Origin of the sequence: Novosphingobium aeonii, assembly GCF_052279045.1 — a bacterium.
Taxonomy (GTDB): domain Bacteria; phylum Pseudomonadota; class Alphaproteobacteria; order Sphingomonadales; family Sphingomonadaceae; genus Novosphingobium.
The window spans coordinates 2784653-2842323 of sequence record NZ_CP176832.1; the positions used below are offsets into that span (position 1 = coordinate 2784653).

The 57671-nt window shown below is 65.7% G+C and carries 50 protein-coding genes (2 of these 50 running past the window's edge); 25 read left to right on the top strand and 25 right to left on the bottom strand.

Going from position 1 to position 57671, the window contains the following annotated elements:
* The 8 genes from ACLIMP_RS13425 to ACLIMP_RS13460 form a co-directional block, all read right to left on the bottom strand.
* Window positions 1–644: the 5' portion of a CDP-glycerol glycerophosphotransferase family protein gene (locus tag ACLIMP_RS13425; protein WP_324696052.1), read on the bottom strand. 550 nt of this gene lie to the left of the window's left edge; the window shows 644 of its 1194 coding nt (coding positions 1–644); it begins with the start codon at window positions 642–644; the stop codon falls past the left edge of the window.
* A 52-nt stretch (window positions 645–696) separates the two neighbouring features.
* Window positions 697–1569, bottom strand: a complete 873-nt coding sequence (locus tag ACLIMP_RS13430; protein ID WP_292636433.1) for a hypothetical protein — start codon at window positions 1567–1569, stop codon at window positions 697–699.
* Window positions 1570–1692: 123 nt separating this feature from the next.
* Complete coding sequence (locus tag ACLIMP_RS13435; protein WP_324696057.1) at window positions 1693–2856, bottom strand: glycosyltransferase; 1164 nt, start codon at window positions 2854–2856, stop codon at window positions 1693–1695.
* Window positions 2857–2910: 54 nt separating this feature from the next.
* Window positions 2911–3678: a polysaccharide deacetylase family protein gene (locus ACLIMP_RS13440; protein ID WP_324696059.1), complete on the bottom strand. Its 768-nt coding sequence runs from the start codon at window positions 3676–3678 to the stop codon at window positions 2911–2913.
* The gene (locus tag ACLIMP_RS13445) at window positions 3665–6058 is read right to left on the bottom strand and encodes a TonB-dependent receptor (protein ID WP_443477899.1); all 2394 of its coding nucleotides are present in this window, start codon (window positions 6056–6058) and stop codon (window positions 3665–3667) included. Before ACLIMP_RS13445 ends, ACLIMP_RS13440 begins: the two co-directional genes overlap by 14 nt.
* Window positions 6036–6998: a FecR family protein gene (locus ACLIMP_RS13450; RefSeq protein ID WP_324696063.1), complete on the bottom strand. Its 963-nt coding sequence runs from the start codon at window positions 6996–6998 to the stop codon at window positions 6036–6038. Before ACLIMP_RS13450 ends, ACLIMP_RS13445 begins: the two co-directional genes overlap by 23 nt.
* Entirely contained in the window at window positions 6982–7566 is a 585-nt protein-coding gene (locus ACLIMP_RS13455) for an RNA polymerase sigma factor (RefSeq protein ID WP_185997011.1), read from the bottom strand. Before ACLIMP_RS13455 ends, ACLIMP_RS13450 begins: the two co-directional genes overlap by 17 nt.
* 85 nt (window positions 7567–7651) lie before the next feature.
* The gene (locus ACLIMP_RS13460) at window positions 7652–8347 is read right to left on the bottom strand and encodes a hypothetical protein (RefSeq protein WP_443477900.1); all 696 of its coding nucleotides are present in this window, start codon (window positions 8345–8347) and stop codon (window positions 7652–7654) included.
* 156 nt (window positions 8348–8503) lie between these two features.
* On the opposite strand from ACLIMP_RS13460, the gene ACLIMP_RS13465 reads away from it, so the two are divergent.
* Entirely contained in the window at window positions 8504–9550 is a 1047-nt protein-coding gene (locus tag ACLIMP_RS13465) for an endonuclease/exonuclease/phosphatase family protein (RefSeq protein WP_324696068.1), read from the top strand.
* A gap of 66 nt (window positions 9551–9616) precedes the next feature.
* Here the strand turns inward: ACLIMP_RS13465 and ACLIMP_RS13470 are convergent, their stop codons facing one another.
* The 6 genes from ACLIMP_RS13470 to ACLIMP_RS13495 all read right to left on the bottom strand — a co-directional run bounded on the left by ACLIMP_RS13470 (window position 9617) and on the right by ACLIMP_RS13495 (window position 18362).
* Entirely contained in the window at window positions 9617–12373 is a 2757-nt protein-coding gene (locus ACLIMP_RS13470; RefSeq protein WP_324696070.1) for a TonB-dependent receptor domain-containing protein, read from the bottom strand.
* 243 nt (window positions 12374–12616) lie between these two features.
* The gene (locus ACLIMP_RS13475; RefSeq protein ID WP_324696072.1) at window positions 12617–13657 is read right to left on the bottom strand and encodes an AraC family transcriptional regulator; all 1041 of its coding nucleotides are present in this window, start codon (window positions 13655–13657) and stop codon (window positions 12617–12619) included.
* A gap of 38 nt (window positions 13658–13695) precedes the next feature.
* Entirely contained in the window at window positions 13696–14922 is a 1227-nt protein-coding gene (locus ACLIMP_RS13480; protein ID WP_324696074.1) for a CaiB/BaiF CoA transferase family protein, read from the bottom strand.
* Window positions 14919–16100 carry an MFS transporter gene (locus ACLIMP_RS13485; RefSeq protein ID WP_443477901.1) on the bottom strand — a complete coding sequence of 394 codons (1182 nt, stop codon included), beginning with the start codon at window positions 16098–16100 and terminating at the stop codon, window positions 14919–14921. Before ACLIMP_RS13485 ends, ACLIMP_RS13480 begins: the two co-directional genes overlap by 4 nt.
* Before the next feature lie 568 nt (window positions 16101–16668).
* Entirely contained in the window at window positions 16669–17169 is a 501-nt protein-coding gene (locus tag ACLIMP_RS13490; protein WP_324696078.1) for a nuclear transport factor 2 family protein, read from the bottom strand.
* 14 nt (window positions 17170–17183) lie between these two features.
* Window positions 17184–18362: an FAS1-like dehydratase domain-containing protein gene (locus tag ACLIMP_RS13495; RefSeq protein ID WP_443477902.1), complete on the bottom strand. Its 1179-nt coding sequence runs from the start codon at window positions 18360–18362 to the stop codon at window positions 17184–17186.
* A 261-nt stretch (window positions 18363–18623) separates the two neighbouring features.
* On the opposite strand from ACLIMP_RS13495, the gene ACLIMP_RS13500 reads away from it, so the two are divergent.
* The 3 genes from ACLIMP_RS13500 to ACLIMP_RS13510 all read left to right on the top strand — a co-directional run bounded on the left by ACLIMP_RS13500 (window position 18624) and on the right by ACLIMP_RS13510 (window position 21917).
* Window positions 18624–19418 (top strand): SDR family oxidoreductase, encoded by a 795-nt coding sequence (locus tag ACLIMP_RS13500; protein ID WP_324696083.1) that lies wholly within the window; start codon window positions 18624–18626, stop codon window positions 19416–19418.
* Window positions 19419–19489: 71 nt separating this feature from the next.
* Window positions 19490–20068, top strand: a complete 579-nt coding sequence (locus tag ACLIMP_RS13505) for an HD domain-containing protein (RefSeq protein WP_185997002.1) — start codon at window positions 19490–19492, stop codon at window positions 20066–20068.
* 94 nt (window positions 20069–20162) lie between these two features.
* The gene (locus tag ACLIMP_RS13510; protein ID WP_054440515.1) at window positions 20163–21917 is read left to right on the top strand and encodes a chloride channel protein; all 1755 of its coding nucleotides are present in this window, start codon (window positions 20163–20165) and stop codon (window positions 21915–21917) included.
* Between the two features lie 49 nt (window positions 21918–21966).
* On the opposite strand, the gene ACLIMP_RS13515 is transcribed toward ACLIMP_RS13510, so the two are convergent.
* A complete protein-coding gene (locus ACLIMP_RS13515) occupies window positions 21967–23886 on the bottom strand; it encodes a CocE/NonD family hydrolase (protein ID WP_324696087.1) in 1920 nt (639 codons plus the stop codon).
* Window positions 23887–24149: 263 nt separating this feature from the next.
* On the opposite strand from ACLIMP_RS13515, the gene ACLIMP_RS13520 reads away from it, so the two are divergent.
* Entirely contained in the window at window positions 24150–26210 is a 2061-nt protein-coding gene (locus tag ACLIMP_RS13520; RefSeq protein WP_443477903.1) for a DUF3857 domain-containing protein, read from the top strand.
* A 74-nt stretch (window positions 26211–26284) separates the two neighbouring features.
* On the opposite strand, the gene ACLIMP_RS13525 is transcribed toward ACLIMP_RS13520, so the two are convergent.
* Both ACLIMP_RS13525 and ACLIMP_RS13530 read right to left on the bottom strand, forming a co-directional pair.
* Window positions 26285–27658 carry a class II 3-deoxy-7-phosphoheptulonate synthase gene (locus ACLIMP_RS13525; RefSeq protein WP_054440681.1) on the bottom strand — a complete coding sequence of 458 codons (1374 nt, stop codon included), beginning with the start codon at window positions 27656–27658 and terminating at the stop codon, window positions 26285–26287.
* Window positions 27659–27890: 232 nt separating this feature from the next.
* Window positions 27891–30821: a M16 family metallopeptidase gene (locus ACLIMP_RS13530; protein ID WP_185997000.1), complete on the bottom strand. Its 2931-nt coding sequence runs from the start codon at window positions 30819–30821 to the stop codon at window positions 27891–27893.
* A gap of 187 nt (window positions 30822–31008) precedes the next feature.
* Between ACLIMP_RS13530 and ACLIMP_RS13535 the strand changes: the two genes are divergently transcribed.
* From ACLIMP_RS13535 to ACLIMP_RS13560, 6 genes are all read left to right on the top strand, one after another.
* Entirely contained in the window at window positions 31009–31587 is a 579-nt protein-coding gene (locus ACLIMP_RS13535; protein WP_054440521.1) for a NifU family protein, read from the top strand.
* A gap of 21 nt (window positions 31588–31608) precedes the next feature.
* Window positions 31609–32274: a tRNA (adenosine(37)-N6)-threonylcarbamoyltransferase complex dimerization subunit type 1 TsaB gene (gene tsaB, locus ACLIMP_RS13540; protein ID WP_324696094.1), complete on the top strand. Its 666-nt coding sequence runs from the start codon at window positions 31609–31611 to the stop codon at window positions 32272–32274.
* A gap of 6 nt (window positions 32275–32280) precedes the next feature.
* Window positions 32281–32739 (top strand): GNAT family N-acetyltransferase, encoded by a 459-nt coding sequence (locus ACLIMP_RS13545; RefSeq protein WP_443477904.1) that lies wholly within the window; start codon window positions 32281–32283, stop codon window positions 32737–32739.
* Between the two features lie 161 nt (window positions 32740–32900).
* On the top strand, window positions 32901–33344 hold the full coding sequence (locus ACLIMP_RS13550; RefSeq protein WP_054440529.1) for a Ros/MucR family transcriptional regulator: 444 nt from the start codon (window positions 32901–32903) through the stop codon (window positions 33342–33344).
* A 108-nt stretch (window positions 33345–33452) separates the two neighbouring features.
* Window positions 33453–33890 carry a Fur family transcriptional regulator gene (locus ACLIMP_RS13555; protein ID WP_054440532.1) on the top strand — a complete coding sequence of 146 codons (438 nt, stop codon included), beginning with the start codon at window positions 33453–33455 and terminating at the stop codon, window positions 33888–33890.
* Window positions 33887–34672, top strand: coding sequence for a lysophospholipid acyltransferase family protein (locus ACLIMP_RS13560; protein ID WP_443477905.1), 786 nt, complete (start codon window positions 33887–33889; stop codon window positions 34670–34672). Before ACLIMP_RS13555 ends, ACLIMP_RS13560 begins: the two co-directional genes overlap by 4 nt.
* A gap of 89 nt (window positions 34673–34761) precedes the next feature.
* Here ACLIMP_RS13560 and ACLIMP_RS13565 read toward each other — a convergent pair whose 3' ends face one another.
* The gene (locus tag ACLIMP_RS13565; RefSeq protein WP_185996998.1) at window positions 34762–35424 is read right to left on the bottom strand and encodes a hypothetical protein; all 663 of its coding nucleotides are present in this window, start codon (window positions 35422–35424) and stop codon (window positions 34762–34764) included.
* Between the two features lie 67 nt (window positions 35425–35491).
* On the opposite strand from ACLIMP_RS13565, the gene ispH reads away from it, so the two are divergent.
* The 5 genes from ispH (at window position 35492) to ACLIMP_RS13590 (ending at window position 40611) form a co-directional block, all read left to right on the top strand.
* Window positions 35492–36478, top strand: a complete 987-nt coding sequence (gene ispH / locus ACLIMP_RS13570; RefSeq protein ID WP_324696100.1) for a 4-hydroxy-3-methylbut-2-enyl diphosphate reductase — start codon at window positions 35492–35494, stop codon at window positions 36476–36478.
* A gap of 13 nt (window positions 36479–36491) precedes the next feature.
* Window positions 36492–37481, top strand: coding sequence for a homoserine kinase (gene thrB, locus ACLIMP_RS13575; RefSeq protein WP_324696102.1), 990 nt, complete (start codon window positions 36492–36494; stop codon window positions 37479–37481).
* Window positions 37478–37915 (top strand): ribonuclease HI, encoded by a 438-nt coding sequence (rnhA, locus tag ACLIMP_RS13580; protein ID WP_054440540.1) that lies wholly within the window; start codon window positions 37478–37480, stop codon window positions 37913–37915. Before thrB ends, rnhA begins: the two co-directional genes overlap by 4 nt.
* A gap of 169 nt (window positions 37916–38084) precedes the next feature.
* Complete coding sequence (locus ACLIMP_RS13585) at window positions 38085–39422, top strand: hypothetical protein (protein ID WP_185996995.1); 1338 nt, start codon at window positions 38085–38087, stop codon at window positions 39420–39422.
* A 52-nt stretch (window positions 39423–39474) separates the two neighbouring features.
* Entirely contained in the window at window positions 39475–40611 is a 1137-nt protein-coding gene (locus ACLIMP_RS13590) for an FUSC family protein (RefSeq protein ID WP_231636123.1), read from the top strand.
* 3 nt (window positions 40612–40614) lie between these two features.
* Here ACLIMP_RS13590 and ACLIMP_RS13595 read toward each other — a convergent pair whose 3' ends face one another.
* From ACLIMP_RS13595 to ACLIMP_RS13605, 3 genes are all read right to left on the bottom strand, one after another.
* On the bottom strand, window positions 40615–40797 hold the full coding sequence (locus ACLIMP_RS13595; RefSeq protein WP_054440545.1) for a YegP family protein: 183 nt from the start codon (window positions 40795–40797) through the stop codon (window positions 40615–40617).
* Window positions 40798–40880: 83 nt separating this feature from the next.
* Window positions 40881–41972: an NAD(P)/FAD-dependent oxidoreductase gene (locus ACLIMP_RS13600; protein ID WP_324696108.1), complete on the bottom strand. Its 1092-nt coding sequence runs from the start codon at window positions 41970–41972 to the stop codon at window positions 40881–40883.
* A 7-nt stretch (window positions 41973–41979) separates the two neighbouring features.
* Window positions 41980–42972, bottom strand: a complete 993-nt coding sequence (locus ACLIMP_RS13605; protein ID WP_324699062.1) for an alpha/beta hydrolase — start codon at window positions 42970–42972, stop codon at window positions 41980–41982.
* A gap of 91 nt (window positions 42973–43063) precedes the next feature.
* On the opposite strand from ACLIMP_RS13605, the gene ACLIMP_RS13610 reads away from it, so the two are divergent.
* The 7 genes from ACLIMP_RS13610 (at window position 43064) to ACLIMP_RS13640 (ending at window position 50472) form a co-directional block, all read left to right on the top strand.
* Entirely contained in the window at window positions 43064–43762 is a 699-nt protein-coding gene (locus ACLIMP_RS13610; protein ID WP_324696111.1) for an A24 family peptidase, read from the top strand.
* A gap of 85 nt (window positions 43763–43847) precedes the next feature.
* Window positions 43848–44870 carry a Flp pilus assembly protein CpaB gene (gene cpaB / locus ACLIMP_RS13615; protein WP_054440549.1) on the top strand — a complete coding sequence of 341 codons (1023 nt, stop codon included), beginning with the start codon at window positions 43848–43850 and terminating at the stop codon, window positions 44868–44870.
* On the top strand, window positions 44870–46438 hold the full coding sequence (locus ACLIMP_RS13620; protein ID WP_443477906.1) for a type II and III secretion system protein family protein: 1569 nt from the start codon (window positions 44870–44872) through the stop codon (window positions 46436–46438). Before cpaB ends, ACLIMP_RS13620 begins: the two co-directional genes overlap by 1 nt.
* A gap of 14 nt (window positions 46439–46452) precedes the next feature.
* Entirely contained in the window at window positions 46453–47121 is a 669-nt protein-coding gene (locus tag ACLIMP_RS13625) for a CpaD family pilus assembly protein (RefSeq protein ID WP_324696115.1), read from the top strand.
* A 3-nt stretch (window positions 47122–47124) separates the two neighbouring features.
* Entirely contained in the window at window positions 47125–48432 is a 1308-nt protein-coding gene (locus tag ACLIMP_RS13630; RefSeq protein WP_324696118.1) for a CpaE/TadZ family protein, read from the top strand.
* 29 nt (window positions 48433–48461) lie between these two features.
* Entirely contained in the window at window positions 48462–49433 is a 972-nt protein-coding gene (locus ACLIMP_RS13635; RefSeq protein ID WP_324696120.1) for a type II secretion system F family protein, read from the top strand.
* Window positions 49434–49452: 19 nt separating this feature from the next.
* Window positions 49453–50472, top strand: a complete 1020-nt coding sequence (locus ACLIMP_RS13640; RefSeq protein ID WP_324696122.1) for a type II secretion system F family protein — start codon at window positions 49453–49455, stop codon at window positions 50470–50472.
* Window positions 50473–50490: 18 nt separating this feature from the next.
* Here the strand turns inward: ACLIMP_RS13640 and ACLIMP_RS13645 are convergent, their stop codons facing one another.
* Genes ACLIMP_RS13645 through ACLIMP_RS13655 form a run of 3 tightly spaced genes read right to left on the bottom strand, consistent with a single transcriptional unit; the run spans window position 50491 to window position 52821 of the window.
* A complete protein-coding gene (locus ACLIMP_RS13645) occupies window positions 50491–51381 on the bottom strand; it encodes a phosphorylase family protein (protein WP_443477907.1) in 891 nt (296 codons plus the stop codon).
* Window positions 51371–52012 (bottom strand): TetR family transcriptional regulator, encoded by a 642-nt coding sequence (locus ACLIMP_RS13650; protein WP_054440557.1) that lies wholly within the window; start codon window positions 52010–52012, stop codon window positions 51371–51373. The genes ACLIMP_RS13645 and ACLIMP_RS13650 overlap by 11 nt, the downstream gene beginning before the upstream one ends.
* A 23-nt stretch (window positions 52013–52035) precedes the next feature.
* On the bottom strand, window positions 52036–52821 hold the full coding sequence (locus ACLIMP_RS13655) for an SDR family oxidoreductase (RefSeq protein ID WP_054440562.1): 786 nt from the start codon (window positions 52819–52821) through the stop codon (window positions 52036–52038).
* A gap of 485 nt (window positions 52822–53306) precedes the next feature.
* On the opposite strand from ACLIMP_RS13655, the gene ACLIMP_RS13660 reads away from it, so the two are divergent.
* A complete protein-coding gene (locus tag ACLIMP_RS13660) occupies window positions 53307–56237 on the top strand; it encodes a TonB-dependent receptor domain-containing protein (protein ID WP_132469320.1) in 2931 nt (976 codons plus the stop codon).
* 154 nt (window positions 56238–56391) lie between these two features.
* On the opposite strand, the gene ACLIMP_RS13665 is transcribed toward ACLIMP_RS13660, so the two are convergent.
* Window positions 56392–57414 (bottom strand): hypothetical protein, encoded by a 1023-nt coding sequence (locus ACLIMP_RS13665; protein ID WP_324696138.1) that lies wholly within the window; start codon window positions 57412–57414, stop codon window positions 56392–56394.
* A 70-nt stretch (window positions 57415–57484) separates the two neighbouring features.
* On the opposite strand from ACLIMP_RS13665, the gene ACLIMP_RS13670 reads away from it, so the two are divergent.
* Window positions 57485–57671, top strand: partial view of an aspartyl/asparaginyl beta-hydroxylase domain-containing protein gene (locus ACLIMP_RS13670; protein ID WP_324696140.1) — the 5' portion only. 1013 nt of this gene lie beyond the right edge of the window; 187 of the gene's 1200 nt are visible here — the first part of the coding sequence; it begins with the start codon at window positions 57485–57487; its stop codon lies beyond the right edge, outside the window.

The window sequence follows — 57671 nt, forward strand, 5'->3', positions numbered from 1 at the left end:
CCGTGCCCGTGCCGATACCACGAGGACAGATGCGGCGAGCAATGCGGGTTGTAGAGCACCACGCGCTCCCCCGCCGGCAGGAAGCGTCTGGCGATCCGGCTGGGCAGGACGTCGAACTTGGGATAGCCGACGATGCTGATCCGCGTGGGTTCGACCCGGGCTTCGGACACCAGGCGGTCGCGGACTTTCGTGCCCGAACAGAGCACATGATCGAAACAGGCACTGGCCTTGTCGAAGCCGATCGCCCGGTCTCCGGCGCCGTGTCTGGTATGAACGATCGCGAGATCGTGAAGGCCGTAGCGCTTCTTGAGGATGAGCGAGGTCTTCTCGGCCACCACAAGCACGTCGAGACTGCGGAAAAACGGGAGATTGTCGCGGTAGATGAGCAGTTTGGCGGCAGGCACGACGCGCCCCAGCAAGGCGTCCATGCTGCGCGACAGCGTGGAAGGGCCCAGTTCGACATGCCGGATCGTCCTGCCGAGATAGTCACCGGCCAGGCGGCGCACTTCGGCGGCGAGGGCCGCGTTCGTGGTCGCAACGATCAATTCGCCCGGGAAACCCTGATCGGCCATGGCCATGGCAATCGGCAGGCTGTGGGCGACCTGGTGAATCTGGTCGTGGTTGAACAGGAATCCTATGCGCATGGTGCATGGACTCCGCACCGGCAGCACACCCGCATCCCGCCGCCTCGATTTTTTATGGGTGCCCTGCTTCCTCCGCTCCGGCGGGGCCCGAGACATGGCGCAGGACATCCAGGGCCACCAACGCGAGGCCGAGCAGCACGTGGACCAGCAGGATCACCGAGGCCATCATCGTCATCAGGGCGGCGATGCTTGTCTCATGCCCGAGCGTGAAGACCGCGAGCCCCGCGAAAGCCACGTCCTTGTTGGGCACGAAGGGCAGCCGGGAAACCAGCAGGCGCAGGGTCGAAAGCAGGAGCCATGAGGCCACCGGCACATGCGGCAGCACCATGTGCCAGAGCACCGCGGACAGGATCGTGGTTGCGGCGATGCGCAGCAGATGGATGCCCAGGATCGCGCCCAGTTCCTCTCGCGGTAGGGAAAAGATGCGTCGGCGCAGGAACATCGCCGCGATCGAGGTGACGAGCACCACGCCCAGCGAGACGAGGACGGAATCGTTCTCCAGCCCGAGATCGCCGGCGGAAACGAACGGCACCACCGCCAGAAGCAGGAACAGCGTCACCCCGTTGCCGGCCATGGCGGAAAGAATCGCCACGTCCTTGATCGCGCCGAACGGCGCCGCGGTCATCGCGCGGCGGCGGCGCGCCCATGTGTAGAAGTAGGCCTCTCCCAGATAGCCGAAGAGCAGTTCGTTGCACACGAGCTTGCGCAGCAGCGGCACCAGTCCGCCTGCGGGCAGGTTCCAGAGCCGGTGGAAGATCGCCCATTCGCTGAGCGGTCCGGCAAGGTAGAACACGGCGAACACGATCCAGAAGGACGGCGCGCGCGGGACCATGGCGTAAATCCGCGCCGGGTCCATGCCTCTCATCGCCAGCACCACGGCCAGCGCCACGAGCACCGAGAACAGCAGCGGCAACAAGGCCGCCATGCGAAAACGCGAAGCCCTGTCCTGGGCCTGGAGCGGGGGAAAGCGCGGCGACGGCGCAGCAGGCATGGCAGATGGGAGCAAACGGATCGTCCTCGGGTCTTGTGAAGGGAGTGGGGCCGCGACCTAACGCAGCAGCTCCGGGAGGAGTGCGGTGCGCACCTGATCGGACACGGCAACGGCCTCGCGCATGACCGCAAGATACGAAGTTGCGGCCAGTTCGAGCGAGAACCGTGCAGCATATGCCCGTTCGCCGGGGCCCGGCTGAGGCAGCCGTTCCGGGCGGGCAATGGCCTGCGCCATGGCGTGCACGTCGCCGACAGGCACCAGCACCCCCCGCGTGCCGCCCCCCAGCAAGCTCTTCATGCTGGCGCAGCAATCGGTGGCGATGACCGGCAGGCCCGCGGCGATGGCCTCGATCACGACGGCGGGCACCCCTTCGTAGTTCGAGGAGAGCAGCAGGCAGTCCGAGGTCCGGAGATGCTCGTCTGGAGACGGAAGGTGGCCGGTGAACGTCACGATACCCCGCAGCGCCATGGTCCGCACGACCCGCCGTAACGCGCCAAGCTCCGGCCCCGCGCCAACGATGGTGAGCCGGTCACCCGGCCTGAACCCCGAGGCGAAAGCCATCAGCAACATCTCGACATTCTTCTGCGCCGCCAGCCGCCCTACCGCGAGGTAGCGCAGCGCCCGGCCCGCCGCGCGCTCTCGAGGCATCGCCTGCAACCGTTCGAAGCGGCGCCGGTCCAGCGCCGGATCGTGGATCGTCGTCACCCGATGCGCGGCGACGCCCATGCCCTTGACGACTTCGTCGAACATCGGCTCGGCCAGCGCCACGAAGCGATCGAGGAACAGTCCGTTCAGGCGCAGCCAGAGCCGGTACCACAGCCGGCGGAGCAGCGGCTTGTCGGCGCGAACAAGGTCGTTGCTCACTTTCACCACAACCGGCGGGCAGCGATCGCCCAGCAGCAGCTTCATCACCACGCAGACCACGGTGTAGGTGTTGCCGGGGCAGAACAGCACATCGGCCCGGCCCCGCGCCAGATAGAGGCACAGGCACCACATCATCCAGATCGTTTCGAAAGGCGCGGTGGGGATGAAGCTGCGACAACTCCAGTACCGCAGGCCGGGCGGCGCGCAGGCGCGGTCCGGGCCCTCGTTTCGCCCCAGCACGACGACCACGTCGTGCCCGGCGTCCTGCCAGTGCCGGGCCAGGTTCAGCGCGACGCGCTCAACCCCGCCCGGCTCAAAGCTGTGAATGGGAAGGACGATCCTGAGAGGTTCGGTCATGCCGATATGACTCCGGCATTCCTCCGGACCCACACTGCGCCCCGGAGGATTTTTTCAGGCGAGCAGTTCGGCGTAGCGGCCCGGAACGTGCCCGGCGGAGAATGCGGCAAGGGTGCGATCGATACTGCGCACCAATGACGCCTTCGTCACGTCTCCGGGATGGACGGCGATGCGCACCACGCGCTGGCGCTGCATGGCCCGCCGGGCGAGCGCGGCAAAGAACAGCGAAGAGGCCGTGCGCATGGTGCTGCGGCTTGCCCAGGTGATGACCGGGCCGCGCGCGAGCGGCCGGTCCGCGTTGCCCGGCTGCCAGACGCGGAAATGGTCTTCCGCCAGCGCGAAACCGCATTCTTCCATCGCCGCCATCGCGCCCGGCCCGTAAAGCCAGGCCGGAGCGATGAAACCGGCCGCCGGCATGCCCACGATGTCTTCCAGCAGGGCCTTGCCGTCGCGCATTCGCCGCAAGGCTTCGGCTTGGGAAAGGCCAAGGAATTCGCCCTCTCCCGCCGTCATGTGGCGCGCCTTGAAGCCCGCCCCGCCGCCGTGGACGGCATCGTCGCGATGGTACCAGCCGTGAACGAACATCTCGACCCCGGCCTCGGCCCAGCCCCTTAGCCGTGCCTGGAAACGCGGCGCTTGCGAAAGCGATGCCCGCCCCCAGTGATCGGGCACGACCAGCATGGCGAAACGCGCCGCGCCCAGCCGGGCCTCCAGAATCTCGACAAGCCGGTCCACCTCGCTTTCGAAGCAAGGGGCGACATCGTGGATCGAGACGAGCAGGCGCCGGGTCTCAGCGCTATTGCGGAGTTCAGAACTGGGCATCGACGCCGATCCTCAGGGAACGCGGGCGCATCGGTGTCTGCTGCAGACCCTGAGCCACCGTGAAGGGATTGCCGAAGGCAAAAGTGTTGCCCCGGTCGTTGAGAATGTTCGCAAGGTCGAGCGACAGCCCCCAGCGGCCGAATGACAGCCGGCCGCCCGCCGAGAGGTCGTAGTAACGCCCCTGTGTCAGCGCGAAGGGGGAAAGGATCGCCAGTTTCGAACGCCCGACATGGCGTATCGCCGTATCGAGCGTGAGGTCCGCCCAGCCAAGCGAATGGACGAACTTGGCCGCCGTGCGCCATCCCTGGTCGGCGACGTTGGGCAAGTCTCGGTCGCTGATGTTGTCGAAGCCCGGGGCGGGATCGGACAGGCTGCTGGAATTGAGGAAACCCGCCGCCTCCAGCGACAGGGCGTCCACCGGGCGCCAGGCCAGCGAAAAGGCCAGATTTCCTACCCGGCCCGAACCGATGTTCGCCACGTAGGGCAGCCCGTCTATGGCAACGAGATCGGCCTGGATATTCCGCCAGCGAGCGAGCGAAGCGGTCAGGCTGCCGGACAGGCGGGCGCCCTTCTCCATGCCGAAGCGCAGGCCCAGCTCAACCGTCTGGATGCGGTCGGACACGAAGCGATCCGCGCTGGGATCGGCCGCGGAGCCGGTTACCTGAAGACCCCCGGGGCGATAGCCCTGCTGATATCGGCCATAGGCCAGCACCCCTGCTCCCGGCTTCCATGACAACGCAACGGAGGGCAGAAAACGCTGCTGGCGGCGCACCGGCTCGAAATCGAGGCCACCCTGCCCCATGAATTCGCTGGTCTGGCGAACGTAGCTGAACCGCCCCCCGAGCGTGAGCTGGACATTGCGCCGCAGAGGAATGCCGAACTCGCCGAAAGCTGCCGCATCCAGTGTCGTGTTGGCGAGATTGGAGAGCGTGTCCAGCGCACCGGGCGCGCCGAGCCTGCGCACCGCACGGTCGATATTGTTGACCAGGCCCAGACCCACGAGCCATGTCCCGCCATTGCCCCAGTTCCCGCTCAGCCGCGTCTCGTGCGAGAGCAGCTTTACCGCGACATCCTCCTCGTACTGCCGGATCTGCGGCGATGCGGAGGTGGTGGCATCGAACACGGTGTCGATGCTCTGCCGGGCATAGCCGGTGGCAGAAGTCAGCCGGGTTTCACCCCAATCGCGGGACAGGGTCACGCCGGCCAGGCGATAGTCGTTGTCGAACGGCTGCGCGATCGCGGACGAACGAACCAGATCGGGCTCTCCGCGCAGGGTATATTGCCCGTCGCGGGAATTGAGGTCCTGTCCGGCCAGAGTGACATCCACCGTCCATGCCGCATCCGGCTGCCAGCGAAGCGCCGCGCGAAACCCCGTCATGACGTTGCGGTTGATGTCCCTCAGACCGCGCGCGGCATCGTCGATATAGCCGCCGTCGACGGTGCGGTAGACCACGGCGCGCAGGGCCAGTCGATCCCTTGCCAGCGGCAGGTTCGCCACGAGCGCCCCGTCGCCGCCCGGCGCGCCGTCCTGCGTGAGGCGGACGCCGAACGCCCCTTCGAGCGAGGTCTTTCCCGGATCGGGCGGCGTCGGGACAAGGCGGATGATGCCGCCAAGGGTTCCCGCCCCGTAGAGCGTGCCCTGCGGCCCTTCCAGCACTTCGACGCGGGCGATGTCATGCAAGGCAAGATCGGGGTCAGGCGCGGAGTAGATCAGCCGCATCTCGCCCAGATACTGGCTGATCGTAGACTGGCTGGTGCCGTTGAAGCTGCTGTCGGCGATGCCGCGGATGAATATCTTGTTCCGGCCCGGCCCCAGATTGGTCGAGGACAGCTCCGGCAGCTTGCCCAGGATATAGCCGGTTCCGCGCCCGCCTGCCCGTGCCAGTTCCTCGCGGTCAGGCTCCACCACCGCCAGGCTGGCGGGATAGTCGGCAAGGCCAAGGCGCTGCTTGGTCGCCGTGACGAGAATGTCCGGCCCCGCCACCTCCGGGACAGGCACTGGCCGGATAGCAGGAGCCGCCCCCATGCGCGGCGCCCTGGGAGCGATGGCGGGCGCAGCGGCGCGCTTCACCAGCCGCACGGTACGGGAATCGACGAAGACGAAGTCGTACCCGCTTCCGGCGAGAATTCGCCGCAACGCCTCGGCTACATCGTGACGGCCCGAAATCCCGCGCGAACGCAGGGTATCCAGCCTGGGATCGCCGAGCGCGATCGAGATTCCCGCCTGCTGCGCAAGGGCCAGCAAGGCGTCCGAAAGCCGCCCCGCCGGCACCGCGAAAACATGCGTCTCCGCTGCCAGCGCCGGAGCGGCCTGCATCGTGTTGACGGCGACCGCCAATAGAGCGGGAAGGAACCGGTTAACGTGTGATCGACCAACCATCGGCAGTTTCGGTCACCTTCGCACCAATCAGGACCTCGACACGCCGTTGCAGCGCCGCATTGTCCCCGTCCAGCTGTATCACGCCCGTGAAACTTGTCTTCGATAGATCGGGGCCCAGTTCGATGGCAATCCCCCGCGCCCGGGTAATGTCGCCCGCGACTTCCACGAGCGGCGCATCGCGGTAGACCAGCTTGCCGCGCGTCCATGCGCCGATGTCGGCGGCGGCCTTGCTTCCTTCCATCAGCCTGTCGCCGCTCGCCTTCAGGGTATCGCCGGCATTGAGGCGAAGGCGCGTAATGCCGTCCTCGAACCGGACCGCCCCTTCGGACACTTCCACCTGCACCCCGCCGCTGCCGGAGCGAACGTTGAACACGGTCCCCACATCGACCACGCGCTGCGAACCGACGGTCAGGGTGAAGGGCTTTTCCGCATTGTGACGGACGGAGAACTGCGCCTCCCCGGCCTTGAGTTCGGCAACGCGCGGGTCGGACTGGCGCAGCACCAGTTCGGTGCCGCCGTTCAGCATGATCCTGCTGCCGTCGGATAGCGCGATCGTCCGTGCTTCGCCCGGCGCCGTCGTCACGGTGTAGGACCGGTCCCATCCTCCCACGGCCATCCATGACCCGGCGGCGACAAGCGCCACGGTCGCCGCCATGGCCGGCCACATCCAGCGTCCGGGCCGCCGCGCGCCGATCGGCGAGACGGCAGCATCCCGATGCCCGGCTTCCGCCTCTGTCCGAAAATTCTCCTGCCTCGCCAAAGCCACGGCGGGAGAGAGCGCCAGATCCTCGTCGCAAACGGCCTCGTAGGCATCGTTGTGGCGCGCATCCGCCTCGAGCCAGGCGGCGAACTCGCCCCAGTCCTCCTCGCTCGCATCGGCGAGCCGCACATGCCAGGCGATTGCCTGCCCATGAATGCCCTCGTCATCGGGACGAATCATCGAACCCTCCTGTTCTTCCGGCCCCGCCGGCTGCATCGTCCAGCCGGGCGCGAATTTCGAGCACCGCGCGATAGGCGCGCTGCAAATGCTTTTCCACCGCGCTCAGGCTTATCCCGAGATGCCCCGCGATGTCCTTCTGCGACGCGCCTTCGATCCTGAACTGGCGGAAGACGTAGGCGGTCCGCTCCGGCAACTGGGCAAGCCGGGCTTCCACGCGGGCCAGCTGGTCACGGGCCACGAGCGTGGCTTCGGCGTCGGGCGCGGCATCGGCCTGTTCCTCGCCGTCCCGCGCGTCGATCCAGCCCGCATCGCGGGACTGGCGGCGCGTTTCCGTGCGCCGCCGAGTGTGAGCCATGTTGTTGACCATCTGGTAGAGATAGGCGCGCGGTGCGCGGACCGGCCCCGTCACCGTGGTTTCAAGGCGAAGGAACAGATCCTGCAACAAGTCCTCGACATCCGCCTCGCTTACCCGGCGGGCCAGCAGGAAGCGCCGCAGTTCGCCCCGCATGGCGAGGCATACCTGCCGTAGTCCTCCATCGGCAGGCACCTCCTGCCCGAGCGACGTCATAGCCCGTCCTTCCTGCGCAAGCGCTCTTTCCTCTCTCAGGTAAAGCAGATGTTCCGGTGATCTTCCAGCGACCGTCATGGCACCCTCAGAAGCTGGACGTCAGCACGAGGCTGACATCGCTGCCGGCTCGCAGTGCCTGCCCAAGGCCCGCCGCCCTTCTACCGGAATGCACGTCGAGCCCGAGCCAGGTCCGCGGCTCGCCCGAGCCGTTGAAAACGGCGACGCGGGCGGCAGCGTGAACACCCATGGCTGCCGCGGGCTCGCCGTTGGTCATGCGAAGGAGGTCGTTTTCGAGCGAACGCCCGCCCCAGCCGCCCTGCCGGTAGATGCCGGCCGAAACCGACCAGTCGCGCCCATGATCCAGCGAAAGTTCCGCCGCCGCATATCCGGCGCGGGTCTTGGCCGGAAGCAGGATGCCGGAACCGCTTCGCCGGCTTACACGGCCGGCAACGCCGTTCAGCCGCAGAATACTGCTGTCTCCCAGCGAATGCCAGGCGCTGAAGCTCATGTGCCGCCCCCGGAACCGCGCCCCGTCCGGATCGCCGGGAAGCTCTACCGGATCGAGCGAACGGATCGCCAGCAGGTCGAAACGCCAGCCCGCATCGCCGGAATCGTTTTCAAGGCGCATGACCTTCACCTGATCCGGCATGGACATATCAGACAGCGACCACTCGACGAGTTGCGGCAGATAGCGCGCGCCGCTCATGCCCCAGACCTTCTCGGTCCGCGCCTCGGCAATGTTCGGCCCCATCGCAAGCAATGCGCATGCAACGCCGGTCATCTTGGATCGCCTCATGACTGGAGCTCCGTTCCCCGTCCCGAGCGGCGGGACCTTGGAGAGACTCCGGTGCGAGCCCGAACCCGCACCTGAAAATGCGTGATGCGGGAAATGCGGGTTCCCGGCGTCTAGGCGAGATCGAAGCTGGAGTTCTCCTGCGTGTACCGACTTGGTTTCATCACCCTTGCCATGGTTGCCGGTCTTTCCGCTTCCAACATCGCCCGCCCCCTTCCGGCCGCTGTCTACCAGCCGCGAGCCAAAGCTGCTTCGGGAACGCCGGGCACACTTTCCGTCATGACCTACAATGTGAAGGGCCTGCCCTTCCCCGCCGCGCTGGGCCGCCCGGCCGCGCTGGAAAAGATCGCGGAGCAGCTTGGAAGCCTCAGGCTGAGCGGCCGCCAACCGGATGTCGTGGCCTTGCAGGAAGCATTCGTCCCCGAAGCCAAGGCGATCGCCGCTCGCGCCGGTTACAAGTGGATCGCGATCGGACCGCAGCCCTCGGAAGCTCTCGGCAAGCCATCGGATCGCTCCGAGAGGCTGGCCTCCGCCAATCTTGCGAACGGCGCGTCGTGGACCAGAGGCGAGACCGAGGGCAAATGGGTGGACAGCGGCCTCGTCATCATGTCGGACTACCCGATTATCGCTGCAAGACGGATGGCCTTTCCCGCGTCCCTCTGCGCGGGTTTCGACTGTCTCGCCTCCAAGGGACTGCTGGTGGCCTGGGTCAGGGTTCCGGGGCAGGCGCAACCCGTCGCGGTTGCGAATACCCATCTCAACTCCCGCCGCGCCTCAGGCGTCTCGGTCGATCGGGCCAACCAGGCCTACAGGCTGCAACTGGCCGCTGCCTTCTCATTTATCCACGCCCAGGTTCCTGCGAGCCAGGCATTGGTTTTCGCCGGGGATTTCAATGTCGGCCACGACCCGGACCGCATCTCCGGAGCGAAAAGCCTGATCGGCGATGCACTGGGCACCGCTGAAGCCTCGTCCCGGCTGCCGGGTTCCGAAACGACCTTGCGGCCGGAACTTGCGGCAATCGTGAAGCGCGGCAAGGACAAGCAATATTACCGTTCCGGCACTGCCACGAAGCTCGCCTTCGGGGCCATGGACGTACCGTTCGGCGCCCATCCCGGGGCCGATGCGCTTTCGGATCACATCGGCTACGTCGTCACTTATTGCTTCCACAGCAACGACTGCAAACAGCGATGAACCCGCAAGGTCGGGGCATCGACCTTCGGGCCGCCCGGGCAAAGTGCCCGAGCGGCCCTGTGAGGGTCAGAACTTCTTGCTGACGCCGAACTGGACGATACGCCCGATGCTGAAGGCGCTTCCCTGCGTGGTATCGAAGCCCAGACCGGCTGCCGAACGGAACTCGGGCGGCGACACATCGAACAGGTTCTGCACGTTCAGGGTGAACGACAGGTCGCTCCCCCAGGCGGACTTGGACTTCACGTCGTACTTGAAGAACAGGTTGATCGCATCGAAGGCCGAAACCCGGGTCTGGCCGAATTCGACCGTGCCCCGCTTGTATCCCGAGGTGTGGTTCCAGATGACCTGCGCGCGCAGCCCGCCGATCCGGGTTCCCAGCGTTCCCTGGATGCGGAACACCGGGGTGTTGAAGGCCAGATCGTCGGCGACAGGCAGCGAAGGCAAGGCGCGCGATTTCTGCGAAAGTCGGTAGTTCCCCGTGACGCTCGCATCGAAGGAAGCGAAGCGGGTATCGAGCACGTAGTTGGCCGAGAAATCGAGGCCGTCGAGCTTCGCGGTGCCCAGGTTCCTTGCACGGGTGTCCAGCGAGACCAGCACGGGCGAGTTCGTACCGCCCGAAGTGATGATCGCCTGACCGGTCGAGGTCGGGTTCGCCACCGTGAAGTTGAAGTTGGCCGGATCGAACTGCGTCAGATAGGCCGCCAGTTCCTGGCCGCTCGGGCGAACCGAATAGAGCTGCGGAAAGTTCGCATAGTAGTCGCTGAGGTCAGCTCCGGTTACCGGCCTCCCGATCGTTCCCGTGAGGTCAATGTTGTAATAGCTCGCGTTCAGCGTCAGCCCCGGCAGGAACGGCGGCTCGATCTCCGCGCCGACAGACCAGTTCGTCGCCTTCTGCGGCTGAATTCCGGGAGCGGTACCCGACACGAACAGCCCGATTTCACCGGGAGCGGCGGTTACGCCGGGCGGCGTGCGCAGGAATGCAGCGGGCACCGTGGCCACGGCAGAGGCCATGACGCCAAGCTGGTCCACCGGCGACGGAGCCGTGAAGGACTTGCCCCAGTTCCCCCGGATCGCGATCCATTCGACCGGGCGCAGGGTTGCGGCGAACTTCGGATTGAAGGTGTCGCCGAAGTCGTTGTACTTGTCGTAACGTGCCGAGGCCGAAAGCGTCAGTTCGTTGATGAACGACATGGCGTTTTCATCGCCGACGATCGGGATCGAAAGCTCGCCGAAGACCGAATCCACCTTCTGGGTGTAGCTCGTCGGGTCCTGCAACAGATACGTCGATGCATTCGTCGACCGCCTGTTGAAGTTGTCCTGCATGTGTTCGTAGCCGGCCGCCGCGCGCAGCGTGCCGCCAGGAAGTTCGAACAGCGGCCCGTTGACGATGGCCCTGTAATCGAACAGTTCGTTCCGGCCGGTGCCTTTGTTGTAGCGAAGCAGGCCCGAAGCCACGCTGGGCGATGTTGCAGCCACATCGTAGGGATTCAGCGTCCCCCCGGCCAGAGCGGCAGACTGTGCCGCCGCGCTGATCTGCGCATTCGAGAACGACGTCGTGGCAAGGCCATAGCTGAACAGCCCGCTGAATTCCCAATCGGAGCCCAGCTCCACCGAGATCGAGGGAGCAACCCGCCATGTTTCGAGGTCGGTATTCTGCGTGGACGAAGCGGTTCCGAACAGCGGGCTGTAGTCATACCGGACGACCTGAGGCAGCCCGTCATTGGCGTCGCCGGTCGGACGGTAGAAGGGAGAGCTTGCCGCGAGCGTGGCCTGACCCGCAGCGCCGGTGCCCAGCGCTCCCGTTCCCAGCGTCCCGCCGATCTGCTCGATCGAACGATTGGCATAAAGCGCGGTCACGTCGAAACGCACCCCGCCCGAGAGGCGCTGGTTGAGACGGGCGAACACGGTGTGCAAAGTCGTGGTCGGATAGATGGCGACAGGGTCGGAGAAATCGCAGGAATTGGGACCGCCGGCGGTGATCCCGCCTCCCGAAGGCACATAGGAGGTCGTTCCGATGGTCACGTTGGGCGCCGCACAGTTGCGGCCGGTCGGCACTCCGGTGTTCCAGTCGACCTGCTTCACCCAGTCCCGGTCGGCGCCAAAGACGCTGTCATGGTGGGAATAGCCGTAGGCCACATAGAAGCCGCCCGAGCCCCAGTCCTTGCCGGCCATCCCGCTCGCCTCGACCGACTGGAAATCGTCACCGATCCCATATCGCGCATCCATCTGGACGCCGTCGAAACGATCGCGCGACACGAAGTTTATCACGCCGCCGAGCGCGTCCGAGCCATAGACGGCAGAACCGCCGTCCGTCATCGCCTCCACGCGCTGGATCACGCCCGGCGCGATGATGTCGGGATCGACGGCAACCTGCTGGATGCCCGCGCCAACAACGCGCTGGCCGTCGAACAGCACGAGCGTCTGGGCGCCGCCGCTGGTGTTCGCGCCGGGAAGGCTACGAAGGTTGGGGCGATTGATCGGGTTGCTTCCATTGGCGCCCGGCTGCTGCGAAACGCCGGCCGGCAGTCCGTTGAAGAAATTGCCGACTTGCGGAATGGAGCTGAGAACCTGGCTCGTCGTGGCAGCGCCGGTGGCCGCGATCTGTTCCGCGCTCATGTCGATGACATTGTTGCCGGCCGGGGCGATGCCGCGGATGAGAGTACCGATCACGACGATCGGTTCACTGGTCACCTGGTCGGCAGCCGACTGGTCCTGCGCGGGCGGCGGCGCGTCGGCCTGGGCCATTGCCGCTGCCGGCATGACAGCGACCGAAGCCGCGCAGAGCGCGAGACGCCCGACCGAACACTTGTAATTGATTGCCAATTCCTCATCCTCCCCTGGTACAATCAAACCCGTCGGCCTTTGCGGCCGATCGAGGCAACGAAACGTCTTGATCGGGACTTGCGGTTGCGCCTCCGCATTTCGGGATGGTCGGGATATCGGCTGCTTCTCAGGCAGCCCCCGGCTTTCCCCCTTCCATTCGCCGCCATGCCCGTGAAGGCCGGCAGCGTGTCCCGTCGTTTTGTGTAACGGTTCATGCGCCAACTTGGCGGCGTTTGGCTTGACCTATCCGGACATCCTCTCGCGCCGGCACAACTCGTCCTTCAATCCGGTGGGCGATTTGCCGAACCAGCGCCGGCAGCTCCGCGAGAAGATGGACTGTTCCGCAAAGCCCAGCTTTTCCGAAATGCCCCGAAAATCGAGGTCCGTCCGCTCCAGGTAGTAACAGGTCAATTCGCGCCGGACGCTGTCCTTTACCTGCTGGAAACCAAGGCCTTCCTCGCGAAGCCGGCGGCGGAGCGTGCGGGCGTGAAGATTGAGCGCATGGGCCACGCTGTCCGTCGAACTGTCTCCCAGGGCGAGCGATCGCAGCACCAGTCCGCGAACTTCCGCATCGACGGGAAGCTGGCGCTTGGGGAAATGCTCCTCAAGGTAGCGCAGCATGTCCCGATAGACATATTCGTCCTGGCTGAGGATGGGGCGTGTCAGGTCTTCGTCGAAGAACACAAGACCGTCGGCCGGCTCCCCGAACAGCACCTCGCAGCCGAAATTCCGGCGATAGGCGGAGCGCGTGGATACCGGTTCGTGGCGGAAGCAAACGCGCCGCGCCCGCGATAGGCCGCCCGTCATTTCCATCGCTTCGAGATGCCCGATCAGCAGGACCTGCTCGATGGCCTGCGCGCGATTTGCCGTGTCGCCAAGCAACAGTTCATGGCCCGCGAAGGTGGCCGAGGGCTCCGCATGGGCGCTGAGCCAGACCCGCACGGCCCGGCTGTGTGCCCCGCTGTGCTCGCAGGCGGACCGCACTGCATCGCCGAACGTTCTGGAATTGCGCATTACGTTGCCGAGAGGGCCGAAAACCGCTCCCCCGCGCTGGCGAAGCGCAAGTCGCATGCCCAGATCCGGGCAATCCAGCCTCCTCGCCGCCGTGTCGAGCAAGCGGATCGCCTGCCGATAAGTCAGCCTTCCGGAACCTTCCGAAAAATCCCGAGGCACAATCTCCACTTCCTCGAGTAGCGCGGGGAGATCGCCTCCCAGTTCGCCGAAAAGCGCCGTGAAGTGCCGCAACAGCGGGGTGTTCAGCCGCTCGAAGTCCGCTTCGCTCACGGCAGCCGTTCAGCTTGGAAGCACGGCTGCACCGGCCGTCATGCGATGGCGCCGCATGCCTTGAGCTCCTCTATCCGGTCCCACGGCAGCCCGATCTCCATCAGCACCAGTTCGGTATGTTCGGAAGCCTGCGGAGCCCGGATCGTGTCGACGGGAGCATGATCGAACTGCACCGGCCCTCGAACGAGCTTGATGGGATCGCCGCCGTCCATGGCCTCGACCTCGAAGAGCATGTCGTTGGCCAGCGCCTGCTCGTCATGCGCGAGGTCCAGCAGGCTCTGGTAGGGCGCCCATTGGCCCGTGTAGGTCTTCAGATGCTCGCGCCAGTAGGCGAACGGCATGGCATTGAACCGGGCGTTGATGATCTCGCCGGCGGCCTCCCAGTTTTCAAGCAGCTTTTCCGCCGTCGAGAAGCGGGGATCGTCCGCGGCTTCCGGCACGCCGACATGTTCGAACAGGCTGCGGATATGCGGGCCCGGAATGAGCGTGCACAAATTGATGGTCCCGCCGTCGGACGTGGCGAAGTTACCCATGAAGGGATTGCCCGGATTGGAACCCGAACGCGGCATTCCGACACGCATCGCCCGCTTGTTCTCAAGCTGGATATCGAGCGCGCTGCCCGCCGACCACCAGGCGGTGGACAGCAGTGAGACGTCGATTTCGCTGGGCTTGCCGGTTCGCTCCCGATGGAACAGCGCACCGGCGATCCCGCCGGCGAGATTCATGCCGCCCGTGGAATCGCCAAAGGCCGGAATGCCCTGGGACAGCGGCCCCTCAAGCTCTCCCGGGCTCATCGACCAGCCCACCCCGCTTCGGGTCCAGAACGCGGTGCCGTCAAAACCGCCGACGTCGCGCTCCGGGCCCTTGTCGCCATAGGCGCTGCCACGGGCGTAGATGATATCGGGATTGGCCGCGCGAATGTGCTCGATATCGATTTTCAGCTTCTGCCGCAGATAGGGCAGATAATTGGTCAGGAAGACGTCGCAGCTTCGGGCCAGTTCGTAGATGACCTCCTGCCCTTCAGGCGTCGAGATGTCGACGCCGACCGAACGCTTGCCCCGATTGGGATGCTCCATCATCGTATGGCGCAGCGGGTTGATCTTCATCCCCCCCATGTTGATGAAGCCGCGCATCGCATCCCCGCGCGTGGGATGTTCGATCTTGATGACATCCGCGCCCCAGTCGGCGAGAATGGCCCCGCCTGCCGGCACGAACGTGTGCTGGGCAACTTCGAGGACGCGAATGCCCTCCATCACTTTAGTCATGCCGGGCATCCTTCCAGATCTAGCGGTCGCGGAGCCCGCGCCAGGGTCAAAAGCAGGAACGCGCCCACCAGTACCGCAGTACCGGCAATCACCAGGAAGGTGCTGTAGCCGCCGGTCCGTGCCAGAATGATGCTCAGCCCCACGGCGCCGATCGCAGCGGAAGCCGACATCGTCGCGGTCATCAGCCCCATGACGGAACCATAGATCCGAATGGGGAAGCACAGCGCCACGAGGAAGGCGATGATGTCGCCCTCGGCACCGAATGCGAAGCCCAGGAAGAAGACCGCCCCCGTCAACACCGCGGGGGCATCAAGGCTTGAGGCGATGATGAACAGTCCAAGGCTCGGCAGGGCAAGGGTAAAGAACGAGATCGCGAACGGATTGAACCGGTCCAGCGCAACACCCGTGATCAGGCGGCCCGCAAGCATCCCGATGGACAGCGCGCTGATCATCACCGACGCCCCGCGACCTGTCACGCCGTTGTCGAGCAGCACGAGCTTGAGCTGCGTCAGCATGATGACCTGGGGAATGTTGCAAAGAAGCATGGCCGCCAGCAGGATCCAGAATGCGGGTGCACGAAAGATCGCCGGATAATCCTCGCGCGCAGGCCGCCGGGGCGCGCGCGCACCTGCCTGCCGGTCCGCTTCCGCGGGAATGAGGAGGAATGTGATCGTGCCCGCCACCACGGCGAAGATCGCCAGCAACTGATAAGCGGCGCGCCACCCGTTCGCCTCGACGTAAGCGTTGAGCAGGGGGCCGCCGATCGCACTCACGAGCGCGGGACCGGATGCCACGATGGCAAGGGCGGCCCCTCTCGCAGCGGAAATGCACTGGACCGGCAACCGGGTATACACGGTCGAGGTCGTGGTAAGGCACACCACGCTGTGGATCAGGAAGATCACGATATAGGTCTGTAGAGAGCCGCCCATCAGGCTGTATGCCAGATACATCAGCGGCAGCGTCACCTGCCCGATAAGCGCCGTCCACCGGACACCGAGAACGTCGGCGATCCGGCCTATGAACGGAAATGCCAGGGAACTGACGATCCCGAGGCTTCCCACCATCGCGAAGTCCGCCTTGCTCCACCCGTTGGCGGCGATCATGCTGGGCGCGATCGCGCTGGTGACGGTCCCCGCCAGCGACATACCCGTGCCCACGCCGACCGTTGCGGCAAGCAACGGTCGCCAATTCGATCTCAACTCCGCAAGATACGTCACCGTGGCTCCTTCCCGTTCGTGCCTGATGGCAATTGTTCTGGTTCCCGGGCAGTCCCCGACCGGCAGTTCGCGCAGGCGGCATCGCCTGTCCATCGCTGCTGCCGGTTCGGGACATTCCAGGCGTGGTTCACGTCACATCCGCAAAGAACCGGCACCTTTGCGAACATATTCCGCACCCGGCATCCCTGCGTTCGAAGGCCCAGGCCGCCATGCCACGAAAGCATCTTGCGCGTTCGAAACCGCCGCGGGCTTTCGCCAATGGCTTTTCGAAAGGCGGTCGAAAACGCGCCGGAATCGGTGAGGCATGATCCGGCCGTCAGCCTGCGCGGACTGCGCTTTCAGGGGGCTGTACCCGCTGTTTTGAGCATCGTGCGATCTAGCCCACATCCCAGCTTACGCGCCCCTGCGGGCAGCGTTCCTCTCACATTTCTCTTGTCTGCGCTGGATAGCCCGATCGCCGGCAGGACGCCAATTTGCGGAGGTCAAATCCGGCCCGGCGATACGCGAGGGGCTCCGTCCGCCCCCCTTGTCAGGTCGGCAGATAGCCGATCCGGCCTGCCCGCTCCTCCTCGTGGAGCGCGGCGAGGTCCAGTTCGAAGGCGATGTCGCCCTCGGGCATCTGGACGCGGGGATTGCCCGTCCAGTAGAGCACCCGGCAGGTCCGCCGGGCGATGCGCCAGCCGTTTTCGGTGCGGACCAGTTCATCGTCGTAGTAGCCGCTGCCGTCCCACACCGGCGGCTGTCCAGCGGCATGACGGATGAGCCGCCACTGGCCATATGTCACTGTAAAAGCTCTATCTTCCTCCACTCGAACGAGGTGATTGCTCATCACATGCTGGGTTGCATCGAACATTTCGTGAAAGGCACCGAAAGCATGCTGAAAGGCACCTAGATCGTTCCAGCACGAACCGGGCCCGTAATCGACCGCACAGTCCGCCGTGAACACCCGCCCGAACAGATCCCAGCGCCGGGTGTCCATGGCGAGGCCGTAGAGATTGAGCACTTCGACGATGTCCTCACGGTCCGCCATGGTCGTCCTCCCGGTCAGAGCGGCAACGATACCGTCGCGGTGCCCTTGAGGATGGTGTTGCCGTCCTGCGTGGTCATCCGCGTCTCGACCGTGACCACCGGCATCCCGAATTCGGAGGTCTCCTGCCTGTCGATCACGGCGGCATCCACGTAAGTCACGTCCCCTTCGAAAGCGGGGCTGCGGAACTGGGTCTTCGAGTGCCAGATATAGCCTTCGTGCCCGGACCAGTAGGCCACCGTATCGAGGTGCCAGGCATTCATCGACGAGCCGTAGCCATAAGCACCGCCCATGCCGACCTTCTCGGCCTTCTCGGGATTGATGTGCCCGGAGCTGGGCCCGTGGAACAGGCCGTCACCCTGGCGGGGATCGATCTTGCGGGCTTCGAAGTCGTAGCTCATGTCGCCGCCGAAGCCTGCGTCTTCCTGGGCGGGATCGTGCACGCCTTCAGGTGCGTTCCAGCGCCAGGTGCCCCAGATGTTCTGCCGGTGCGCACGGCATTCGAGCGCGAAAGTGACGCGGCTGTGCGGCCCGATCACCCGGCGCGGCAAAGTATCGCCCACCTTGACCGTGCTCCAGCGCGGCGAGATGCCTTCGCGGCCCGACCTGATCCAGTCCAGCCGCACTTTCGCCACTTCGTCCAGTTCCTCCCTTGTCCAGGACCTGGGCGCGCGATTCTCCTTGTCGTAGACTTTCCGCTTGTTCGCCTCCTCCACGAGGTAGCGGATCGAGGTCGCCCGCTCCTTGGCGACGAGCGCGCCGTGCTGGTTGCGGTGGACCGTATCGCCATCGGCGAACATCGTCGGCCCGGCAAAGCCTGTCTCGGCAATGCGATAGCCCGCGAAGCTGCGCTCCTGCACGAGCTTGTCGCCGGGGCGGACGGGATTGCCGTAGAACCACCATTCCTCCCCCGCGAAGATCAGGTGCGATCCCGGAATCCGGCCGACGCAGGAAGGATGGCAGCCGTGGCCGTAGTCCATGGCGACGGTGAAGCTCTGCGGGGCGACGATACCGCCGAAGCGGCTGGCCCGCGCGAAATTCTCGTCCCAGTGCAGGGGATTGGCGTAATCCATCGCCTGCGCCCAGCGGCGGATGTCCGTGGCGTTGCACGGGTCCCAGAACTCGGCGAAAATCACCGGCTTGCCGACCCACCGATCGACATCGCTGGTGTCGAGGAACACATCGCCTTCGGCCATTTCTCTCTCCGATCTCTCGCGGCCTGCCCTTTGCGGCAGTGCCGAACCCGTCCCGTGCGATCTTCACCCGCGACGCGGCGGGCGCCTGTCCGTAGGTGCAGCCGCATCGGCAGTGGACGCAAGGCGCCGCCGCGCCGCGCCCATCAAGTGCGCAGGGGCGATACTTGCGCGCCGACCGCATTCGATCGCACCTTTCCGGCCGCGAATTGCGCTAGCCCTTGGGCCAAACACGAATCAAACCCGCTCGGGAGAGCCTGCTTCATGAAGATCGACAATACCCTCGCCGCAGTCGTCACCGGCGGCGCTTCGGGCCTCGGCCGCGCCAGCGCTCAGGCCCTTGCCGATGCCGGCGTGAAAGTAGCCGTGTTCGACATCAGCGAGGAAGCGGGCGAAGCTTTCGCGGCCGAGATCGGCGGCGTGTTCTGCAAGGTGAACATCCTTGACGAGGAAAGCGTGGAAGCCGGCTTCGCCAGGGCCCGCGCCGCTCACGGGCAGGAACGGATCGTCGTCCACTGCGCCGTCGTGGCCGGCGGCGGCAAGACCGTCTCGTTCGACAAGACCACCGGCGGCTACAAGCGCGCCGCCACCGAGCAGATCGCCAGAACGGCCGAAGGCGTGTTCACTGCCTCCTACCGCGTCGCCTCGATCGCCGCGCTGGGCATGGCCGGCGCCGACCCGCTCAATGACGACGGCGAACGCGGCTGCATCGTGTTCACCTCGTCGGCCGCATCGCAGGACGGGCAGGTCGGGCAAGTCGCCTACGGCGGCGCCAAGGGCGCGGTGAACGCCATGGTCCTGCCGATGGCCCGCGATCTCATGGACCTCGGCATCCGGGTGAACGCCATCCTTCCCGGCACTTTCGCCACGCCGCCGATGCTGCGGGTCAAGGAAATGAACGAGGCGGTCTACGATGGCCTCGGCAAGGCCGTGCCCTTCCCCAAGCGGCTCGGCAATCCCGAGGAATTCGCCTCGCTGGTGATGGAACTGGCCCGCAACACCTATTTCAACGGCCAGTGCATCCGTCTTGACGGCGGCATCCGCATGCCGCCGAAATGACCGCTTCCGCTTGAGAATCGCCGGACAAGCCTCCAGAGCGGCCATCCGGTCGGTAAGGGGGCCCAGCGACAATGCAGAACGTCATCGATTTCGTGATGGAGCTGGACCGGCTCAAGGCCGTCACCCGCAAGGTGAAGCCCATCGGCCTCGACCGTTACGAGAATTCGGCCGAGCATAGCTGGCAGATCGCGCTCTTCGCCGTGGCGCTCGCACCCCATGCCTCGGGAACGCCGGACATCTCGCGGGTCATGGCGATGCTGCTGGTCCACGATATCGGCGAGATCGAGACCGGCGATGTCATGGTGTTCTTCGAGGAAGGCCTGGCGGACCGCAAGGCGGCCGAGCGCGCGGCCATAGACCGGATCTTCGGCATCCTGCCCGATGCCGAGGCGGATTACCTGCGCGGCCTCTGGACCGAGTTCGAGGAAGAACGGACCGCCGAGGCCCGCTTCGCCCATGCCATCGACCGCGCGATGCCCGCCCTGCTCAACTTGCGCAACGAGGGGCAGAGCTGGCGCGAGAACGGGATCAGCCACGAGCGGGTCGTGAAGCGCCTGAAGCCGCAGATCAGCCGCGGCGCGCCCGCGCTGTGGGACTATCTCGAAGCGGAACTGGAGACGGCGCGGGCCAGGGGCTACTTCGGGGCGTGAGGCCGCCCGGCTGCGCGCCACCTTCGCGTTTTCTTCCTTCCCCTCCCGATACCCGCCTTGACAGCGCCGCGCGCGCAGGCCCAATCGACGATCGATGCGACGTCCCGCCGTTAACGCCCTGAAAGCCCTGGTCATCCGCCAGCGGCAGCGCATGCGCGAAAGCGAACTGGCGTTCATCGTGCTGGCCGTTCTGGCCGGGATCGCGGCGGGCTGGCTGACCAACCTGCAAGGGTTCCTCGCCCATGCCCTCCAGCAGCTCTTCTACGGCGTCACCGGCAACCGGCTGAGCGCGATCGGCGAAATCCGCCATCCCTGGCGCCTGCTGGCACTCCCCTTCGGCGGACTCGTGCTGATCGGCATCGGCTATCTGCTGCGCCGCCGCCGCCGCGCGCCGATCGACGTGGTGGAGGCCAATGCCCTGCACAGCGGCCGGATTCCCTTCATCGACAATCTCATCATCTCGGCACAGACGATCATCTCGAACGGCGCCGGGGCATCGGTCGGGCTGGAGGCGGCCTATGCGCAGATGGGCGGCGGCGTGGCCTCGGTGCTGGGCCAGTGGTTCAAGCTGCGCCGCGCCGACATGCGGACGCTGGTGGGCGCGGGCGCGGGCGCGGCCGTGGGCGCCGCCTTCGGCGCACCGCTGGCGGGCGCCTTCTATGCCTTCGAGATCGTGATCGGCACTTATACCCCCGCCGCCATCGCCCCGGTCATCGCCGCCGCCCTCGGCGCCGCGTTCATCACGCGCCAGCTCGGCGTGGAACCCTACCTGATCGCCGCATCGAGCACGCATGAGCTGACCACCGGGGACTATTTCATCTATGCCGTGCTCGGGCTGGTCTGCGCCCTGGTGGGCATCCTCGTCATGCGGCTGGTGACGTTTACCGAGCTTCACGTCCAGCGCTTCACCCGCTTCACGCGCTGGAAACCGCTGGTCGGCGGACTGCTGCTGATGCCGCTCGCATGGGTATCGCCGCAATCGCTTTCGGCGGGGCACGGGGCGATGCATCTCAATCTCGTGATGCAGCCGGCGATCCAGTTCCTGCTCGTGGTTCTCGCGCTCAAGATCGCCGCCTCGGTGATCTCGCTCAGCTTCGGCTTTCGCGGCGGCCTGTTCTTCGCCTCGCTGTTCCTGGGATCGCTGGTCGGCCTGATCTTCGCCGCCGCCGTGCAGATGCTGCCGCTGGGCATCGAGCTGGACCCCACCCAAGCCGCCCTCGTCGGCATGAGCGCGCTGGCCGTCTCCATCGTCGGCGGCCCGATGACGCTGGCGATGCTCATGCTGGAAACCACGCACGACTTCGCGCTGATGGGCGTGGTGCTGACCGCCTCGCTCGTATCCAGCGCCTTCACGCGCGAGATGTTCGGCTATTCGTTCTCCACCTGGCGCCTGCACATTCGCGGCTCGATCATCCGTTCCCCGCGCGATATCGGCTGGATGCTCAGCCTCACCGCCGGGCGCATCATGCGCAAGGACTGGATCTCGGTGCCCGCAACCCTTTCCATCGCCGATTTCCGCGCCCGCGTGCCGCTCGGCTCGGCCAGCAAGGCGATCCTGCTGGACGAGGAGGAACACTACGCCGGGATCGTCACCACCTCCGCCGCCTACAACCCCGAACTGGCGCAGGACAGCGCGGTGGGCGGGCTGGCGACGCTGAAGGGCACCACGCTTTCCCCCACCACCGACATCCGCGCGATGATCAAGGCCTTCGACGTGGCCGTGGCCGACGAACTGGCGGTGGTGGACGGTATCGGCAATGTCGTTGGCGTCGTGACCGAACGCCACGCGCGCCGCCGCTACTTCGAGGAGATCGAGGCCTCGCAGCGGGAACTGTTCGGCGAAAGCTGAAGCGGGAGGAATGCAGGGGCCATCGCCCCCGCACCCCCGGAACCTGCTCCTAGTCCTTCGCCACCGGCAGCCACACGGCGCTGGCCGCATCGCCGCCATAAGTCACCGTCTCGGTCGCCTTCACATAGTCGCTCGCCCTGGCCTCCATGATCGAGGGCACCCAGGACTGCGGATTGCGGTCATAGAGCGGGAACAGGCTGGACTGCACCTGCACCATGATCCGGTGGCCCGGCAGGAACACGTGATCGACGTTCGGCAACGACCACTGGAAGGTATAGCCCTTGCCCGGCTCCAGCGGCTGCGGCTTGTCGAAGCCGTGGACGTAGCGGCCGCGGAAGATCTCGATGCCGATGCCGAGCTGGTAGCCCGCCAGTTCCGGATTGGCCGAGTTTTCCTGCGGATAGACGTCGATCAGCTTGACCACATAGTCGCTGTCCCGCCCGCTGGTGGAGGCGTGCAGCTCCACCTTGGGCGCTCCCTTGATGTGGACCGCCTTGTCCAGCGTGCCGGTGGTATAGCTCAGCACGTCCGGGCGGCCGTCAACGAAGCGCTGGTCGTGGACGAGCCAGGTCTTCCACTCCTCGCCCTGCATGTGCACCGGGCGCGGCAGCATCGGCACCGGCTTGGCGGGGTCGGAGACGTAGCTGTCGCTGCCCGCCGCCGGCTTGCTCCATGAGAGGCCGTAGTTCCCCGCAAGGTAGAGCGGCGTGTAATCGCCCGCCGGCCACTTCTGCGACACTTCCCAGCCGCCCTTGTCGCCCTTGGCGCCGGTGGCATAGGTGATCACCGGCGGCGTGTTGCAGGCCGGTGCCACGGTTTTCAGGTGACAGTCGAGGAAGGGCTTCATGTAGCGCTGGCGGAACTGGCCGCCGGTATCGCCTTCCCACTTGAGCGGACCAAGCTCACGCGCTTCGTAGTTGACCTGGGAGTGGCGCCAGGGGCCGATGGCAAGGCTCACCATGTCGTCCGGCGTGCCGTTCGCCTTGAGCGCCTGGTAGACCGCCGGGGCGCCGTAGCTGTCCTCCTGGTCCCACTGTCCCACCACGAGCATGGTCGGCACCGTCAGCTTGCGCGCGCCGAGCAGCTTGTCCACCGCCTGCCCCTGCCACCAGGCATCGTAGCCGGGATGCTCCAGCACCTTGCGCACCACCGGCAGGTCGATGAGGCCGTATGCCTTGGCATATTCCATGGCCGAACCGGCATCGAGATAGGCCTGGTACTCGTCCCCCGTGCCCTTGGGCACCGCGCCGCCGCCCTTCTTGACCGTCTGGCCAAGGTCGTAGTCGAACCCGAACATGCGGAAGGCGCCGTTGTGGAACCAGTCGTCGCCCATCCAGCCGTCCACCATCGGGCTCTGCGGCACGGCGGCCTTGAGCGCGGGGTGCGGATCGATCAGCGCCATGAGCGAGGTGAAGCCGAGATAGGACGAGCCGGTGATGCCGACCTTGCCGTTGCTCTCCTTCACGTTCTTCACCAGCCAGTCGATGGTGTCGTAAGCGTCGGTGGCGTGATCGACCTTTGTCTTGTTGAGCGGGCCTCGCAGCGGCCGGTTCATCACGTAGTCGCCTTCGGAACCGTCAAGCCCGCGCACGTCCTGATAGACCCGGATGTAACCGTCGTTGACGAAATCCGCGTCCATGACGGGCAGGATTTCCTCGATCTTCTGGCTGCGGTTGCGGCTGGTCATGCCGCCGGCGTTGTAGGGCGTGCGGCTGAGCAGGATCGGACCGTCCTTCGTGCCCTTGCGCATGACGATGACGGTGAAGAGCTTCTTGCCGTCCCGCATGGGAATCATCACCTCGCGGCGGATGTAGTCCGCCTGCGGGCGTACCCAGTCGTACGATTCGACCTGCTCGTTCATCATGGTGTCGGTGGGCGCGCGGGCGCTGTCCTGTGCGGAAAGCTGGGCGGCGGCGAGTGCAAGCGGCGCGGCTGCAAGGCACGCGGCGATCCGAAGGCTTTTTGTCATGGGCCCGATTGGTGGCCCGTGCATTTCCGGCGGTCAAGCGTGAAGACGAGCGGCCGCGCGAAACAGCAGCGCCGGGCCTGCCCTGCCCCCGCCTTGCGCGCCCGGCCGCGAGGTGCAGGCGCGCGCGCGACAGTTTCGGCAAGAACTGCAACAGCCCATGAAACAAGGCTATCCAATTGAATTAAAAAACGAATTTTCATCCGGCAATAGTCTTGCCTTGCCGAAAATACCGGACATTATGAGGTGTAATCACGGGGGTTGATGTGCGTTTTCCGATTTCGGTATTTCTGGCGTCCGCGCTTGTCTGCGGCCCGGCTTTCGCTCGCGACGATCAGGTCCAGCGCGGCCCCGTTCCTCGCTGGGTTTCACCCTCCGAAGACCTGCCCGTGCCGGAAAACGCCACCGGCGCCGTCTTCGTGCGCCATCAGGATACCCTGATCCATCTCGATAAGCAGGGGCAGGCGCAATACACCGGCTATCGCATCAGGATCCTGCACCCCAGCGCCCTGCAACTCGGCAACCTGTCCATCGCCTGGAACCCGGCGGCGGGCGCGCCCACCGTGCACGCCATCCGGATCCACCGCGATGGCGAAGTCATCGACGTGCTGAAAACCGCCGCGTTCGAGATCCTGCGCCGGGAAGACCAGCTCGAAGCGGCCAAGCTGGACGGCACCCTGACCGCGGTGCTGCGCATCGCCGACTTGCGCGTGGGCGATGAACTGGAAGTCGCCCTCACCATCCGCACGACCGATCCCACGCTGGGCGCCAGCGACGCGGGAATGCTGCTGATCGCGCCCAGCCCGGTGCCGGGCCGCTTCCTGCTGGGCCTCAGCTGGGAAGACCGGGCAGAACCGCAACTGCGCATGACGCCCGACATGAACGCCTTCGCCCGCAAGAGCGAACACGCGCTCGAAGTCCGGCTGGACAATCCGGCCACCATCGTCCCGCCCAAGGATGCTCCGGCCCGCTATCTCTGGCAGCGTGTGGTCGAATATAGCGACTTTGCCGATTGGGCAGGAATTTCAAGGCGTTTCGCGCCGTTTTACACAAAGGCCGCGAAGCTGCCCGATGCTTCGCCGCTCCGGCGCGAGGCGAGCCGCATCGCCGCAGCCCACGCGCTGCCGCTGGACCGCGCAAGCGCGGCGCTGAAGCTGGTGCAGCAGGACGTGCGCTATATCTACGTCGGCCTCGGCAACGGGAACCTCGTGCCCGCCACCGCGGACGAGACCTGGCAGCGCCGCTATGGCGACTGCAAGGGCAAGACAGCGCTGCTGCTGGCGCTCCTGGGCCAGTTGGGCATCCAGGCGGAAGCCGTGCTGGTCAACACCGGCGGCGGGGACGACGGGTTCGACCAGCGGCTGCCGAGCCCGCGCCTGTTCGATCACGTCATCGTGCGCGCGCATATAGACGGCGCGGTCTACTGGCTGGACGGCACGCTGCCGCCGGTGGTGCCGCCCTCCACCACGCCGATCATGCCTTACCAGTGGGTGCTGCCGCTTACGGAACAGGGCAGCTCGATCGAGCAGCTCGCGTGGCAGCCCGCCCAAAGGCCCGACCAGATCACCCTTTACGAGATCGACGCAAGGGCCGGTTTCGATGAACCCGCCCGGATCACCAACACCACGATCACCCGCGGGATCGAGGGCCTGCAGCAGGAAATGCAGCTTTCCGGCCTCGCGCACGACCAGATGCTCGGCAGCTTCCGCCAGCAACTGGTCGGCAGCACCTGGCAGGCGATCGAGGATGTCCAGTGGCGCTACGACCAGAAGGCGCAGGCCAGCGTGCTGACCATCAGCGGCACCGGTTCGGTGGACTGGGATGACGACGGGGACGGATCAAGGTCGCTCGCCCTGCCTGGAGGCGGCTTCAGCCCGCCCGAACGGCGCACGCGCTCGGCCGATCAGGATCAGGAACTGCCTTACGCCAACAAGCCCGAATTCGACTGCCGGGTAACGACCGTTCGGCTGCCGTCCACGGCCCGTCCGGCGGGATGGACGTTCAAGAAGGGCTATGACACGCAGCTGTTCGGCCGGACCTATTACCGCGCCTTCGAACAGCGTGACGGCGCCATTCGCATGATCCGCGGCTCACGCGTGGAGCAGAAGGAAATCGACGCGGCGACCGCGAAGAAGGACAATGCGCGCATCGCCGCCTTCGACAACAGCATGGCGTGGATCTTCTATAACCCCGAAACATCGCGAACCGTGGAAAGCGGCACGAAGAACGTGCCCGCCACTTACGAGATAGACTGGACGGCTGACAGCGTTCCCTGCCTGGCCCACGCATCCGCCGATGCGAAAGCGGCAGCCGCAGCCCCGAAGTAACGGCCTGCGGACAAGCAAAAGGGCAGGAGAGCCCCGGCTCCCCTGCCCTTTCGATCTTGTCCTGAGCGGCTGCCTTACGCCGCCTGCTTCTGCCGTTCGGTCGCTTCGAGGTTGAGCAGGTCCGCCAGCTCGAACGCGAGTTCGATCGACTGCGCACCGTTGAGGCGCGGGTCGCAGTGGGTGTGATAACGGTCCTTCAGCGCCTCGTCGGTGATGGCGATGGCGCCGCCGGTGCATTCGGTCACGTCCTGGCCGGTCATCTCGATATGGATGCCGCCCGCATGGGTGCCCTCGGCACGGTGAACGGCGAAGAAGCCGCGCACTTCGGCCAGGATGCGGTCGAACGGGCGGGTCTTGAAGCCGCTGTCGGCCTTGATGACGTTGCCGTGCATCGGATCGCACGACCACACCACCGGATGACCTTCCGCCTTCACCGCGCGCACCAGCTTGGGCAGGCCGGCCTCTACCTTGTCATAGCCGTAACGGCTGATGAGGGTCATGCGGCCGGGTTCACGCGCCGGGTTCAGCGTGTCGAGCATGCGCAGCAGCGCGTCGGGCTCGAGGCTGGGGCCGCACTTCATGCCGATCGGATTGCCGACGCCGCGCAGATACTCGACATGGGCCGATCCTTCGAAGCGGGTACGGTCGCCGATCCACAGCATGTGGGCCGAGCAGTCGTACCAGTCGCCGGTCAGCGAATCGCGCCGGGTCAGCGCTTCCTCGTAAGGAAGCAGCAGCGCCTCGTGGCTGGTGTAGAAATCGGTGCCCTGAAGCTGCGGAACCGAGGTCGGGTCCACGCCGCAGGCGGCCATGAAGTCCAGCGCTTCGCTGATGCGGTCGGCCATCTGCGAGAAACGCTCGCCCCAGGGGCTGCGGCCGATGTGCTCCATGGTCCACTGGTGGACCTGGCGCAGGTTCGCATAGCCGCCATGCGCGAAAGCGCGCAGCAGGTTGAGCGTGGCGGACGACTGGCCATAGGCCTTGAGCATCCGTTCGGGATCGTTGCGGCGGGTTTCCGGCTCGAACTCGATGCCGTTGATGATGTCGCCGAAGTAGCTGGGCAGTTCCAGTCCGCCGATCGTCTCGGTCGGCGCCGAACGCGGCTTGGCGAACTGGCCCGCCATGCGGCCCAGCTTCACCACCGGCTGCTTGCTGGCGAAAGTCAGCACCACCGCCATCTGGAGAAGCACGCGGAACGTGTCGCGGATATTGTCGGCGCTGAACTCGGCGAAGCTTTCCGCACAGTCTCCGCCCTGAAGCAGGAAACCGCGACCGGCAGCCACTTCGGCCAGGTCCTTCTTGAGTTCGCGCGCCTCGCCCGCAAAGACCAGCGGCGGAAACTTCGCAAGCGTGGCCTCTACCTCGCCCAGCTTCTCCGCATCGCCATATACCGGAAGATGGCGGGCTTCCTTAGCCTTCCAGCTTTCCGGGGTCCAATTGCTAGCCACGTCACGTACTCCTGGCGGTTCCTTTGCCTTCTCTCCCCGCGCCGAATGCATGGGGCCAAACCGGCAAGAACCGCAAACAAGAGGCGCGCCATAGCCTCCCCCGGTAATTTTTGCAAAGCCGGTTTAGGCGATCACGGTGATCGATTGCGCCACAGCGCCCCGGCGTAACGGAACAATGTTACAGGCGGCAGGATTGCCCGCGTAACTTGCGAACAATCCCGCCCTGCTTTTCCTACTTTACCGCGACCGTTCCCGAGCTCTTGCCTTCCGGCATGACCTCAAGCCGCCACGAGTTGTTCTTGCCGAGGTAGCGGGCGGCAAGCGCCTGCATCTGCTGCGGCGTGGTGGCGGTATAGTCGTAGAGGATCGTGCGGACCGTGCCGATCCGCGAGGGATCGTAAGTCGCACCTTCGAGCTGGCCCATGAAGAACGAGGTGCTCGAAGCCGCGCGCGTCACCTGCTGGCGCATCGGTTCGGTGACCAGCGCCAGTTCCTGCGCGGTGGGCGGATTGTTGATGAGGTCCTGGGCGATCTCGTCCGCGGTCTGGAAGAACACCGTCGCCGACTTGGGATCGAGCTGCGCCATGGCCGTGATCGAACCGCCCGCCGCCATGTCCACCGGCCACTGCGAATAGACGTAAGGCGCATAGGCCACGCCCAGCTTCTCGCGCACGGCATCGAGCAGGCGGTTGGTGAAGAGCTGCGTCAGGATTTCGAGCTGGCGCGATTCGCGAATGCCCATGGCGCCGCCGCCGGTAGGCCACGAGATCACCGCCGCCGCCTGGTCCGGGTCGCCGTGGTGATGCAGCACCACCGGCACGTCCGAAGGCTTGGGCACCGAGACTTCGGCGAGATTGGCCGTCGACGGCGCGGGCGTACGGGCCTTGAGCGCGCCGAACGTCTTCTCCAGCGCGGTGATGGTGGAGGCCTTGTCGAAGTCACCATAGATCTGCACTTCGACCGGGCCGCTCGCCAGTGCCTTGCTCCAGACCTTCCTGAAGCCGGCCGCCGTTGTCTTCTCGATCTCGCCCGGCGTGGGCGTCGCGAAGCGGGCGTCCTTGCCGCGCTGGTAGAATTCCAGATCGCGGTTCAGCACGCCCTGCGGCGAAGTGGAATAAGTTGCATACTGGATCTTCGCCGCAGCCTTGGCGCGAACGAGCGGCTGCGGGTCCCAGCGCGGCAGGTCGAGCTTGGCAGCGAAGAGATAGAGCTGGTCGGCCAGGTCCTGCGGGCGGGTTTCCGCCTGGAACTGGAAGCTGGCGTCCTGCACCTCGAAATCGAAGCCCAGCTTGCGCCCGGTCGAGATGCGGTCGAGGTCTTCCTGGCCCAGCGTGGCAAGGCCAGAGCCGACGAGCGCGAATTCGCCAAGCGCGATATAGGGGGCATCCTGCGGCGCGATCGACCGCTTGCCGCCGCCGAACCGGACCTTCACGGTGACACGCCCCGGCTCTTCCTGAACCGGCCAGAGCAGCGCCTTCACTCCGTTCGCGAAAGTGAGCTGCTCGATGTCGAGCAGGCCGGTAGGCGCCTGTGCGGTCGCCTTGTGGGGCGCGCCGATGGCGGGCAGCTTCTCGAACGACACCGGCTTCTCGTTGACCGCGGTGCGGATCGAGGCGTCGGGCCGGATCGGCTGGAGCAGCGCGGTGCGCAGCCCATCGTCAGTGGCGCCGCCCTGCTTCTGCGTGGTGAAGATCGCCCGCGTCACCGAGCCGCTGAAGAGCTGCTGCGTATGCTTCAGCACGTCTGCCGGCGTGAACAGCGGCTTCGATTCGCGGAAGATGCGCAGCACGTCGTTCGGCGCCGCCACGGTTTCGCGAATGTCCAGCGCGTTGACCATGTCGTCCGCCAGCTTCGAACCGGGCAGGATGCGCTGCTGTTCGACCGGGACCTGGAACGCAACGTCGAGTTCGGCGACCTCGCGGTCGATCTCGGCCTGCGTCGGCGGCTTGGTCATCGCATCGGCGATCACCCCGCGCACGTCGCGCAGCGCCGCCTGCCAGTCCTCGCCCAGCGGCGTGACCGAGACGAACGTGGCGTCCGCCGAGCGCGAGACGTCGTCCTGGTTGACCGAGGCCGACAGGAAGCTGCCACCCGCGCGGGCCTTGGATTCCAGGCGGCGGTTGATGATGGCCTGCGCGATCGAATCGACCATCAAGCCCTGGTTGTAGACCACGTTGTCCGTCACCTGCCGCCAGGGGCGCAGGATCGCATACATCAGCGAAGGCGGCAGATCGGGCTCGATCAGGACCTTGGTCTCGCCCACCGGGTTCTTCGGATCGGCCCCTGCGGGCGCCGCCGGATCGCCGAAGCTGGGCGCGGCGCTCAGCTTGCCGGTCGCCTTCCAGTCGGCGAACCACTTCTTCACGTAGCCTTCCAGCGTCGCCGGATCGGCATCGCCTGCAACGATCACGGCGACGTTGTCCGGGCGATACCAGCGCGAGTAGAAGGCACGCACCGAATCCGGGGTTGCCGAAGTCAGCGTTTCGACAGTGCCGATCGGCTCACGCGCCGAAAGCGGCTGCCCGGCGTAGAGCGTCTTCTGCATGGCGTCCTGAACGCGCTTGGCGGCGCCGCCGCGCTCGCGCATCTCGGCCAGCACGATCGGCAGGTCGGACTTGAGGTTGGAGGCCGAAAGCGTGGGCGCGGTCACCATGCCGCTCATCAGCTTGAAGGTCTCGTCCAGCGAAGTGGGCGTGGCATTGGGCAGATCGAGCTTGAACACGGTCTGCGTGGTGGAGGTCACCGCATTGGTATCACTGCCGAAAGTCGCGCCGAGGCGCTGGAAGGCGGCAATCGCCGTCCCCTCGGGAATGTACTTCGACTGGCGGAACAGCATGTGCTCCAGCAAGTGCGCGTAGCCGCGCTCCGAATCGGTCTCGTAAAGCGAGCCGGCATCGACGCGGATACGGATCGAGACCTGCCCCGGCGGCACCCCGTTGCGGCGCACCGCATACTTCAGCCCGTTGGAAAGCTCCCCGAAATGCCATTCGGGATCGCGGGGAATGTCGCTGCCGCGATAGAGCCACGGATCGCTGTCGCCCGGCAGGGTTTCCGGCGCGGGCGCGGCAGCGCCGGGCACTTGCGCAAGAACGGACTGAACCGGGAGGGGAGCCAGCAGGAGCAGGCAGGCGAGCGAGCGGGCGGCGCGCGAAGATTTCGTCATCGGGAGGGGTATAGGTTCCGGTTCGATTAAGGGCCAGTGAATAGCGCGAGACTGTTCCCCGGCCCCGCAGGGGTGCAAAGTAGCGGCCTAGAAAGCGCCAAGTCGCAGCGTTGTTCCCGCCTCATTCAAAGTCAATTGCTGCTTGTGGACTTGACCCTCTGCCAGCAACACCTAAATCGCGTGCATCATGTATATCGAAACCGAAGCCACGCCCAATCCCGCCACGCTCAAGTTCCTGCCCGGCCGGCAGGTCATGGCGGCAGGCACCCGCGAGTTCACCTCGCCCGAGGACGCGGAAGTCTCGCCGCTGGCGCAGGCCCTGTTCGACCTTGGCGACGTGACCGGCGTGTTCTTCGGCCAGGGCTTCGTTTCGGTCACGGCAGCGCCGGGCTCGGAATGGTCTGATCTCAAGCCGCAGGTCGTCTCGATCCTGCTCGATCATTTCGTGTCGGAAGCCCCGCTGTTCGCGGGCGGCAACGCCAGCGGCTTCTCGGTCCCCGCCGAGGACGAGGCTGACTATGGCGACGATCCCGCCGATGCCGACATCGTCGAGCAGATCAAGGAACTGATCGAGACCCGCGTGCGCCCGGCCGTGGCCAACGACGGCGGCGACATCGTCTATCGCGGCTACCGCGATGGCGTGGTCTATCTCGCCATGCAGGGCGCCTGCTCGGGCTGCCCTTCGTCCAGCGCCACGCTCAAGCACGGGATCGAGAGCCTGCTCAAGCACTACGTTCCCGAAGTCACCGAAGTCCGCGCCGCCTGAACCCAAAGGGATGACGAAGGCGTGACGACGGAGACGACCGCAGAGCCGTTCCACGGCCGCACACTGGTGATCGACAGCGCTACCGAAGCCTGTTCGGTTGCGCTGTTCGAGAACGGCGCGCTTCTCGCGGGAGACTTTCGGATGCTCGGGCGCGGCCATGCCGAAGCGCTCGTGCCGATGATCGCACAGCTTCCCGATCGCGGCCGCGCCGCCCGCATCGTGGTGGCGCTCGGCCCCGGCAGCTTCACCGGCGTGCGCGTCGGCTTGGCCGCCGCCCGCGCGCTGGCGCTTGCCTGGGGCTCCGAGGTGATCGGATACTCGACCCTCGCCATGGTCTCGGCGATAGCGCGCGATCAGGCCGGGGTCGTTCCGGTGGCAACGGCGATGACCGGTGGCCACGGCGAATGGTTCATCGAAGGCTTCGCTAAAGACGGCAGCGTGACCCGGCCCCTCACCTCGCTGCGTCCCGACGCGGCGGCTGCCGCAGTTGCCGAGGAGGTGGTCGCCGGCACGCAGGCGCAGGCCCTTGTCGCCGCGCGCGGAAACGGAACCGCCCTCGCCATCTGGCCGGATGCCCGCGCCTTCCCGCTCCTGCCCGCCCATGCCCTGACCGCCGACACCCGCCCCCTCTATGGCCGCGCGCCCGACGCCAAGCTGCCCGGCGGCCTTCCCGGACCGCAAGGATAATCCCGGATGCTTGACGATCTCGACCAGATCATGGCCGTGATGGCCACGGCGTTCGACCCGGCCTGGGGCGAGGCATGGAACAGGCGCCAGGTCGAAGACGCGCTCACTCTGGGAAATTGTCACTATTTCCTCGTTTCGCCCGAAGGAAAACCCCTGACGGAAGGGGAAATCGCGGCCGGATTTTCACTGTCGCGAACGGGCTACGAAGAAGAAGAGTTACTGCTTTTCGCAGTAGATCCGCAGTTCCGCCGGAAAGGACTTGGGCGATCCATATTGGACGCACTTAGACTTGCCGCAGGAGCACGGGGCGCTAAACGACTTCTACTTGAAATGAGAAGAGGAAACTCGGCAGAGTCTCTTTACGCAACCTTCGGATTCTATGCCATCGGCGAACGGAAAGATTACTACCGTACACCGAACGGCGAGAGAATCGATGCACTGACCTTTGCTTGCGACATAGACTGACGGAATCTAACAGTATTAATCGGATTGATTTCGTTACAATTGTCACAATTAGGAACGACTTGTAATTGATCTTGTATTCCAGATTGAAATGGTCCAAGGCGAAACGGCAGGCCTAAAAGGCTCGCCCGATCCAGTAATGGTCGCAAAAAAGAGGTCGTAAAATGGAAATCATTCAGGCTGATGCCAACGAGACGTTGATCACGCTCACGTCCGACATCGTTGCAGCTCATGTCAGCAACAACAACGTCAACGTAGAAGACCTGCCCACGCTCATCACCAATGTCTACGGCGCTCTCGCCGGACTTGGCGGTACGCCCGTCGTCGAGGAAGAAAAGCCCGAGCCCGCCGTTTCGGTGCGCGCTTCGGTGAAGCCCGACTACATCGTCTGCCTTGAGGACGGCAAGAAGCTGAAAATGCTCAAGCGTCACCTCATGACCCATTACAACATGACCCCGGAAGAATATCGCGCGCGCTGGAACCTGCCCGCCGACTATCCGATGGTTGCCCCCAACTACGCCGAGAAGCGTCGCGAACTGGCCAAGAAGATCGGCCTGGGCCGCAAGCCCAACGCGCGCCGCGGCCGCAAGCCCAAGGCTGCCGCCTGATTTCAGGCCGCGCCGACTTACGCCCGGCAAACGGGCGTTCGAAGGTTGTGATTAAGGGCACGGCCGCCTATCTAGGTGGCCGTGCCTTTTCATTGATACAGGTCAAACGTGCATCAACCAATCGACATCGAAGCCCTCTGCGCTGAACGCGGCCTTCGGATTACCGAACAGCGCCGCATCATCGCGAAGGTTCTTTCCGAGAGTACCGACCACCCCGATGTCGAGAAGCTCCACGAACGCGCAACCGCGCTGGACCCGGGCATCTCGATCGCCACGGTCTACCGCACCGTGCGCCTTTTCGAGGAAGCCGGCATTCTTGACCGTCACGACTTCGGCGACGGCCGTGCCCGCTACGAAGCCGCGCCCGAAGCACACCACGATCACATGATCGACGTGGAAACCGGCCAGGTCATCGAATTCGTCGACCCGGAACTGGAATCGCTCCAGCGCCAGATCGCCGAAAAGCTCGGCTTCCGCCTCGTCGACCACCGCATGGAACTCTTCGGCGTCCGTATCGAGCGCGAGGACGGCGAAACCCGCAAGTGACGGCCGAGGCTCCGGCCCCGGACCTGCTTTCAAAAAGGCGGATCGCACCCCGGGGCTGGGCCCTGGTCGCGGTCCGCCTTTTTGCGTTGTTGCTGCTGCTCACGCTCTGCATTCCCGCCTATTACGCCCTTGCCCCGATCACCCGACACAATCCGGTGCCGCGCCTGTTCCTGCGCACGGTCGGCACAATTTGCGGGCTGCGCATCAGGAAACTGGGCGCGCTGCCCGTCCCCGGCAGCTTCTTCATCGCCAATCATGTGAGCTGGCTAGATATTCCCGCGCTTGCAGGCGCCACCGGCACCGCATTCGTCGCGCATGACGGCCTCGCCGGGTTCGGCCCGCTCCGCTGGCTCTGCGAACTTAACGACACCGTGTTCATCGCCCGCCACCAGCGCGCAACGGTGTCCATCCAGATCGAGCAGATTCGCGCCGCCATGCACGAAACCGGCGCGCTGGCTGTGTTCCCCGAAGGCACGACATCGGGCGGCGTCGAACTGCTGCCCTTCAAATCCTCGCTGCTCTCCGCGATAGAAGGCCACGACCGGCACGTCGCCGTGCAGCCGGTCTGGCTCGACTATGGCCCGGAAGCGCGCGAGATCGCCTGGGTGGGAGACGAACCCGGCCTCGACAATGCGCTGCACATCCTGGCCCGCTGGCGGCCGATCCCGCTCACCCTGCATTTCCTGCCGCCGCTGACCGGGGAAGAACGGACGAACCGCAAAACCATGGCGCACGGCGCACGGCGGGCGATCGCACGGGCCATGGGGCTCGATCCGGACTGAGCCGGCCTAACAACGCCGCAAACGGACGTTTACATGGAGTTTGAATGGCCGGCCGGGAGACAATGCCCCCGGCGGTCATCAGCCCCGGATCAACGCGTGGCGTTGTAGGCGAGCTGCTTTTCGTCAAGCTGGAAGCCCACCAGAACTTCGAAGCTGGAGCGCGCGACGGCGGCCTTCACGGTGGGATCCGACAGCGGATCGACGGCCGCGTCAGTATCGCCGGCCTTGCGCTTGCGAGTGATACGCTCGCGGATATCGGCGGGCAGCGTTGCTGCGGCACGGTCGATATAGGCCGAAGCGGTGGTGTGCGCCTGCGCGCGGTCCTGGCCGTCAGCGAAGTTCACCGTCACCTGGCCGACGCGCTTCGAAATGACGGCAGTGCCGCCCTGAAGCACCGAGACGAAATAGGGCAGCGTCACCTGACGCGCGCCCTGCGTGTCGTTGCGGCGGGCGAGAATGTCGAAGTCCACCTTGGCGAAAACCTTGTCCCCGCTCTGGTCGTTGCACTGGGTGCGCACGTTGGTCATCGCGGCAACCACGTCGATATTGGCTGCGGTGCGATCGTTCGGAGCGCGGAACAGCGTGATATCGCCGGTATATTCGGGAATGCCGACCGCCGGGCAGGTCGAGCGGACCGCCGTGATGCCCACACCCGAATCGACCACGATCTCGCCCTTCTTGGCGCAGCCGCTCAGCGCGGTCACCGCGACGGCGGAGCAGAGGATAGTGGCAGTCAGGCGGCGTGCATTCATCGTGAGGTTCCTCGAAGACGTCGGCTTGCCCTAGCGGCGCAAGCGGCAAAGCGCTAGAGGCCCATTCATGAACGCGCCCTTTCCATCGCCTACGTCCGCGCCCGTGCCGTCCGGTTCGGAGCAGCCCCTGCGCCTCCTGATCGCCGCCCCGCGCGGGTTCTGCGCCGGGGTCGATCGCGCCATCGAGATCGTCGAGCGTGCGCTCGAAATCTACGGCGCGCCGGTCTACGTGCGCCACGAGATCGTTCACAACAAGTTCGTGGTGGACAATCTCAAGGACAAGGGCGCCGTCTTCGTCGAGAGCGTGGACCAGGTGCCGGACGGCGTGCCGGTGATCTTCTCGGCCCACGGCGTGCCCAAGTCGGTGCCGGCAAAAGCCACCGCGCGCGGCCTCGAATGGCTGGATGCGACCTGCCCGCTGGTCAGCAAGGTGCACCGCCAGGCCGAACGCCAGATCGCGGACGGCCGCCATATCCTCTTCATCGGCCATGCCGGCCACCCCGAGGTCATCGGCACCTTCGGGCAGGTTCCCGAAGGCACCATGTCGCTGATCGAGACGGTGGAAGATGTCGCCACGGTCAAGGTGCCGGAAGGCGTCGAACTCGCGTATCTGTCACAGACCACGCTTTCGGTGGACGATACCGCAGCGATCATCGCCGCCATCGAGTCGCGCTTCCCCGATGTCGTTGCACCCAAGCAGGAAGACATCTGCTACGCCACGTCCAACCGCCAGACCGCGGTGAAACAGATCGCGCCGGACTGCGAGATGGTGCTGGTGATCGGCTCGCCCAAGAGCTCGAACTCGCTGCGCCTCGTCGAAGTGGCGGAGCGGGCTGGTTCGCGCGGCCAGATGATCCAGCGCGCGAGCGACATCGCTCCGGAATGGCTGACGGGCATCGCCACACTGGGCCTCACCGCCGGGGCCTCGGCGCCGGAAGCGCTGGTGAACGAAGTGATCGCGCGCATCAAGGAACTGCGCACGGTCGAATCCGAGGAACGGGTGACCGCAGAGGAAACCATCACGTTCAAGCTGCCGCGCCAGCTCGCCCGCTGAAGGATCCACATCAATGGCTGTCTATACCCGACTCGGCGCGGAAGAAATGTCCGCGATCGTCGAGACCTTCGACGTCGGCTCGCTGATCTCCGCCAAGGGCATCGCCGAGGGCGTGTCCAACAGCAACTGGCTGATCGAGACGCAGCACGGCGAAAGCGCCCGCCGCTTCATCCTCACCGTATACGAGAGCCGGACGGACATTTCCGACCTGCCCTTCTTCCTCGACCTGCTCGACCATCTGGCCGCGCGCGATTGCCCGGTCCCCCGCACCATGCATGACCGCGACGGCGCGAGCCACCGCTTCATCGGCGAAGGCGAAGGCCGCAAGGCGCTGGCCCTGATCGAGTTCCTGCCCGGCGTCTCGGTGTCGGAACCGACGGCGGAACAGGCCCGCGCGGTCGGCGCGGCGCTGGCGCAGATCCACCTCGCCTCGGCGGACTTCGGCCAGGCCCGCACCAACTCGCTCGACCTGCCGGCCTGGCAGCAGCTTTTGGGAGACTGCGGCGCCGAAGGGCTCGAATCGATCCACCCCGAACTCGGCCGCCTCGTCGAACGCGAACTCGGCGTGCTGGCGCGCGAATGGCCGGCGGACCTTCCGGCCGGCGTGATCCATGCCGACCTGTTCCCCGACAACGTGCTGATGCTGGGCAACAAGGTGACGGGCCTGATCGACTTCTACTTCGCCTGCACCGACCTGCTAGCCTACGATGTTGCCGTTACTCATGCGGCCTGGTGCTTCAGCACTGACGGCACGCAGTTCCGCCCCGACCTGTCCCTTGCGCTGATCGAGGGTTACGAGGCCGTCCGGCCGCTCACCCCGGCAGAGCGCGAAAGCCTGCCGGTGCTGGCCCGCGGCGCGGCGGTGCGCTTCCTCGCCACCCGCGCCTACGACTGGCTGAACACGCCGGAAGACGCCCTCGTCACCCCGAAGGACCCGATGGCCTTCGCACGGCGACTTCAGTTCTATGCAGATCCGGCCAATTCCGGGATATTCGGCGCATGAAGCAAGTACAGATTTTCACGGATGGCGCCTGCAAGGGCAATCCCGGCCCCGGCGGCTGGGGCGTACTGCTGCGCATGGGCCAGCACGAGAAGGAAATGTCCGGCGGCGAACCCGACACCACCAACAACCGGATGGAGATGACCGCCGTCATCAAGGGCCTGAACGCCCTGACCGAGCCGTGCGAAGTCACGCTGCAGACCGACAGCAAATACGTGATCGACGGTATCACGAAGTGGGTCCACGGCTGGAAGAAGAAGGGCTGGGTGAACGCCAGCAAGCAGCCGGTCCGCAATGCCGACCTCTGGCATGACCTGATCGAGGCGGTCGCCCGCCACAAGGTCCAGTGGGAATGGGTCCGCGGCCATTCCGGCCACGCCGAGAACGAGCGCGTGGACAAGCTCGCCAGTGACGCGGCGGTCGCCGCAGGCAAGTAGCTCGATGTTCGCGCAGGTCCGAAAAAAGCGAACAGTCCCGTAGCGCACAAGCACGCATGGCCGGATAATACTGAATAACCCCCTTAGGCAGCATCGACAAAGCGCTTATGACTGGCGCTTGTCTCTATTCTCCATATGATCCTCCCAGTCTCTGAGGGGGGATCGAATCATGAATCGTAAATCTGTACGCTGGCTGCCGCGCGGCGTTTTCGCGCTGGGCCTGACGTTTGCAACCGCTCCGGCAGTGGCCCGTGATGCCTCGCCCACCACGCTGGAGGAAGCAGGTCCCGAAAACGGCTGGCAGTTGGAAATCGCCGCGATCAGGCGCGATTGCGCGAATTCCGGCCAGACATGCCTCGATCATTTCGAGCGCTATGCGAGAAGCAACCGGGAACGGTCGGCCAGCGCCGGATTCCTCGGCGTCGGCAGCGGATTGACGTTCTGGGGAACCGGCGAAGAACTCCACTACACCGAAGTGATCCGCAAGGTCGACAGTGTCCAGCTCGAGTATCAGATCGGTTTCGGTTACGTGCTCTTCGCCAAGCAGCGCGACGCACGGATCGACGGCAACGGCGTACTGTTCGGCTTGCCCGCCAACGCCGCCGGCCAGGCCGGGATCACGCAATTCTCCGCATCCATCATCGGCATCGCACCTGACAGTCTGAAAGATGCCAATGGAAGTCCGGCCAATTGCAAGACCGACGATCTCGACCCCGAGAGCGCACTGCTCTGCGCTCTGGACATGCAACCCACTGTCACTCAGGCCTACTATCAGACGGCCTCGGGCCGCATGTCGGCCGCGTTCGAGCGCTGGCGCCGAAGCCTCGCCAAGAGACCGGTCACGCCCCCCGCCATATGCCCGCAAGTCATCAATTTTCGCAAGGTCGACCGCTCCGTAAAGGAAGGCAAAATCGACCCTTCGCCCGCGATCCTCGCGGCAGCGAAGGAGATGAACGACATGCTCGCCGCAGCCTGTCTCAATCCACGCCCCAACGCCCGCATCAGCTACAAGTCGGGCCTGCCGGAATTGAAGGCGATCAACGGCAACGTGAAGCTCAATCTGGGAGACGGCGGAGCATCGGCCGCACAATCGCTGGTCGCCGAAGGCTACTATCGCACGAAATCGCATCTCGCCACGATCAGCGCCGAGGGAACGGGGTCTGCCACATCCAGGAGCAAGGCGCCGGAGGCGGCAACGGCGACAGCCGCGCAGTTGGTCCTGTTCGATCAGAACAATGACCACTATGCCGAATTCACCATGAACGGTCTGAAGCAGTCCTCGAAGCTTCCCTCCATCCTCGCCTCCATCATCACCATGGAGCAAAGCGACGAAGCACAGCGGCTCCGGCTCCAGATGGCGTGTAGCGGGGGTTCCGTCTCGGTGCCGCAAGGCGGAAATCCGGTTACCGATCCGGTCGCCTTCACCAACCTTGTCTTCGAGGTTCGCAAGGCCGTCGACAATCCGGCATATGCCTGCCAGTCCCAGTTCCCTGCTGAACGAAGATAGCGCTCCCCGTCGAATGGTTGTCAGCGCCGTGAAGCGCGGCTAATCCCGGCGCGTGCCACATGCCTTCGACCACCGGCTTACAGCGCCTCGCGGCTTTGCGGACGCGCTCAAGCGGGAAGCCCGCGCGCTGGTGACGCCGGGTCCGCGCATGGCGGACGAATGGGCCTGCGTGGCCTCGGTCATGCTGGCTATCCTCATCGCGCACCTGATAGGTGCGCAGATGGTTGCGTGGGCCGCCTTCACGGCCTTCGTCCTGCTCAAGAGCGAGACTGCGGAAACCCTGCTGCGCGGCGTGCTGCGCATTGCGGGAACCGCGATCGGATCGCTATTGGCCCTGGCGATCGTGCCCTATGCCGCCCACTCCCTGCCGCTCGCCATGGCGAGCGCGGCGCTGGTGGGCGCGGTGGGCCTCTACGGCATGATTACCGCCCGGCGCGCCTATGCATGGCTGCTGTTCGGACTGACGTTCGAGATGATCCTGCTGGACAAGCTCGAACATCCCGACCTCGACACCATCCACTTCGCGCAGACCCGGATGCTCGAGGTGATCGCGGGCACCGTGGCCTGCGTGATCGTCAGCCTTTCCGCCGCAACGCTTTCGGGCAGGAAGTGGCTGGCGGGCCGCAAACCCGCGCCGGACCGGATGAAATGGCACCCCCACGCCGCGCGCCACGCAGCGCAGGCCGGTATCGCCATCGCCGTGCTGCCGGTGCTCCACGCCCTGTTCCAGATGCCGCAGATGGCGCAGGCCGCCGTGACCGTGATGGCGGTGATGATCGTTCCCGTAACCGGCATCGGCGCGAGCGGCTTCGTGCCGGTGACGCGGCGCCTGTTCCAGCGCACGCTCGGTTGCCTGGCGGGCGGCGGCCTTTCGCTTGCAGTGCTGCTGCTGGCACAGGGCAGCACGCCCGTCCTGATCGCGGGCACCTGCCTTGGCATCGTCATCGGCCGCCATATTGAGAACGGCCTCCCGAACGTCACTTACCTGGGCCTGCAGTTCACGCTTGCCGTGCTGGTCGTGCTCGTGCCCGATTCCTACGCCGATGCCCGGATCATGCCCGCCGTCCACCGGCTGGCGAGCATCTTCGTCGGCATGGCCGTGCTGGAGCCGGTGCTGCTGGCATGGCACTTCGTCGCGCCCGGCAGGAAACCCGCCGAGCGCGGCGCTGAGGCCGAAAACAACGAGTGAGGATCAGCCCGTGGTCGTATCGACCACGTCGGCCGGGGGACCGTTCTTCTTGATCGATTCGATCGCGTTCTTCGCGGAAGCCTTGCTCGAATAGCCTTCCGTCCAGAACATGGTTTCGGAATTGTAGAGGAAGTAGGCAACATATTCGCCCGCCTTGTTCTGGCGGATTTCAAAGCGATGAGCCATCTCAGGTCTCCTTGCAGGAACACACCCTGTGCGCACTTGTGCAAGTTTCCCCGCGAAGTGGAAAGGGAAAACAGGCCGGCCGACTATCGCCGCCGAAACCGGCCGGGCGCGAACGGAGCGGGCTCGATCTCGCCTCCGGCCGCGCCCAGCAGCAGGGCGGCGCCAAGCTGCGCAGCGGCGGGCGCGGTCTGTATCCCGAAGCCGCCCTGCCCGGCGAACCAGAAGAACGCATCGTCACCGGGATCGAAGCCATAGACCGGCAAGCGATCCGGCGCGAAGGAGCGCAGGCCCGCCCAGCGATGCTCGACACGGCGAACCCGGCGATCCACGACCTGCTCGAACCTGTCGACGGCGAGCGCCACGTCGAGTTCCTCGGGCGCGGCGTCACACGGGGTGCTGGGCGTCTCGTCGTGAGGGCTCAGCCAGAGGCGGCCGCTCTCGGGCTTGAAGTAGAACGTGCCTGAAACGTCGAGAACGAGCGGCAGGCTGTCTGGCGCGGCAGGTTCGATTGCGACTTGCGCTATCGTGCGGCGATAGGCCGCGATACCGAGCGGGCGCACCCCCGCCTTCTCCGCCACCGGATCGGCCCAGGCACCGGCGGCGTCGACCAGCAGGTCGCAGCCCACGCGGCGGCCGTCGGCCAGTGAGAGCGCCCAGCCACCGGAAACGCGCTCGACAGCGGCGAGGCCGGAACGGCACCACAGGTCCACGCCGGCCCTGCGTGCGGCGGCGAGATAGTGCTGGTGCAGGCGGGCAACGTCGATGTCGCACGTGCTCGGTTCCAGCACGCCGCAAGTCCATTCCGGCCGCAGATCGGGTATGCGCGCCGCGATTTCCGCACGCCCCAGCACCGAGACATCGATGCCGACCGCGCCATATGTCTCGGCGAAATCGGATATCTCGCGCTCCTGCCCGCCGCGCCCGATGGTGAGTGCGCCGCGGGGCGCGAGGACGCCAAGGCGCCGCAGTTCCGGGCCGGAGGCGGTGGTCAGCGGCTTGACCTGCGGGCCGCCGTAGCTTTCGGTCCAGAACGCGGCGGAGCGTCCGGTGGCGTGATAACCGGGGCTTTCCTCGGCCTCGATCACCAGCACCCGTGCCTGCGCGCCCACGCGGGCGGCCAGCGAGGCACCGGCCATGCCGGCGCCCACTATGACGATATCGAACCTCGCATCCATAAGGGTTTCAGCCCCTAGCGGGCGCAGTCCGGTTCAGGAAGTCCCGTATGGCAGAGAGCGCCCGGTCTCGCACGACATCGCTTTCGCGCAGGATTTCGTGGCGCGATTCGCCCCCGAAGGCGACGAGTTCGGCCCTCGGCAAACGCCGCGCGGCACGGCGAATCGCGGGCCAGGACACCAGCCCGTCATGCCGTGTCGCCAGCAGCAGCACCGGCACGTCCACCGCCTCAAGCACGCCCCTGCCCTCCAGCAGGCGTATCGAGGCGAGCGCGCGTTCGATCCAGCCCCAGCTTGCCGGGCCCATCGCGATTCCCGGCCGTTCGCGGCGCCACCATGCCTCGTCGGCATAGCGGTCGTCATCATGAGTGAGCAGGCGTGAGCGGGCCTGCGGCAACAGCCCCGGTTTCTCGTTATGCTTCCATGCCGGACGGCGCGGATCGCCCAGCGCCGCAAGCCCGCGCGCGGCGACATGGAGCAGGTTCGCGGGCAGCCATGCAGGATGGATGCCCAGCATCGGCGCGGACAGCACGAGCGCGTCCGGGGCGACCTTGCCCTGCGCCACCGCCCGCATGGCGAGATGACCGCCCATCGAATGGCCGACGAGAACATGAGGCCCCGGCTGCTCCGCCGCCCAGGCGCTCCAGAAAGCGGCAAGGTCGTCTATCCAGAGGCCGAAATCGGCGACGTGCCCGGTCGTGGCATCGAAACCCAGCCGCCCGCTCAGCGACTGTCCGCGCCAGTCGATCGAACTGACCGCCCAGCCTTCCCGGTGCCACTGATCAAGCGATTCGAGCCATTTCTCGTAAGTGTCGCCCCGCCCGGGCAGGAACAGCAGCGAGCCGCGGGGAGCGGACGGCGCCGGCCAGTCGATCCGGCGCAGCGGTTCCGGCCCGGACGGACCGTTCCAGCGGCTTTCCACCGCATCTTCCGGGATCGCCCGGCGGGCGCGCGCGGCGCTTGCAGGCTCTGGGGAAACGGGCTTGTTCTCAAGGGTTTCAATGGTCACGTGGCGAATTCGGCCTCAGCACAGTGGTTACTGTTTGGTAAGCGGTATCCGCTAGATCGTGGCACGGGCAAAGGGGAATTCACGAATGCCGGGCACAGCCTTTTCGTATGCATTGCTGCTGGCCTTGGCAATCGCCCTGCTGCGCGCCGCCTTCACCGATATCAGGCGGCGGGAGATCGGCAACGGGCTCAATCTCGCCATTGCCCTTGCCGCCCCGCTGTGGTGGTGGGCCGCCGGTTTCGGCTGGGCCGACATCGCATGGCAGATCGGCCTTGCCGCCGTGACTTTCGCGCTGGCCTGCGTGCTGTTCGCGCTGCGCCAGATGGGCGGCGGCGACGTCAAGCTGCTCGCCGCGCTGGCGCTGTGGTTCGTGCCCGCCAGTTTCGGGCAGCTCATCGTGCTGATGGCGATGATCGGCGGCGGCGCCTCGATCGCCATGGCCGCCTTCAACATGGAGCGCGTTCCCGGCGAGAAGCTGCGGGACGCGCTGGGCTGGCTCGTCGCGCTCGGCTGGGTCTGGGCGGCGGGGGCCATCGTCTATGCCCTTGCCGTGCATCGGCCGGTGGTTTCGCCGGAACGACTCTCCGCAATCCATGCGGCGGTCCCGCAGGGCTGGATGCTCGCCCTTGCCGCGCTCGCGGTGGCTGCGCTGTTCCTGTCGGGCTTCCGCCACATCATGCGCCGCCAGAAGTCCCGCCTCCCCATTCCCTACGGAGTCGCGATCTCGGCGGCCGCGCTCTGGGTGATGGGAGAGCAGGCGCTTTCCACCAGCCTTGTTGGATGAACCCGATTTTAACCAATCCGGATGAAAATGCAGGGACTTGCTCAAGGATTTCGGGACTCGGGTATTCTGAAGGGGTCGCATAAGCATGGATAGGAAGAAGCTGGTGCTGCTGGCCACCGCGCTGCTGATTGCAGTGGTGACCGCGATGGCAGCCCGCTCGATGTTCGCCGGGGCAGCCGCGCCCCAGGCGGAGGCCGCCCAGCAGGCCCAGCCGACCGGCCCCAAGGTCCTCGTCGCCCAGCGCGCCCTGCCGGTGGGCACGATCATCACCGCGGACGCCGTGTCCTATCAGGACTGGCCGAAGGAACTGGTGAAGGACGCCTATTTCATCGACGGCGAATCCGACATGCAGAAGCTGCTCGGCACCGTCGTCCGCTTCCAGATCACCGCCGGCCAGCCGGTGACGCAGGGCGCGCTGGTGGCGCCGGGCGATCGCGGCTTCCTTGCCGCCGCGCTCGGCCCCGGCATGCGCGCCGTGACCATTCCCGTATCCGCCAAGACCGGCGTGGGCGGCTTCGTCTTTCCCGGCGACCATGTAGACCTCGTGCTGACGCAGGAAGTGCGCGGCAGCGACGGCGGCGACGCCCTGCGCGCCTCGGAAACGATCCTGCGCAACCTGCGCGTGCTCGCCACCGACCAGGCCACCGACAACGAAGTGGTGGACGGCAAGACCGTGGTTCACGCCTTCAGCACCGTCACGCTCGAAGTCACGCCGCGCATCGCCGAGAAAGTCGCCGTGGCGCAGGAGATCGGCACGCTCAGCCTCTCGCTGCGCGCCATAGCCGACAACCAGGGCGAGTTCGAGCGCATCCTCGCCAGCGGCGACATCAAGGTGCCCGAAGGCGCGACCCGCGAGCAGGAAGAGAAGATCATGAAGCAGGCCATGGAGCGCCCGCTCGAAGGGATCTCCACTTACATGACCGGCGGCGACGTTTCCCGCTTCCAGCGCTCCAGCCGCCCGGCGACGAGCACGGAAGTGGCCGCGCGCACGGTCACTGTCGCCAGCGCGCCGCAGGGCCCGTCCTCGGCGGCGCCGGTCCGCACGGGGCCCGTCGTCCGCGTCACGCGCGGCAAGGAAACCGTCGAAGTCCCCGTGAGCAGCCGCTGATGCCTGCCCTCACCGCCATTGGCCGCATCCATCCGACGAAGGATCACACGATGCAGACGCGCCTTCTCAAGTCCATGCTGGTCGCCGCCTGCGCGATTGCGCCGCTGGCCTCGCCGATCGCGGCAACGCCCGCCAGCGCCCAGTCCGTCGTCCAGCCCGCACAAGATCTCACGCTCTCGATCGGCAACGGCCAGCTCGTCAACGTGCCGGGCGCCATGGCCGACGTCTTCGTCGCCAATGACGCTGTGGCCGACGTGCAGGTCAAATCCGCCCGCCAGCTCTACGTCTTCGGCAAGGCGGGAGGCACCACTACCGTCTACGCCAGCAATTCGGCGGGCGCGGTGATCTGGTCGGCAACCGTCCGGGTCGGCTCCAACCTCGACAGCGTGGACGCCATGCTGCGGCTCGCCATGCCCGAGGCAAAGATCGGCGTTTCCACGATGGGCTCAAACACCTTCCTGCTTACGGGAACGATCAAGACCCCGGAAGACGCGGCCGAGGCCGAGCGCCTCGTCCAGGCCTACGCGGGCAAGGATTCGAACGTCATCAGCCGCCTGCGCATGGCGACCCCGCTTCAGGTCAACCTCCAGGTCCGCATCGCCGAAGTCAGCCGCTCGCTGGTGAAGTCGCTCCAGACCAACCTGACCACCGTGGACAGCACGGGCGGGTTCAAGTTCGGCGTCGGCCAGGGCCGCAGCGGATGGTTCGAGCAGCATGTCCCGGGCGGATCTCTCGGCACAGCCACTCCGCCCGACGGCGCTTCCGGCGTCAATCCGATCACCACCGGTTCCACTCTTGCCGCAGCGGGCAAGCTGTTCGGGGTCAACATCCTCGGTTCGCTCGACGCGGGCGAGACCATCGGCCTCGTCACCACGCTCGCCCAGCCCAACCTCACCGCCCTTTCAGGCGAGACGGCGGAGTTCCTGGCGGGCGGTGAATATCCGATCCCGATCAGCCAGGCCCTCGGCACCACCTCGATCGAATACAAGAAGTACGGTGTCAGCCTCAGCTATTCGCCCACGGTGCTGGCCAACGGCCGTATCTCGATGCGCGTGCGCCCAGAGGTTTCCGAGCTTTCGAGCCAGGGCGCGGTCAATTTCAACGGGTACGAAGTGCCGGCACTCACCGTGCGCCGCACCGAGACGACCGTGGAACTCGGCTCGGGCCAGAGCTTCATGATCGCGGGCCTGCTGAGCAACAATTCGCAGAACACCATCCAGAAGCTGCCGGGCGCGGGCGACCTGCCGATCCTCGGCTCGCTGTTCCGCTCGACCAGCTACAAACGCGGCGAGACCGAACTGGTCATCATCGTCACGCCCTATCTCGTCAACCCGGTGGACGCCTCGCAGATCGTGCTGCCGACAGACGGCTTCAACGCGCCGAACGACCTGCAACGCCTCCTCGGCAACATGGAGAGCGATGGGGTGAGCAAGGGCAAGGGCAGCCAGCCCGCCGCAGCAGCAGCGCCGGGAATCGGCGATGCCGACGGGTCCGCTCCTGCACAGGGCAAGTCGAAGCGCTCCGCCGCCACTGGCACCGCCCCCCAGCCCGGCTTCAGCCTGAAGTGAGAAAGATGAACCCGATGTCCATCCAGATTGCGCGGTCCGGGCGCCTCGTCGCCGGCTCGATCGCCCTCTCGCTCGGCCTGCTCGTAGCCGGTTGCGGCGGCATGGCCACCAACCGTTCGATGAACAGCGTGCACCAGCCGGTCGTCGAGAAAGTGAACTACACGCTCGACCTCGCCACGAACGGCAATGGAGCGGGCGACAGCGGGCTGGCACAGGGCGAGCAGAGCCGTCTTGCCGGCTGGTTCGACGCGATGGGACTCAAGTACGGCGACCGCGTCTTCATCGACGATCCCTCGCGCAATCCAGCCGTGCGCAGCGCGGTGGAAGCCGTGGCCGGACGTTACGGCCTGACCCTGGCCGAGGGCACACCCGTTACCGAGGGATATGTCACCGCCGGCAGCGCACGCATCGTGGTGGCCCGTACCCGGGCGTCGGTGCCCGGCTGCCCTGACTGGTCTGCCAAGAGCGACTTCAATCCGAACAACGGCCTCACCAGCAATTACGGCTGCGCCACCAATTCCAATCTCGCCGCGATGATCGCCAACCCGGAGGACCTGCTCCACGGCGCGCAGACGACCGGCCAGACCACGGTGATGAGCGCATCCAAGGCGATCGACGCCTATCGTAACGCGGCGCCAACCGGCGGGGCCACCGTCAAGGCGACTTCCAGCAAGGACAACTGAGTCATGAACGCACCCTGGAAATCCGGTGGCCCGAGCGGACGCGACCCCTTCGCCGCCTATCTCTGCGACGAGGCCTCGCTCGACGTGCTGCGCCCGATTGCCCTCGAAATGGGCTGGCAGCCGGAGAAGTGCAACAAGGGGGGGCTGCGCAACGCGGTCCAGTCCCTGTCGATCACGGCGAGCCCGAACATCCTGCTGGTGGACCTGTCGGAAAGCGGCGATCCGCTGAACGACATCAACGCGCTGGCCGAAGTCTGCGAGCCGGGCACGGTGGTGATCGCCATCGGCCAGGTCAACGACGTGCGCCTCTACCGCGACCTGCTCGCCAGCGGCATTCACGACTACCTGCTCAAGCCCCTCTCGCCCGGGCAGGTGCGCGATGCGCTGGCCCATGCGCAGGCCGTGTTCTCCGCACCGCGCCCGTCGGAGGCCGGTTCCGCCGGAACCCATGTTTCCACCGCCGTGATCGGCACGCGCGGCGGTGTCGGCGCATCCACGCTGGCCACTTCGATCGCATGGCTGTTCAGCGCCGACAACAAGCTGCCGACCGCCCTGCTCGACCTCGACATCCATTTCGGCACCGGCGCGCTCTGCCTCGATCTCGAACCGGGCCGCGGCCTGACCGACGCGATCGAGAACCCCAGCCGCATCGACGGCCTGTTCATCGAACGCGCCATGATCCGGGCCAACGACAATCTCGCGCTGCTTTCGGCCGAAGCGCCGATCAGCACCCCGCTGATGACCGACGGCGCCGCCTTCCTCCAGCTTGAGGAAGAGTTCCGGCAGGCCTTCGAGATGACCGTGATCGACATGCCGCGCAACATGCTGATCAACTTCCCCCAGCTCGTCGCCAATGTGAACGTGGTGGTGCTGGTGGTCGAACTCAGCCTCGCCTCGGCGCGCGACACGATCCGCATCCTGTCCTGGCTCAAGGCGAATGCGCCGCAGGCCCGCGTGATCCTGGTGGCCAACAAGGTCCAGCCGAGCCTTGCGGAAATCACCCGCGCCGATTTCGAGGCCTCGATCGAGGCGCCGATCCAGCTTTCGATCCCCTATGACCTCAAGGCCGCCTCGATGGCAGCCAAGCTCGGCCAGACTTTTGCCGATGCCAACCGCTCGAACCGGGCGGGTGCGGCGATGCGCGACCTGTCGCGCCTCATCATCGAGGTAGGCGGCGAGGCGGCGGAACTGGCCTCTGCCGGAAAGGCGCAGCCCGGCAAGAGCACCGCCGGCAAGACGTCGCTGCTCGGCAAGTTCGATCTCAAGTCCTTCATGGGCAAGGCCGCCCGGAAGGAAACCGCCGCCCGCTGAGGCGCGCGGTTCACGGAAGGCGGGCGTAGATGAACATGATGCAGCTTCTGCTGGTGGCGGTTGGCCTGCTGAGCATGATCGGGCTCATCCTGGCGGCATTCTCCGGCCCGTCTCCGGCCAAGGAATCGTCGCGCCGGCTGAAGGCCGTCCGCTATCGCCATTCGCAGAGCGCGACGGACCGGATGGAAGCGCAGATGCGCAAGGCCGTGGCGGCCCGCAAGCCCAAGGTCCACCGCACGGCGGGCTCGGGCTCTCGGATCGACGCGCTGGCCCTGCGCCTGCACCGCTCCGGCAGGAGCTGGACGCTGAAGCAGTACATCTCCGTTTCGGCCGGAGTGGGCCTGTTCGTCGCCGCGCTCGTCTTTCTGAAGTCCGGCGCCCCGCTGCTGGCGCTGGCGGTGGGCCTGTTCATCGGCGGCGGCGTGCCGCACTTCGTGCTGAACAAGCTGATCGCGCGGCGCACCAACGGCTTCATCGTCAAGTTCGCAGACGCCATCGAACTGCTCGTGCGCGGCCTGCGCTCCGGCCTGCCCGTCACCGAGACGCTGGGCGTGGTCGCCAAGGAAATTCCCGGCCCGGTGGGCCAGGAATTCAAGCTCGTGACCGAGCGCATCAAGATCGGCAAGACCATGGAGGACGCCCTCCAGGAAACCGCCGATCGGCTCGAAATCCCGGAATTCAACTTCTTCTGCATCACGCTGGCGATCCAGCGGGAAACCGGCGGCAACCTCGCCGAAACCCTTGCGAACCTTGCCGACGTACTGCGCAAGCGCGCCCAGATGAAGCTCAAGATCCGCGCGATGAGCTCGGAATCGAAGGCTTCGGCCTATATCGTCGGCGCCCTGCCCTTCATCGTCTTCGGCATGATCTGGTGGATCAACCCCGGCTACATCGGCAAGTTCTTCATCGACGAGCGCCTGATGGTCGCCGGCATGGGCGGCGCGGTGTGGATGGGGATCGGCGCCTTCATCATGGCCAAGATGGTCAGCTTCGAGATCTGAGCGAAGGATAGCAGGCAAGATGCCAAACCAACCCGCCGGTCCGACGCTCCTCGGCTTCGACGTGATCTTCGTCGGCACGCTGCTCGCCATCGTTGCCGCCGCCTCGGTGCTGCTGGCGATCTATGCCGCGGTCACCGTGCGCGATCCCATGGCCAAGCGCGTGAAAGCGCTGAACCAGCGCCGCGAAGCGCTCAAGGCCGGGATCGCCACCGCCCCGCGCAAGCGCCAGAGCGTGGTCCGCCGCAACGATACGACCGACCGCATGGGCGCCTTCCTCGGCTCGCTCAAGGTGCTTCAGGACAGCCAGCTTCGCGACATCGAGCAGAAGCTGGCGCAAGCGGGCATCCGCAACAAGGAATGGGCCGTCGCGGTCGTCTTCGCCCGTCTCGTCGCACCGATCGTGATGGGCGGCACCGCCGCGCTGGTCATCTACGCGATCGACTATTTTCCCGAATGGAGCAGCTTCAAGAAGTTCATGGGCTTCGCCGCGATGCTGATCGCCGGCTACAAGGGCCCGGACATCTTCATCAAGAACATGATCACCAAGCGGACCGATGCGATCCGCAAGGGCCTGCCCGACGCGCTCGACCTGCTGGTGATCTGCGCGGAGGCGGGCCTCACCGTCGACGCCGCCTTCGACCGTGTCGCCCGCGAACTGGGCCGCGCCTACCCCGAACTGGGCGAGGAGTTCTCGCTCGCCTCGATCGAGCTCTCGTTCCTCACCGAGCGTCGGCAGGCGTTCGAGAACCTCGCTTACCGCGTCGATCTCGACGCGATGCGCGGCGTCGTCACCACCATGATCCAGACCGAGCGCTATGGCACCCCGCTCGCCTCGGCGCTCCGCGTGCTTTCGGCAGAATTCCGCAACGAACGCATGATGCGCGCCGAGGAGAAGGCCGCGCGCCTGCCCGCGATCATGACCGTTCCGCTGATCCTGTTCATCCTGCCCACGCTCTTCGTGGTCATCCTCGGCCCGGCGGCCTGCTCGATCGCGGACGCATTCTCCGGCGGAGACCCGCACCCGCCGCCGTCGCACTGATGGCGGTGCCGAGCGGCGTCAGTCCCGCTCGCCGAACAAACGGCAGGCCACTGCGTCCAGCCGGGCGACGAGCGCCGGATCGCGGGCTTCCGGAGCGGTTATGAGCGCATGTTCGAGCGCGGTGTCGATCGGGCTCGGCTCCCGCCGCGCAGGCAGGCTGGCAGCCAGCGCCCTCAGCGCGTGACGCGCCAGGCGGGCATTGGCATGCATGACCTCCAGGACATGGCTCACTTCGACGCCGGCCTCTTCCTCGCGCCATGAATCGTAGTCGGTAACCATGCCCAGCACGGCGTAAGGCAGTTCCGCCTCACGGGCGAGTCGCGCCTCGGGCATGGCGGTCATGCCGATGACGTCCGCACCCCAGCCGCGATACATGCGGCTTTCCGCGCGGGTCGAGAATTGCGGCCCTTCCATGGCAAGGTAGCATCCGCCCGGATGCACGTGCGCGCCCGCCAGCTCCGCCGCCGCCCCGGCCATGGCCGAAAGCCGCGGACAGGTCGGATCTGCAAGGCTGACATGCGCGACAAGGCCGGTGCCGAAAAAGCTGCCGGCACGGCCCGCCGTGCGGTCGATGAACTGGTCCACCATGACGATATGGCCCGGCGCCATCTCCTCGCGCAGCGAACCGATCGCCGAGAGCGCCAGAACGTCCGTCACGCCGCAACGCTTGAGCACGTCGATATTCGCGCGGTAGTTCACGGCCGACGGCGGTATCGCATGGCCGGCGCCGTGGCGGGTGATGAACGTGAAGCGCACCTCGCCCAGCCGCCCGGTCTTAACCGGGCCGGACGCCTGGCCGAAGGGGCTGGAGACGGCGATCTCCTGCGCATCCTCCAGTTCGATGCCGGCAGCCAGGCCGGAGCCGCCGATGATGCCGATGTGCCAGAAGCTGCTTTTCTCAGCGCGCAAGGATACCTGCCATGATGATGTCGATCGTGTGCTCGCGGTAGCGGTCGCGCAGTTCCTCGGTCAATGTGTCCTGGTCGAAGCAATGCTTCAGCACCAGCCGCGCCGAGAAGAACCGGTCCACCGCCCCGGTCACGGTAAAGTAGAACAGTTGCGGATCGATTTCACGGAAGACACCCGCCCGCACCCCGTCGCCGATGAGCTGTTCATAGGCGCGGTAGATCGGCGAGAGATAGCAGTCGGCGATGCGGCGCGCCTCGGCATCGTCGCTTTCGCGTACCATCCGCATCGTCAGGCGGTTGAGATAAGGCACTTCGTAGAAGGTATCGACGACCTTCCAGAGATGGCGCCGCAACTTGGCCTCGGGCGACCAGCCGTCCTTCGCCAGCAGCGCGTCGACGCTGGTGACGATGGCCTGCCAGTCACGGTCGAGCAGCGCCTTGAGCAGCCCGGCCTTGTTGCCGAAGTAATACTTCACCAGCGCGGAATTGAGCCCCGAGCGCAGCGACAGTTCGGACAGCGAGATGTCGATCACGTCGCCATCGCGCATGATCGCGCTGGCCGTTTCCAGCAGCTGCGCCCGCGCGCCGGGAGGCGGCGTGCCGGATTCGGTGGAGGAAGTGCCCTGCGCCATCGGCCCGCGCGCCCTTGCGGCCCTTACCTCGGCCCCAGTCGGATCGCGCCGTCGAGGCGGACGGATTCGCCGTTCATATAGTCGTGCTCCAGCATGAAGAGCGCCAGCTTGGCATATTCGGCGGGCTTGCCCAGTCGCTTGGGGAAGGGAACCATCGCCGCGAGCGCATCCTGCACCTGCTGCGGCATGCCCGCCATCATCGGCGTCTCGAAGATGCCCGGCAGGATCGTGTTGACGCGAATACCCTCGCCCATGAGATCGCGCGCGACCGGCAGGGTCATGGCAAGGACGCCGCCCTTGGATGCCGCATAGGCCGCCTGCCCGATCTGGCCGTCCTGCGCCGCGACCGACGCGGTGTTGACGATGGCTCCGCGCGAACCGGCCTCGTCCAGGGGATCGAGCGTCACCATGCCCGCCGCCGACTTGCTGATGCAACGGAACGTACCGACGAGGTTGATGGCGATGGCCTTCTCGAAAAGCGCCATGTCATGCGCGCGCGGTTCGCCCGTCTCGCGGTTCTTGCCCACCGTCTTGGCGGCCGGCGCGATGCCCGCGCAGTTCACGAGGATACGTTCCTGTCCATGCGCGGCGCGCGCCTTGGCGAAGCCTGCGTCGACGCTGGCATCGTCCGTGACGTTGACCTCGCAGAACACGCCGCCGATCTCCGCGGCGACAGCTTCCCCTGCCTCCACGTTGAGGTCGAACACCGCAACCTTGACACCCTGCGCCGCAAGCGCCCGCGCAGTGGCGGCACCCAGCCCGGACGCCGCGCCGGTAACGACCGCGGCCATGCTGCTATCCAGTTTCATCCACAATCCCTTTCGCCCGTGCCTACTTTCCAGGCACCAAATGCTTAATTCCGCGTCACAATAGCCCGGCAGCGGGCCATCCGGCCGATTTAAGCACCCGGTTAAAAGCCGGTGCTCATGCGGTCAATCCATTCGATGCGGCGCAGCACCCGCACGCAACACGATTTCACCGCAGCGATACGCAGAGCAATTTTGCGGCACCCGACATGCCGAAATGCAACATTGCATTTCCCTCGGCAAACACCTGAATTCTTCCGGGCAAGACTGCAAACTGCGTGCAATACCGTAGCACTGTTGCAGCAAGATCACAGCCTCCGAGACAATTTGCGCAACGCGGCGAAGGGGATTGAAAGCCGGATCGCCTGCCGCGACAACCTCCGACATGGCAGGGGCATGTGCATACACACCCACTGCTGGCATCCGGCTCGCCCATCAGGATTGGTCACGCACCTGACAGGCGGACGAAAGCAACAAGGGACACAAAAGTGAAAACATCTCTGAAGAAGGCCGCTCTCCGGAGCGCAACGTGCGTTGCCGCCTTCACGTTCACCGCAACCGGCGCCTACGCGCAGGACGCGGCGACTGAAGAAGCACCCGCGAGCGAAGCCATCGTCGTCACCGGTTCGCGCATCAACAACCCGAACCTGACGCAAGCTGCCCCGGTCAACGTCACGACCGCAGACACGATCCAGCTGGCCCAGAACAACGTTGCCGAAGAAGTCCTGCGCGAAATTCCGGGCATCGTCCCGTCGATCGGTTCCGCGGTCAACAACGGCAACGGCGGCGCAAGCTACGTCGACCTTCGCGGCCTCGGTTCGAACCGCAACATCGTCCTGCTGGACGGCCAGCGCATCGTCCCCGCCGAACTGGTCGGCCGTGTCGACCTCAACAACATCCCGCTCGCCCTCGTCGAGCGCGTTGACGTCCTGACCGGCGGTGCATCGGCCACCTACGGTGCCGACGCCATCTCGGGCGTCGTCAACTTCGTCATCAACAACGAATTCGAAGGCCTGGAGCTGAACAGCAGCTACCAGATCACCGAACAGGGCGACGGCGCCACCTTCCGTACCGACCTGTCGACCGGCGCCTCGTTCGACGATGGCCGCGGTCACGTGATCCTGGGCATCGGCTATCAGCAGGCAGACCCTGTCTACCAGGGCCAGCGCGGCTACTCGGTCTACAACGTCGACAGCTTCTCGGGCGAAGCCTCGGGTTCGGGCACGACCCTTCCGACCCGCTTCGGCGCCCAGCAGATCGCGCCTGACGGCCAGAGCCTGGTTCCCTACTACCAGCCCTACAACTTCAACCCGTCGAACATCTTCAGCACGCCGTTCGAACGCTTCAACATCTTCAGCTCCGCGAAGTATGAAGTTGCCGACAACATCGAGATCTACAGCCGCGGCATGTTCTCGAAGCAGACCGTCTCGACGGTCATCGCCCCCTCGGGCGCATTCGGCATCTCGGTCGACATTCCGATCTCGAACCCGTTCCTGAACGACGGCCTGCGCAGCTCGTTCTGCTCGATCGCCGGCCTCGACGCTGCGTCCTGCGCCCTCGCAGCCGCCGCAACCGATCCCAACGACCCGAACTACCGCACCGCCACGACCTCGATGTACCGTCGTGCCGTCGAAGTCGGTCCGCGTATCTCCGACTACCAGACCACGATGTTCGACTATCGTGCCGGTATTCGCGGTGACGTAACCAGCAACATCCAGTTCGACGTTTCGGGCGCTTATGGCGAATCCGAAAACATCCAGACCATCAAGGGCTACACGCTCAACAGCCGCATTCGCGACTCGCTGCTGGCGACCAACAGCTCCACCTGCCTCGAAGGCACGACCGATGGCTGTATCCCGGTCAACTGGTTCACCCCGGATGCCACCACGCTCACGGCTGAGCAGATCGACTTCCTCACCGAGGAATCGACTGTCATCAACCGCTTCTCGCTGGCCCAGGCCACTGCGGAACTGAGCGGCAACATCGGCGTCAGTTCGCCGTTCGCCTCCGACCCGATCTCGTTCGCGGCCGGTGTCGAATTCCGCGAATACAACGCCAGCCAGGCTTCTGACACGCTTGCCCAGACCGGCGACCTCGGCGGTGCCGGCGGCGCGGCCCCGAACATCAAGGGCGGCTACAAGGTCTACGAAGTCTTCGGCGAACTTCAGGTTCCGCTGGTTCAGGACAAGCCGTTCTTCGAGGAACTCTCGCTGAACGCAGGCGTCCGCCAGTCGCACTACGAAGTCGACGCTGCAAGCAGCCCGAAGTACAATACCACGACCTGGACCGTCGGCGGCGTCTGGGGTCCGGTTTCGGACATCAAGCTGCGCGGTAACTACAGCCGTGCCGTTCGCGCCCCGAACATCTACGAGCTGTTCTACCCGGTCACCACCGCCCTCACCAACCTGTCGGACGATCCCTGCGCCACCTTCACAGACACCGGCGGCGCGATCCCGGGCCGCTCGGCTCCGACCGGCGTTCTTCGTGACGTCTGTATCGCTCAGGGTGCGACTGCCGCCAACGTTGGAAACATCTTCCAGCCGGCAGCCGGCCAGGCCAACTACACGGGCGGCGGCAACATCAACCTGAAGCCCGAAAAGTCGGACTCCTGGACCCTTGGTGTCGTCTTCCAGCCCAGCGTCGTTCCCGGTCTGTCGCTCACGGTCGACTACTACAACATCAAGATCAAGGACGCGATCACCACGCCGACGCCGGGCGACGCCATGTCGGCCTGCTTCGACAACCTCAGCGTCACCAACCCTGCCTGCCTTGCCATCCAGCGTAACCCGCTCGACGGCGGCCTGAGCGGCGATCCGGCCACCACGCCGGGCCTTGCCCTCAACCTCAGCAACCAGGGCAAGCTGTCGACCGCCGGTATCGATTTCACGGCCAACTATCGCCGTAACATCGGTTTCGCGGACCTGATCCTGGCGCTGAACGGCAACTGGACCGACAAGAGCGTGTTCCAGTCCTCGCCGACTGGCGTTGCACGTGACTGCGTCGGCCTCTACTCCGAAAACTGCGCTTCGCTTCAGCCGAAGTGGCAGTGGTCGACCCGTACGACCCTGGCATTCGAGAACATCGACGTCTCGCTGCTGTGGCGCCACATCGACAGCTTCAAGTACGAAGACTTCGGCGAAGCGTTCCAGGGCACCCTTGGCGACGACGTCGGCGCGCTTGCCGGCAAGAACGTCGACTTCAACCGGATCAAGGCGTTCGATTACTTCGACCTGACGACCCGCTTCAACGCGACCGACAACGTCACGTTCACGGTCACGATCCAGAACCTGTTCGACAAGAAGCCGCCGATCGTCGGCTCGAACATCGGTTCGACCGCATACAACAGCGGCAACACCTACCCGTCGACCTACGACGCTCTGGGCCGTCGCTTTGCCGTGGCTGCAAAGCTGCGCTTCTAATCGTTACCGACGATTTGAGATTGAGGGGTGGACGGCAACGTCCGCCCCTTTTTCTTTGCGGCACATGAAAGCGCGAGAATTCAGGTGCGCACCGCGGCCTACGCCAAGGCTATAGCCCTGGACGTGCAGGCGGCGGCCGCCGCGCCATCGGCAATCAGCCGAAATTCAGGGCGTTTGGAAGTTCCAGCGGAATATTCTGAGCCGCGGCAATCGTGGACGCCCATTCCAGGACTGTCCCGATTTCATCGCGGTGAGCCATGCGCGCGGTATCCTGATCGCGCTGGCGCTGCCCGGCCGAGAATGCGTCCCCGCTCTTGCTGTCGCGGTGCAAGGCAGGCTGACCGGCCAGCACGTCCCGGTCAGGCACCGGAAGGCGATAATGGCGCAAGACCGCCGCCACCGAATCCACGGGGCGACGCGTCAAGGCCTCGCTATCCAGGGTGGCGACCCGGTCAGGCATCTGAGCCGCGATTTGCGCGAAATGACGCTGCTGCGCGAGCCAGCCCAATGCGGCGATCTGCAGGTCGGTTTGCAGGAACAGTTCCTCGGGACTGAAACCGAAATCCAGGTAACGATCTACGAGATATCCCTTCGCAAGCTGCCGGCACCAGATCCTGCACCACAATCCCTTTCTCACGACCGAAAGCAGGAACGGCTCAAGCGGAGCATAGAGAAGAACCGCCCTTGAATCAGGGGCAAGGTTCATCAGCGCCGGAATGATCGGATTCACGATGTTGGACGGCTTGATCACCGTCCGCTCTCCCTTCACGAACGGGCGGGCTATGAGCGCCAGCATATCCGCCGCCACTTCCCCCATCTGTCTCGGGTCTGCGCCTCTGCGACGCCATCCGATCAGGTCGTTGAGAAGAACCGGCTCCGAAAGCCCCGCCGCGATGCCGGGCAGGTCCAGCGCCTGGACCAACATGGTCGAGGCGCAGAATGCCGAATGGAAGATGAAATGCGGCTGGCATCCCGCTGCCCGATCCCAGTCGGCAAGTGCCTGCCGGCGGATGACGACCGGGCTTGTCTCCACCCCCAGATGTTCGTCAGTCAGGAACGGGACCTGCTGGCGCCCTGACCGCTCGATCCGGCGGAACTGGTAGCTGTCCTGAGCGGGATCGTAACGGTGGGCGAGCCAGGCCGCCTCGGGAACCTGCATATCTGTTGACAGCGTCATGACGGCCTTCTTGCTACGTCCGAGAGGCAATGGCAAGATCGAGGGCAAGGGGTAAATTCAGGGGGCATCAATGGGGGATTCCCAAGTCAACGAACTCGCGGCAAGCGCCAACGCGCGAGGCCTTGCAGCGTTACGAAGTGGCGACTTTGCCACCGCAATCGATTGTCATCGGGTCGCAGCAGAGGCCGACCCGGAATCAGGCGCGCTGCAACGGAACCTGGCGACGGCCTGCAGGGCGGCGGGAGACGACGAAGGCG

What these genes read in the sequence shown, in the direction of transcription:
- ACLIMP_RS13595 (WP_054440545.1), bottom strand. Translation starts at nt 40,797, where the DNA reads ATGGCTCATCGCTTTGAAATCCGCCAGAACAAGGCGGGCGAATATGTT.
- ACLIMP_RS13655 (WP_054440562.1), bottom strand. Translation starts at nt 52,821, where the DNA reads ATGAAACTGGATAGCAGCATGGCCGCGGTCGTTACCGGCGCGGCGTCC.
- ACLIMP_RS13625 (WP_324696115.1), top strand. Translation starts at nt 46,453, where the DNA reads ATGTCCATCCAGATTGCGCGGTCCGGGCGCCTCGTCGCCGGCTCGATC.
- ACLIMP_RS13450 (WP_324696063.1), bottom strand. Translation starts at nt 6,998, where the DNA reads ATGATTCGTCCCGATGACGAGGGCATTCATGGGCAGGCAATCGCCTGG.
- ACLIMP_RS13545 (WP_443477904.1), top strand. Translation starts at nt 32,281, where the DNA reads ATGCTTGACGATCTCGACCAGATCATGGCCGTGATGGCCACGGCGTTC.
- ACLIMP_RS13460 (WP_443477900.1), bottom strand. Translation starts at nt 8,347, where the DNA reads ATGACCGGCGTTGCATGCGCATTGCTTGCGATGGGGCCGAACATTGCC.
- ACLIMP_RS13585 (WP_185996995.1), top strand. Translation starts at nt 38,085, where the DNA reads ATGAATCGTAAATCTGTACGCTGGCTGCCGCGCGGCGTTTTCGCGCTG.
- ACLIMP_RS13650 (WP_054440557.1), bottom strand. Translation starts at nt 52,012, where the DNA reads ATGGCGCAGGGCACTTCCTCCACCGAATCCGGCACGCCGCCTCCCGGC.
- ACLIMP_RS13505 (WP_185997002.1), top strand. Translation starts at nt 19,490, where the DNA reads ATGCAGAACGTCATCGATTTCGTGATGGAGCTGGACCGGCTCAAGGCC.
- ACLIMP_RS13635 (WP_324696120.1), top strand. Translation starts at nt 48,462, where the DNA reads ATGAACATGATGCAGCTTCTGCTGGTGGCGGTTGGCCTGCTGAGCATG.
- ACLIMP_RS13440 (WP_324696059.1), bottom strand. Translation starts at nt 3,678, where the DNA reads ATGCCCAGTTCTGAACTCCGCAATAGCGCTGAGACCCGGCGCCTGCTC.
- ACLIMP_RS13500 (WP_324696083.1), top strand. Translation starts at nt 18,624, where the DNA reads ATGAAGATCGACAATACCCTCGCCGCAGTCGTCACCGGCGGCGCTTCG.
- ACLIMP_RS13620 (WP_443477906.1), top strand. Translation starts at nt 44,870, where the DNA reads ATGCCTGCCCTCACCGCCATTGGCCGCATCCATCCGACGAAGGATCAC.
- ACLIMP_RS13535 (WP_054440521.1), top strand. Translation starts at nt 31,009, where the DNA reads ATGTATATCGAAACCGAAGCCACGCCCAATCCCGCCACGCTCAAGTTC.
- cpaB (WP_054440549.1), top strand. Translation starts at nt 43,848, where the DNA reads ATGGATAGGAAGAAGCTGGTGCTGCTGGCCACCGCGCTGCTGATTGCA.
- ACLIMP_RS13550 (WP_054440529.1), top strand. Translation starts at nt 32,901, where the DNA reads ATGGAAATCATTCAGGCTGATGCCAACGAGACGTTGATCACGCTCACG.
- ACLIMP_RS13435 (WP_324696057.1), bottom strand. Translation starts at nt 2,856, where the DNA reads ATGACCGAACCTCTCAGGATCGTCCTTCCCATTCACAGCTTTGAGCCG.
- ACLIMP_RS13640 (WP_324696122.1), top strand. Translation starts at nt 49,453, where the DNA reads ATGCCAAACCAACCCGCCGGTCCGACGCTCCTCGGCTTCGACGTGATC.
- ACLIMP_RS13630 (WP_324696118.1), top strand. Translation starts at nt 47,125, where the DNA reads ATGAACGCACCCTGGAAATCCGGTGGCCCGAGCGGACGCGACCCCTTC.
- ACLIMP_RS13515 (WP_324696087.1), bottom strand. Translation starts at nt 23,886, where the DNA reads ATGACAAAAAGCCTTCGGATCGCCGCGTGCCTTGCAGCCGCGCCGCTT.
- ACLIMP_RS13455 (WP_185997011.1), bottom strand. Translation starts at nt 7,566, where the DNA reads ATGACGTCGCTCGGGCAGGAGGTGCCTGCCGATGGAGGACTACGGCAG.
- ACLIMP_RS13565 (WP_185996998.1), bottom strand. Translation starts at nt 35,424, where the DNA reads ATGAATGCACGCCGCCTGACTGCCACTATCCTCTGCTCCGCCGTCGCG.
- ACLIMP_RS13610 (WP_324696111.1), top strand. Translation starts at nt 43,064, where the DNA reads ATGCCGGGCACAGCCTTTTCGTATGCATTGCTGCTGGCCTTGGCAATC.
- ACLIMP_RS13530 (WP_185997000.1), bottom strand. Translation starts at nt 30,821, where the DNA reads ATGACGAAATCTTCGCGCGCCGCCCGCTCGCTCGCCTGCCTGCTCCTG.
- ACLIMP_RS13510 (WP_054440515.1), top strand. Translation starts at nt 20,163, where the DNA reads ATGCGACGTCCCGCCGTTAACGCCCTGAAAGCCCTGGTCATCCGCCAG.
- ispH (WP_324696100.1), top strand. Translation starts at nt 35,492, where the DNA reads ATGAACGCGCCCTTTCCATCGCCTACGTCCGCGCCCGTGCCGTCCGGT.
- ACLIMP_RS13445 (WP_443477899.1), bottom strand. Translation starts at nt 6,058, where the DNA reads ATGGTTGGTCGATCACACGTTAACCGGTTCCTTCCCGCTCTATTGGCG.
- thrB (WP_324696102.1), top strand. Translation starts at nt 36,492, where the DNA reads ATGGCTGTCTATACCCGACTCGGCGCGGAAGAAATGTCCGCGATCGTC.
- ACLIMP_RS13480 (WP_324696074.1), bottom strand. Translation starts at nt 14,922, where the DNA reads ATGACTAAAGTGATGGAGGGCATTCGCGTCCTCGAAGTTGCCCAGCAC.
- ACLIMP_RS13665 (WP_324696138.1), bottom strand. Translation starts at nt 57,414, where the DNA reads ATGACGCTGTCAACAGATATGCAGGTTCCCGAGGCGGCCTGGCTCGCC.
- ACLIMP_RS13495 (WP_443477902.1), bottom strand. Translation starts at nt 18,362, where the DNA reads ATGGCCGAAGGCGATGTGTTCCTCGACACCAGCGATGTCGATCGGTGG.
- rnhA (WP_054440540.1), top strand. Translation starts at nt 37,478, where the DNA reads ATGAAGCAAGTACAGATTTTCACGGATGGCGCCTGCAAGGGCAATCCC.
- ACLIMP_RS13430 (WP_292636433.1), bottom strand. Translation starts at nt 1,569, where the DNA reads ATGGCGGCCTTGTTGCCGCTGCTGTTCTCGGTGCTCGTGGCGCTGGCC.
- ACLIMP_RS13490 (WP_324696078.1), bottom strand. Translation starts at nt 17,169, where the DNA reads ATGGCGGACCGTGAGGACATCGTCGAAGTGCTCAATCTCTACGGCCTC.
- ACLIMP_RS13600 (WP_324696108.1), bottom strand. Translation starts at nt 41,972, where the DNA reads ATGGATGCGAGGTTCGATATCGTCATAGTGGGCGCCGGCATGGCCGGT.